At 71.3% G+C, this 57,671-nt stretch carries 49 protein-coding genes and 1 tRNA gene (1 of these 50 running past the window's edge); 28 read left to right on the forward strand and 22 right to left on the reverse strand.

Features of this window, described 5'->3' with window-relative positions; all coding sequences use genetic code 11:
• Positions 1-201: 201 nt before the first annotated feature.
• Positions 202-1,338: a galactokinase gene (gene galK, locus ACIP6W_RS14400; protein ID WP_400430148.1), complete on the reverse strand. Its 1,137-nt coding sequence runs from the start codon at positions 1,336-1,338 to the stop codon at positions 202-204.
• The gene (gene galT, locus ACIP6W_RS14405) at positions 1,335-2,432 is read right to left on the reverse strand and encodes a galactose-1-phosphate uridylyltransferase (protein WP_209685384.1); all 1,098 of its coding nucleotides are present in this window, start codon (positions 2,430-2,432) and stop codon (positions 1,335-1,337) included. The genes galK and galT overlap by 4 nt, the downstream gene beginning before the upstream one ends.
• A gap of 64 nt (positions 2,433-2,496) precedes the next feature.
• Between galT and ACIP6W_RS14410 the strand changes: the two genes are divergently transcribed.
• Together ACIP6W_RS14410 and ACIP6W_RS14415 are read left to right on the forward strand one after the other, a co-directional pair.
• Entirely contained in the window at positions 2,497-3,348 is an 852-nt protein-coding gene (locus tag ACIP6W_RS14410; protein WP_400430150.1) for a DeoR/GlpR family DNA-binding transcription regulator, read from the forward strand.
• Complete coding sequence (locus ACIP6W_RS14415) at positions 3,345-4,280, forward strand: aldose 1-epimerase family protein (protein WP_326497027.1); 936 nt, start codon at positions 3,345-3,347, stop codon at positions 4,278-4,280. Before ACIP6W_RS14410 ends, ACIP6W_RS14415 begins: the two co-directional genes overlap by 4 nt.
• 292 nt (positions 4,281-4,572) lie before the next feature.
• Here the strand turns inward: ACIP6W_RS14415 and ACIP6W_RS14420 are convergent, their stop codons facing one another.
• The 3 genes from ACIP6W_RS14420 to ACIP6W_RS14430 all read right to left on the reverse strand — a co-directional run bounded on the left by ACIP6W_RS14420 (position 4,573) and on the right by ACIP6W_RS14430 (position 5,361).
• Positions 4,573-4,893 (reverse strand): hypothetical protein, encoded by a 321-nt coding sequence (locus ACIP6W_RS14420; RefSeq protein WP_066656746.1) that lies wholly within the window; start codon positions 4,891-4,893, stop codon positions 4,573-4,575.
• 180 nt (positions 4,894-5,073) lie between these two features.
• A tRNA-Lys gene (locus ACIP6W_RS14425) sits at positions 5,074-5,146 on the reverse strand.
• A gap of 53 nt (positions 5,147-5,199) precedes the next feature.
• Complete coding sequence (locus ACIP6W_RS14430; protein ID WP_139197360.1) at positions 5,200-5,361, reverse strand: DUF2207 domain-containing protein; 162 nt, start codon at positions 5,359-5,361, stop codon at positions 5,200-5,202.
• Between the two features lie 126 nt (positions 5,362-5,487).
• Between ACIP6W_RS14430 and ACIP6W_RS14435 the strand changes: the two genes are divergently transcribed.
• The 3 genes from ACIP6W_RS14435 to ACIP6W_RS14445 all read left to right on the forward strand — a co-directional run bounded on the left by ACIP6W_RS14435 (position 5,488) and on the right by ACIP6W_RS14445 (position 8,457).
• The gene (locus ACIP6W_RS14435; protein ID WP_066658739.1) at positions 5,488-6,117 is read left to right on the forward strand and encodes a DNA-directed RNA polymerase subunit beta; all 630 of its coding nucleotides are present in this window, start codon (positions 5,488-5,490) and stop codon (positions 6,115-6,117) included.
• A gap of 826 nt (positions 6,118-6,943) precedes the next feature.
• Positions 6,944-7,543, forward strand: a complete 600-nt coding sequence (gene sigK / locus ACIP6W_RS14440; RefSeq protein WP_251155253.1) for an ECF RNA polymerase sigma factor SigK — start codon at positions 6,944-6,946, stop codon at positions 7,541-7,543.
• Positions 7,540-8,457, forward strand: a complete 918-nt coding sequence (locus ACIP6W_RS14445) for an anti-sigma factor domain-containing protein (protein ID WP_066656742.1) — start codon at positions 7,540-7,542, stop codon at positions 8,455-8,457. The genes sigK and ACIP6W_RS14445 overlap by 4 nt, the downstream gene beginning before the upstream one ends.
• 153 nt (positions 8,458-8,610) lie before the next feature.
• Here ACIP6W_RS14445 and pstB read toward each other — a convergent pair whose 3' ends face one another.
• From pstB to ACIP6W_RS14475, 6 genes are all read right to left on the reverse strand, one after another.
• On the reverse strand, positions 8,611-9,390 hold the full coding sequence (gene pstB, locus ACIP6W_RS14450) for a phosphate ABC transporter ATP-binding protein PstB (protein WP_066656740.1): 780 nt from the start codon (positions 9,388-9,390) through the stop codon (positions 8,611-8,613).
• A 101-nt stretch (positions 9,391-9,491) separates the two neighbouring features.
• On the reverse strand, positions 9,492-10,577 hold the full coding sequence (gene pstA, locus ACIP6W_RS14455; RefSeq protein WP_066656738.1) for a phosphate ABC transporter permease PstA: 1,086 nt from the start codon (positions 10,575-10,577) through the stop codon (positions 9,492-9,494).
• Positions 10,578-10,590: 13 nt separating this feature from the next.
• Positions 10,591-11,541: a phosphate ABC transporter permease subunit PstC gene (gene pstC / locus ACIP6W_RS14460; protein ID WP_066656736.1), complete on the reverse strand. Its 951-nt coding sequence runs from the start codon at positions 11,539-11,541 to the stop codon at positions 10,591-10,593.
• 177 nt (positions 11,542-11,718) lie between these two features.
• Entirely contained in the window at positions 11,719-12,825 is a 1,107-nt protein-coding gene (locus ACIP6W_RS14465) for a phosphate ABC transporter substrate-binding protein PstS (protein ID WP_066656735.1), read from the reverse strand.
• A gap of 409 nt (positions 12,826-13,234) precedes the next feature.
• Entirely contained in the window at positions 13,235-14,182 is a 948-nt protein-coding gene (locus tag ACIP6W_RS14470; protein ID WP_066656734.1) for an NUDIX domain-containing protein, read from the reverse strand.
• Positions 14,179-16,344 (reverse strand): RNA degradosome polyphosphate kinase, encoded by a 2,166-nt coding sequence (locus ACIP6W_RS14475; RefSeq protein WP_066656733.1) that lies wholly within the window; start codon positions 16,342-16,344, stop codon positions 14,179-14,181. Before ACIP6W_RS14475 ends, ACIP6W_RS14470 begins: the two co-directional genes overlap by 4 nt.
• A gap of 252 nt (positions 16,345-16,596) precedes the next feature.
• Here ACIP6W_RS14475 and ACIP6W_RS14480 point away from each other — a divergent pair, with 252 nt between their 5' ends.
• The 9 genes from ACIP6W_RS14480 to ACIP6W_RS14520 all read left to right on the forward strand — a co-directional run bounded on the left by ACIP6W_RS14480 (position 16,597) and on the right by ACIP6W_RS14520 (position 27,180).
• Positions 16,597-16,878: a hypothetical protein gene (locus ACIP6W_RS14480; protein ID WP_058740961.1), complete on the forward strand. Its 282-nt coding sequence runs from the start codon at positions 16,597-16,599 to the stop codon at positions 16,876-16,878.
• 115 nt (positions 16,879-16,993) lie between these two features.
• Positions 16,994-22,330 carry a DUF6531 domain-containing protein gene (locus tag ACIP6W_RS14485; RefSeq protein WP_400430154.1) on the forward strand — a complete coding sequence of 1,779 codons (5,337 nt, stop codon included), beginning with the start codon at positions 16,994-16,996 and terminating at the stop codon, positions 22,328-22,330.
• 105 nt (positions 22,331-22,435) lie between these two features.
• Entirely contained in the window at positions 22,436-22,786 is a 351-nt protein-coding gene (locus ACIP6W_RS14490) for a hypothetical protein (RefSeq protein ID WP_400430156.1), read from the forward strand.
• 96 nt (positions 22,787-22,882) lie between these two features.
• Positions 22,883-23,308, forward strand: coding sequence for a hypothetical protein (locus ACIP6W_RS14495; RefSeq protein ID WP_400430158.1), 426 nt, complete (start codon positions 22,883-22,885; stop codon positions 23,306-23,308).
• Between the two features lie 543 nt (positions 23,309-23,851).
• Positions 23,852-24,241: a hypothetical protein gene (locus ACIP6W_RS14500; protein ID WP_400430159.1), complete on the forward strand. Its 390-nt coding sequence runs from the start codon at positions 23,852-23,854 to the stop codon at positions 24,239-24,241.
• Between the two features lie 84 nt (positions 24,242-24,325).
• Positions 24,326-24,730 carry a hypothetical protein gene (locus ACIP6W_RS14505; RefSeq protein WP_400430161.1) on the forward strand — a complete coding sequence of 135 codons (405 nt, stop codon included), beginning with the start codon at positions 24,326-24,328 and terminating at the stop codon, positions 24,728-24,730.
• Positions 24,731-25,460: 730 nt separating this feature from the next.
• Positions 25,461-26,156 carry a hypothetical protein gene (locus ACIP6W_RS14510; RefSeq protein WP_400430163.1) on the forward strand — a complete coding sequence of 232 codons (696 nt, stop codon included), beginning with the start codon at positions 25,461-25,463 and terminating at the stop codon, positions 26,154-26,156.
• 23 nt (positions 26,157-26,179) lie between these two features.
• Positions 26,180-26,683: a hypothetical protein gene (locus tag ACIP6W_RS14515; RefSeq protein WP_311206367.1), complete on the forward strand. Its 504-nt coding sequence runs from the start codon at positions 26,180-26,182 to the stop codon at positions 26,681-26,683.
• Positions 26,584-27,180: a DUF3592 domain-containing protein gene (locus ACIP6W_RS14520; protein ID WP_311206366.1), complete on the forward strand. Its 597-nt coding sequence runs from the start codon at positions 26,584-26,586 to the stop codon at positions 27,178-27,180. The genes ACIP6W_RS14515 and ACIP6W_RS14520 overlap by 100 nt, the downstream gene beginning before the upstream one ends.
• Before the next feature lie 120 nt (positions 27,181-27,300).
• Here the strand turns inward: ACIP6W_RS14520 and ACIP6W_RS14525 are convergent, their stop codons facing one another.
• Positions 27,301-28,266, reverse strand: a complete 966-nt coding sequence (locus ACIP6W_RS14525) for a hypothetical protein (RefSeq protein ID WP_311206365.1) — start codon at positions 28,264-28,266, stop codon at positions 27,301-27,303.
• A 334-nt stretch (positions 28,267-28,600) separates the two neighbouring features.
• On the opposite strand from ACIP6W_RS14525, the gene ACIP6W_RS14530 reads away from it, so the two are divergent.
• From ACIP6W_RS14530 to ACIP6W_RS14540, 3 genes are read left to right on the forward strand one after another with little or no spacing between them, the layout of a single operon-like run.
• The gene (locus ACIP6W_RS14530; RefSeq protein ID WP_311206364.1) at positions 28,601-31,348 is read left to right on the forward strand and encodes a hypothetical protein; all 2,748 of its coding nucleotides are present in this window, start codon (positions 28,601-28,603) and stop codon (positions 31,346-31,348) included.
• Positions 31,345-32,787, forward strand: coding sequence for a hypothetical protein (locus ACIP6W_RS14535; protein WP_400430166.1), 1,443 nt, complete (start codon positions 31,345-31,347; stop codon positions 32,785-32,787). The genes ACIP6W_RS14530 and ACIP6W_RS14535 overlap by 4 nt, the downstream gene beginning before the upstream one ends.
• Positions 32,788-32,842: 55 nt before the next feature.
• On the forward strand, positions 32,843-37,153 hold the full coding sequence (locus ACIP6W_RS14540) for an FtsK/SpoIIIE domain-containing protein (protein WP_400430168.1): 4,311 nt from the start codon (positions 32,843-32,845) through the stop codon (positions 37,151-37,153).
• A 200-nt stretch (positions 37,154-37,353) separates the two neighbouring features.
• On the opposite strand, the gene ACIP6W_RS14545 is transcribed toward ACIP6W_RS14540, so the two are convergent.
• Genes ACIP6W_RS14545 through ACIP6W_RS14555 form a run of 3 tightly spaced genes read right to left on the reverse strand, consistent with a single transcriptional unit; the run spans position 37,354 to position 40,964 of the window.
• The gene (locus tag ACIP6W_RS14545; RefSeq protein ID WP_400430170.1) at positions 37,354-39,390 is read right to left on the reverse strand and encodes a serine/threonine-protein kinase; all 2,037 of its coding nucleotides are present in this window, start codon (positions 39,388-39,390) and stop codon (positions 37,354-37,356) included.
• A 48-nt stretch (positions 39,391-39,438) separates the two neighbouring features.
• A complete protein-coding gene (mshD, locus tag ACIP6W_RS14550) occupies positions 39,439-40,281 on the reverse strand; it encodes a mycothiol synthase (RefSeq protein ID WP_271826100.1) in 843 nt (280 codons plus the stop codon).
• Positions 40,281-40,964: a response regulator transcription factor gene (locus ACIP6W_RS14555; protein WP_066656694.1), complete on the reverse strand. Its 684-nt coding sequence runs from the start codon at positions 40,962-40,964 to the stop codon at positions 40,281-40,283. Before ACIP6W_RS14555 ends, mshD begins: the two co-directional genes overlap by 1 nt.
• Positions 40,965-41,082: 118 nt before the next feature.
• Between ACIP6W_RS14555 and ACIP6W_RS14560 the strand changes: the two genes are divergently transcribed.
• The 3 genes from ACIP6W_RS14560 to ACIP6W_RS14570 all read left to right on the forward strand — a co-directional run bounded on the left by ACIP6W_RS14560 (position 41,083) and on the right by ACIP6W_RS14570 (position 43,236).
• Complete coding sequence (locus ACIP6W_RS14560; protein ID WP_126891649.1) at positions 41,083-41,364, forward strand: hypothetical protein; 282 nt, start codon at positions 41,083-41,085, stop codon at positions 41,362-41,364.
• 202 nt (positions 41,365-41,566) lie between these two features.
• Entirely contained in the window at positions 41,567-42,169 is a 603-nt protein-coding gene (locus tag ACIP6W_RS14565; RefSeq protein ID WP_400430172.1) for an FABP family protein, read from the forward strand.
• Complete coding sequence (locus tag ACIP6W_RS14570) at positions 42,169-43,236, forward strand: YgfZ/GcvT domain-containing protein (protein WP_400430174.1); 1,068 nt, start codon at positions 42,169-42,171, stop codon at positions 43,234-43,236. The genes ACIP6W_RS14565 and ACIP6W_RS14570 overlap by 1 nt, the downstream gene beginning before the upstream one ends.
• Before the next feature lie 104 nt (positions 43,237-43,340).
• Here ACIP6W_RS14570 and ACIP6W_RS14575 read toward each other — a convergent pair whose 3' ends face one another.
• Positions 43,341-44,114, reverse strand: coding sequence for a class I SAM-dependent methyltransferase (locus tag ACIP6W_RS14575; RefSeq protein ID WP_209685415.1), 774 nt, complete (start codon positions 44,112-44,114; stop codon positions 43,341-43,343).
• A gap of 45 nt (positions 44,115-44,159) precedes the next feature.
• Here ACIP6W_RS14575 and ACIP6W_RS14580 point away from each other — a divergent pair, with 45 nt between their 5' ends.
• Positions 44,160-44,906 carry a phosphoglyceromutase gene (locus ACIP6W_RS14580; RefSeq protein WP_066656688.1) on the forward strand — a complete coding sequence of 249 codons (747 nt, stop codon included), beginning with the start codon at positions 44,160-44,162 and terminating at the stop codon, positions 44,904-44,906.
• Positions 44,907-44,967: 61 nt separating this feature from the next.
• Here ACIP6W_RS14580 and ACIP6W_RS14585 read toward each other — a convergent pair whose 3' ends face one another.
• A complete protein-coding gene (locus ACIP6W_RS14585) occupies positions 44,968-45,516 on the reverse strand; it encodes an AAA family ATPase (RefSeq protein WP_251160948.1) in 549 nt (182 codons plus the stop codon).
• 22 nt (positions 45,517-45,538) lie between these two features.
• A complete protein-coding gene (gene phoU / locus ACIP6W_RS14590) occupies positions 45,539-46,210 on the reverse strand; it encodes a phosphate signaling complex protein PhoU (protein ID WP_066656682.1) in 672 nt (223 codons plus the stop codon).
• 158 nt (positions 46,211-46,368) lie between these two features.
• Between phoU and ACIP6W_RS14595 the strand changes: the two genes are divergently transcribed.
• Together ACIP6W_RS14595 and ACIP6W_RS14600 are read left to right on the forward strand one after the other, a co-directional pair.
• Complete coding sequence (locus ACIP6W_RS14595; protein WP_066656668.1) at positions 46,369-47,535, forward strand: cell wall metabolism sensor histidine kinase WalK; 1,167 nt, start codon at positions 46,369-46,371, stop codon at positions 47,533-47,535.
• Positions 47,532-48,212 carry a response regulator transcription factor gene (locus tag ACIP6W_RS14600; RefSeq protein ID WP_271826098.1) on the forward strand — a complete coding sequence of 227 codons (681 nt, stop codon included), beginning with the start codon at positions 47,532-47,534 and terminating at the stop codon, positions 48,210-48,212. The genes ACIP6W_RS14595 and ACIP6W_RS14600 overlap by 4 nt, the downstream gene beginning before the upstream one ends.
• Positions 48,213-48,309: 97 nt before the next feature.
• On the opposite strand, the gene ACIP6W_RS14605 is transcribed toward ACIP6W_RS14600, so the two are convergent.
• Complete coding sequence (locus tag ACIP6W_RS14605; protein WP_209685419.1) at positions 48,310-49,026, reverse strand: hypothetical protein; 717 nt, start codon at positions 49,024-49,026, stop codon at positions 48,310-48,312.
• 91 nt (positions 49,027-49,117) lie between these two features.
• Between ACIP6W_RS14605 and ACIP6W_RS14610 the strand changes: the two genes are divergently transcribed.
• The 4 genes from ACIP6W_RS14610 to rlmB are packed head-to-tail and all read left to right on the forward strand — an operon-like array spanning position 49,118 to position 53,323.
• A complete protein-coding gene (locus ACIP6W_RS14610; protein ID WP_017888066.1) occupies positions 49,118-49,600 on the forward strand; it encodes a CarD family transcriptional regulator in 483 nt (160 codons plus the stop codon).
• Positions 49,601-49,651: 51 nt separating this feature from the next.
• The gene (gene ispD, locus ACIP6W_RS14615) at positions 49,652-50,821 is read left to right on the forward strand and encodes a 2-C-methyl-D-erythritol 4-phosphate cytidylyltransferase (protein ID WP_400430178.1); all 1,170 of its coding nucleotides are present in this window, start codon (positions 49,652-49,654) and stop codon (positions 50,819-50,821) included.
• A gap of 53 nt (positions 50,822-50,874) precedes the next feature.
• Positions 50,875-52,284 (forward strand): cysteine--tRNA ligase, encoded by a 1,410-nt coding sequence (cysS, locus tag ACIP6W_RS14620; protein WP_271826096.1) that lies wholly within the window; start codon positions 50,875-50,877, stop codon positions 52,282-52,284.
• Positions 52,285-52,312: 28 nt separating this feature from the next.
• Complete coding sequence (rlmB, locus tag ACIP6W_RS14625) at positions 52,313-53,323, forward strand: 23S rRNA (guanosine(2251)-2'-O)-methyltransferase RlmB (RefSeq protein WP_066656632.1); 1,011 nt, start codon at positions 52,313-52,315, stop codon at positions 53,321-53,323.
• 96 nt (positions 53,324-53,419) lie between these two features.
• On the opposite strand, the gene ACIP6W_RS14630 is transcribed toward rlmB, so the two are convergent.
• Positions 53,420-54,724: a DUF4032 domain-containing protein gene (locus ACIP6W_RS14630; protein WP_209685424.1), complete on the reverse strand. Its 1,305-nt coding sequence runs from the start codon at positions 54,722-54,724 to the stop codon at positions 53,420-53,422.
• A 140-nt stretch (positions 54,725-54,864) separates the two neighbouring features.
• Positions 54,865-55,965 carry an ABC transporter ATP-binding protein gene (locus tag ACIP6W_RS14635; RefSeq protein ID WP_066656626.1) on the reverse strand — a complete coding sequence of 367 codons (1,101 nt, stop codon included), beginning with the start codon at positions 55,963-55,965 and terminating at the stop codon, positions 54,865-54,867.
• Between the two features lie 254 nt (positions 55,966-56,219).
• On the opposite strand from ACIP6W_RS14635, the gene ACIP6W_RS14640 reads away from it, so the two are divergent.
• Positions 56,220-57,128 carry a DsbA family protein gene (locus tag ACIP6W_RS14640; RefSeq protein WP_400430181.1) on the forward strand — a complete coding sequence of 303 codons (909 nt, stop codon included), beginning with the start codon at positions 56,220-56,222 and terminating at the stop codon, positions 57,126-57,128.
• A gap of 114 nt (positions 57,129-57,242) precedes the next feature.
• Here the strand turns inward: ACIP6W_RS14640 and ACIP6W_RS14645 are convergent, their stop codons facing one another.
• Positions 57,243-57,671, reverse strand: the 3' portion of a protein-coding gene (locus ACIP6W_RS14645) for a neutral zinc metallopeptidase (RefSeq protein WP_400430183.1). The gene runs 465 nt beyond the window's last position; the window shows 429 of its 894 coding nt (coding positions 466-894); the start codon falls outside the window, past its right edge; it ends in the stop codon at positions 57,243-57,245.

Consider the following 57,671-nt stretch of genomic DNA (forward strand, 5'->3'; position numbering starts at 1 on the left):
CGGGCGGGCCGGGGGGGGGGGGGGCGCCCCGGCCCCCCCCCCCCGCGCCCGCCCCCCCCCCCCCCCCCCCCCCCCCCCCCCCCCCGCCCCCCGCCCCCCCCCCCCCCCCCCCCCCCCCCCCCCCCCCGCTTCCGGTTGTGCGGAAGCGCGAGGCGCCGCGCGAGGCGCCGCGCGATGCGCGGCGCCTCGCGCTGCCGCGCGTCAGTCGCGCCGGGCGCCCTGCGCGGCGTGCACCGTGAACACGGTGGGCTCGCGGTACCCGGCCGAGGCGAAGGCGGACATGACGGCGTCCGTGATCGCGCCACGGGCCTCCCGGTCGACCAGCGCGATCGCCGCACCGCCGAAGCCGCCACCGGTCATGCGTGCGCCGACAGCGCCGTGCGCCATCGCCGTCTCGACCGCCAGGTCGAGCTCCGGCACCGAGATCTCGAAGTCGTCGCGCATCGATGCGTGCGAGGCGACGAGCAGCTCGCCGATCGCGCGCGGACCCTGCTCGCGGAGCGTGCGCACCGTGTCGAGGACCCGCTGGTCCTCGGTGACGATGTGCCGGACCCGTCGGAAGGTCTCGTCGTCGAGGAGTTCCTGTGCGCGGGGCAGGTCCTCGACGGCGACGTCGCGGAGTGCCTCGACGCCCATGGCCGCAGCGCCGCGCTCGCACGAGTCGCGCCGGGCCTTGTAGCCGCCCGTCGCGTGGGCGTGCTCGACGCGGGTGTCGATGACCAGGACCTCGAGGCCGTTCGCCTCGAGCGCGAGGTCGACCACGGCGGTGTCGAGCGTGCGGCAGTCGAGGAAGACGACCGCGTCCTGCTCACCGAGCAACGAGGCGGACTGGTCCATGATGCCGGTCGGGGCGCCGACGGCGTGGTTCTCGGAGTACTGCCCGACGCGGGCGAGTGCCTTGCGGTCGAGGCCGAGCTCCCACAAGTCGGTGAACGCGAGCGCGACGCCGCACTCGATCGCGGCGCTCGACGACAGGCCGGCGCCGACCGGGACGTCCGACTCGATGAAGACGTCGAAGCCGGTCTTGTCCGACAGGTCCGCACCCGCCTGCTCGCGCAGCGCCCAGGCGATGCCGAAGACGTAGGCCGACCAGCCCTCCATGTTCTCCGGTGACAGCGCGTCGAGCGAGAGCTCGTGCACCGTGTCGGGCTCGAAGGCCGACGCGACCCGGATCAGCCGGTCGTCGCGCTGCGCGATCGACGCCACCGTCCGGCGGTCGATCGCGAACGGCAGCACGTAGCCGTCGTTGTAGTCGGTGTGCTCACCGATCAGGTTGACGCGGCCGGGAGCGGAGTACCGCACCGCCGGCTCGTACCCGTAGACCTGCTGGAACGTCATGCGCGTTCGATCCCTCCTCGGATGAACTCGGCCGCCTTCTCGGGCACGAGGTCCCCGATCCAGGCGCCCATGGCGGCCTCGCTGCCGGCCAGGAACTTGAGCTTGTCCGCCGCGCGACGCGGGGACGTGATCTGCAGCATGAGCCGCACGGTGTCCCGCGCGGTGTGCACCGGCGCCTGGTGCCACGCGGCGATGTACGGCGTCGGGGTGTCGTAGAGCGCGTCGAGCCCGCGGGTGAGCCGCAGGTGCATGTGCGCCAGCTCGTCCTTCTCGGCGTCGGTCAGGCCGGCGAAGTCGGGGACGTGCCGGTGCGGCAGCATGTGGATCTCGATCGGCCAGCGTGCTGCGAACGGCACGAAGGCGGTGAAGTGCTCGCCCTGCAGCACCACGCGCTCGGAGGCGCGCTCGTTCGCGAGGTGCTGCTCGAACAGGTCGGGACCGAAGCGCTCGATCGACGCGAGGAGCCGCTGCGTGCGGGGCGTGACGTACGGGTACGAGTAGATCTGCCCGTGCGGGTGGTGCAGCGTGACGCCGATCGCCTCGCCCCGGTTCTCGAACGGGAACACCTGCTGGATGCCGGGCATCGCCGACAGCGCCGCGGTGCGGTCCGCCCAGGCCTCGACCACGGTGCGGGCGCGTGACTCGCTGATGGAGGCGAACGAGCCGCTCGTCTCGGGGGAGAAGCACACGACCTCGCAACGACCGACGCTCCGGAGCTGGCGGTTGAGCCCGACGTCGGACAGCGATCCGAGCGACTCCGGGCCGTCCTCGGCCTCGAGCAGGGGTCCGAACGAGGGCGAGCGGTTCTCGAACACCGCGACGTCGTAGCGGCTCGGGATCTCCGACGGGTTCGCGGCGGTCTGCGGCGCGAGCGGGTCCTGGTCGGCCGGCGGCAGGAACACGCGGTTCTGCCGGCTCGCCGCGATGGACACCCACTCGCCGGTCAGGACGTCCTGCCGCATCCGAGCCGTCTCCGGTCGGGGGTCGAGGACACGCTGGTCGATGCTGCGCTCGGCGGGCAGCTGCGTGTCGGCGTCGTCGAAGTAGATGAGCTCGCGGCCGTCGGCGAGCGTCGTCACGCGCTTGGTGATCACCGACCCACCCTACCGCGCTCGTGAAGCGTTGCGAAAGGCTCCGTAAGTGCGCGAAACTCGTGCCGTGGACGACGACCTCTCCTTCCTCGCCGGGTCGCTGCCCGCGCCGCTGCGGCAGGACCGCATCGTCTCCATCGTCGAGGGCGCGCCCGGGCTGGTCCGGACCGCCGCCCTCGCGGCGGCGCTGGGCACGAGCGAGGTGACCGTCCGCCAGGACCTCGCCCTGCTCGACCAGGAGGCCCGCATCCGGCGGGTGCGCGGCGGTGCGGTCCGCCTCGGGGTCGGTTCCACCGAGCGCCCCTTCGAGGAGACCGCCGTCGAGCACCAGGTGGCGAAGGCCGCGATCGGCCGCGCTGCGGCCGACCTGGTCCGGTCGGGTCAGTGCGTCGTGCTCGACGTCGGCACCACGCCCGCGGCCGTCGCGGAGGCCCTGGTGGCGCGGTCCGACCTGGTCGACGTCACCGTCGTCACGAACTCGCTCACCACCGCACTCGCGCTCGAGCGGGCGGTCCCGCGCTTCACCGTCGTCGTCACCGGTGGCACCCTCCGGCCGCTGCAGCACTCCCTCGTCGCGCCGTTCATGGGTGCCGTGCTGCCGATGATCGCCGCCGACCTGGTGTTCCTCGGGGGGACCGGACTCGACGTCGAGCACGGCCTGACGAACGTGAACCTGCCCGAGACCGAGGCGAAGCGGATGCTCGCCGCCGCGGCCCGGCGTACCGTCGTGGTGGCGGACGGCTCGAAGTTCGGCCGGGCCCACCTCGGTGTCGTCCGTCCGCTCGAGGACATCGACGTCGTCGTCACCGCCGGGGCCACGGCGGACGCGGTCGCTCCGATCCGGGCGGCCGGCGTCGAGGTGGTCGTGGCGGACGAGGACGGCCGTGCAGCACCAGACGGAAGGAAGTCGCAGCCATGACCGCAGCAGCACCCACCGGAGCGCAGTACCACCTCCGGCACGCAGGACCGGACGGGGTCGTCGAGGCCGTCGTCACCGAGGTCGCCGCGGGGATCCGGGAGCTCCGGGTCGCCGGGTTCGACCTGACCGAGCCGTTCCCGGTGACGTCGCTGCCGCCGGGCGCCGACGGCATCGTGCTCGTGCCGTGGCCGAACCGCGTCGCCGGTGCCGTCTGGGAGCTCGACGGGAAGCGGCAGCAGCTGGACGTCTCCGAGCCCAAGTACGGCAACGCCTCGCACGGGCTGCTGCGGTTCTCGCCGTACCGCGTGGTGTCGCAGACCGAGTCGTCGATCGAACAGCAGGCGACGATCCACCCGCAGCACGGCTGGCCCTTCACGCTCGAGACCCGCGTGCACCACGAGCTCGTCGACGACGGGGTCCGGGTGACCCACACCATCGTCAACCGCTCCGGCGTCCGCGCTCCGTTCGCGGTCGGCGCCCACCCGTACCTGCGTGCGGGTGACACGCCCGCCGAGGACCTCGTCGTCACGCTCGACGCCGCCACGGCGTTCACGGTCGACGAGCACAAGATCCCGGACGGCACGGTGTCCGTCGAGGGCACGCCCTACGACCTGCGGTCGGGACGTCGCGCCGGGGACGCCGACCTCGACACCGCGTACCGGGACGTCGCCGCCGACGAGCACGGCGTCCGGCGCACGACGCTGCACGGTCCGGAGGGCGACGGCGTCGAGCTCTGGCAGGACGAGTCGTTCCCGTACGTGCAGGTCTTCACGTCCCGCGAGTTCCCCCGCGGCGACGGCACCGGGCTCGCCGTGGCGGTGGAACCGATGACCGCGCCCGCGAACGCCCTGAACTCCGGCGAGGGCCTGCGCTGGCTCGAGCCCGACGAGTCGTGGACCGGCACCTGGGGCATCCGCCGCGTCTGGTCCTGAGCGCCGCGGTCTCGCCTGGGACCGCTCTGCCGGATCCTGACCCGGACCCGGACCCGGACCCGGCCGGACCCGGTCGTGGTTCCTGGTCGCGAGACATGCCGCTCAGGTCCTCGGCCAGCGGCACGTCGTGCGACCGGAACGATCTCGGGCGGCGCGTTGTGCGACCAGGACGGCGGGCACGAGACCTGCGAACGCGAGATGCATGCGCAGCACGTGAGCGACCACGAGACCTCCGGACACGACGAAGGCCGCCCCGTCCGGGGCGGCCTTCGTCGTACGTGCTTCCGGTGCGTCAGGCGCGGCGCATGCGCAGCGCCTCGACCGCGAGGGACTCCGTGCCGTAGCGCCCGATCTCCTGTGCCCAGGCCGGGTCGTCGCCGCGCAGGGCCGTGTACTCCTTGCCCTGCCGGCACACGTAGCCGAGGACGGCGGTGGCGGTGGCGACCTCGACGAAGTCGGTGCGGATGTGCCGCGTGGTGACGCGGGCGTTCCGGCGGAGGGTGTCGAGGAGGAGCTGGTTGCTCATCGTGGTGTTCGTCGCTGCGGCGAGCTCGACGATGCGGCGCGCGTCACCGGTGGTGCTGGCCTGCGTGGCGTCGATGGGCTCGGTCACGGTGTACCCCGTTCGTTCTCTGGTGCTGCGGTCCTGTTCGGTCCGTGGATCAGGACCGGGAACGACACTATCGGCGCTGTGCAGGCAAACCGCTGAACAGGGTCTGGACTGTGCACAAGACGCACCATGAACATCCTGTGACGGAGTTGTACCCCGGTAGGCGTCTCACGAAAGAGGAGGTGGGCCCCGTGGGGCTCGAACCCACGACCCTCGGATTAAAAGTCCGGTGCTCTACCAACTGAGCTAGAGGCCCTCACCCGCAAGGCTAGCGGGTGAGGGCCTCCAGACGAGAACCAGTGCTGTCGGTCAGCTGCGGCGCCCGGTGAGCGTCCGCAGGAGCCACATGACCACCGCGATGACGAGCAGCACGATGCCGACCCACAGCAGGAACTTGAGGCTCGCGGTGAAGCCACCGACGAACAGCAGGACGACCGCGATCACGGCCAGGATGACGAGCAGGGCGTTCATGGAGTCTCCTCTTCTCAACGTCCGGGAGGAGTGCCTCCCTGCCGGAGCACGGTACCCGTGCGCGCCCCGTTGCGTTCGTGGCGAACGGGGGACGTGGGCGTCGGCGGCCGCGCCTACACTCGCCGGGTGCCTCGCGATCACCACCGTCCCGTCCACTTCACCGACCAGGAGTTCGCCGCGATCCAGGGCGGCGAGGACCCGGCACTGGTGAATCGTGTCGCGCACGAGACGGCGAACGCGCTGCTCCACCGCGTGCGGCAGGACCCGGACCCGGCGGTGGTCGAGCGTCTCGTGACGTACACGGACGTGCACGGCATCGATGCGATCGCCGAGCTGTGGGCCCGCGTGGGCGCGCACACGCTCCCGGGGGCACTGTGGCGCATCTACCTGGTGCGGGTCGTCATCCGGCAGAACCCGGAGGAGATCGCGTACTTCTTCGAGCGGGGCACGGAGCGGATCGGCACGATCGACGAGGCCGTCGCGGGTGCCGAGCAGCCGACGGGTCCTGCGGAGATCCTGACCCTGGCGGACCACATCCTGCACGGCCTCTACACGGGGGACCTCGCGGTGGCGCTCGACCGCGGCGCGGCGTTCTGCCGGCTGACCGCGGCGGGCGCGACCTCGGTGGCGGACGACGCCGACCTGACCGCGGGGGACCGCGCGAGCGAGCTGACGCGTCGGGCGCTGCGCTTGACGGAGCTCGCGGCCGACCTGACCGAGGCGGCGGCGCTCTGGCGTCGCGACAGCCTGGACTGAGCGAGGGGCGGGGCGGATCGACGCCGCGCCTCCAGACCGGCTACCGCCCACGCCGGATCGCGCCCCCGCTCGGACGTCACACGCATGAGCACACGGGGCGACGTCCGGGCGAGGGCGGGGCGCAGCGACAGACCGCGACGGCGGACGGCGACGAGCAGGGCCTGCGACGGTGGACGGCCTGACCCGACCGCCCCCGGACATGCGAAGACCGGGCCGCAGAAGCGCCTCTCGGCGCGAGGCCGCTCGAAGCGGCGAATTTTGGAGCCCGGGGCTTGCTGCGGCCCGGCGAGATCGATCCTACGAGACACGTCCTGTGCACGTGGCCGTGTTCACTCTCGGTGGACACGTTGCGCGGTCGGGCGCGTCACGGACACACGCAGCCGCAGCGCACGCAGCCGCAGCGCACGCAGCCGCAGCGCACGCAGCCGCAGCGCACGCAGCCGCAGCGCACGCAGCCGCAGCGCGCGCAGCCGCAGCGCGCGCAGCCGCGCAGAGGTCCCGTGCGCACATCCGCACCCTGCACACCGGGCGGGCGGACGCGCAGCAGGCGACCAGCAGACACGAGCCGGACACAGTTCCTGCACCCGGGACGGGCACGTCGCCCAATCCGCTCGGGCGACGGTGCCGAACAGTTGGTGTGACGCTCCTCGCGGACGTCACAGCGAGGGCCCGCTCGACCCGGTCCGGTACCCGCCGGTCAATTCCCTGCGGGTCGTGCGGCCCTCGCCCAGACTCCACCGCCGCGAGGATCCGAACCACCCGAACCCGACCTGCGAAGTGATTGCACATGTCGGAACCGATGCCACCGAGAGGGGGGAAACCTGCAATGCTTGCGCTCGTGGAACACGACACCGAGGCCTGGAGCTCCGCCGAGCCCACCCCCGTGTCGCCTGACGATCTGCTCGCCCGCGTCGCCTCCGGCGACCAGGCAGCCTTCTCCGACCTCTACGACGCCCTTTCGGGTCGTGTGCTCGGTCTGGTGACGCGACTCCTGAAGGACCGCGCCCAGTCCGAGGAGGTCACGCAGGAGGTCTTCCTCGAGGTGTGGCAGCAGGCCACCCGCTTCGACCGTTCGCGCGGCACCGCCGCCAGCTGGGTCCTCACGATGGCCCACCGACGAGCGGTCGACCGGGTCCGGGCATCGCAGGCGTCGCACGACCGGGACACCAAGATCGGCATCCGCGACCTGGAGTCCGGTTTCGACCAGGTCTCCGAGTCGGTCGAGATCCGGATCGAGCACGAACGCGTCAGCCGCGCGCTCGCCAAGCTCACCGAGTTCCAACGCCAGGCGGTGCAGCTCGCGTACTACGGCGGCTACTCGCACAGCGAGATGGCCGAACGGCTCGGTGTCCCGATCGGCACCGTCAAGACCCGTCTCCGTGACGGGATGATCCGACTCCGAGACGAGATGGGGGTGACGTCATGACCGAACGCCACGACGACCCTGCCCTGCTCACCGGGTCGCACGCCCTGGACGCCCTCTCGGACGACGAGCGCGCGCTCCTCGAGCACGCTCTGACGACGTCGCCGGAACTGCAGGCCGAGACGGACTCGCTCCGCGAGACCGCGCTGCAGCTCGCGTACGCCGTCGAACCGATCGACCCTCCGGCGTCGCTCAAGGCGTCGCTGATGGCACAGATCGCACGGACCCCGCAGGCCGCGCCGACGGACCGCACGGCGCCGGTCGCCGGCCTGGAGGCTCCGCTCGCCTCCGCCGCGTCCCCCGCGCCCGTCGTCGGAGCAGCTCCCGCCCCGGCGCCGGTCGCCGAGACCGGGAACGTCATCGGTCTCGGAGCGGCTGACGCCGCCGGGTACGCCGACGGTGCGGCATCCGCGAAGGCCCGCCGCCGCTGGTTCCAGCGTCCGGCAGCCGCCCTGTCCGCCGCAGCCGCCGTCGCCGTGGTGTTCCTCGGTGTCGGGCTCGGCGTCGGCACGAACTTCGGCCAGACCGAGGGGACCAGCCCCGGGACCACGCAGGCCTCCGGCACGCTCGACTCGATCTACGCCGCGTCCGACTTCCAGCGCACGACCGCGAAGGTCCCCGGTGGGGGCTCCGCGACCGTGGTCTGGTCGCACGACGTGGGCAAGTCCGCGGTGATCCTCGACGGCGTCGAGCAGGCGCCGCAGGGCAAGACGTACGAGCTCTGGTACATCGGCTCCGAGGGTGGCGAGATCGTCCCCGCCGGTCTGGTCGACAGCGCCCGCAACGGCGTGCACACGGCGGTCCTCGACGGCAAGCTCACGCCGGGTGCGGCGATCGGCATGACGGTCGAGCCGGAGGGCGGCTCCGACCAGCCGACCTCGACGCCGCTCATGGCCGTCCCCACGACCCAGGCGTAGCACCCGCAGGGACGAACGGCGGGCGGCGGATCATCCGCTGCCCGCCGTTCGTCCGTGCGGGGCAGTGGAGCGCACGACGGAGGCCCGGTGCCGTCCGTGGCGGACGTGCACCGGGCCTCCAGGCCGACCGTCAGGAGACGGACCGGGTGCCGATCACCCGAAGCGACCCGAGACGTAGTCCTCGGTCGCCTGCACCGACGGGTTCGAGAAGATCGTCGCGGTGTCGTCGAACTCGATGAGCTTGCCGGGCGCACCGGTCCCCGCGATGTTGAAGAACGCGGTCTTGTCGCTGACGCGCGACGCCTGCTGCATGTTGTGCGTGACGATCACGATCGTGAAGTCCTTCTTGAGCTCCTCGATCAGATCCTCGATCGCGAGGGTCGAGATCGGGTCGAGCGCCGAGCAGGGCTCGTCCATGAGCAGGACGTCCGGCTGCACGGCGATCGCCCGGGCGATGCAGAGCCGCTGCTGCTGCCCACCGGACAGGCCCATGCCGGGCTTCTCGAGGCGGTCCTTGACCTCGTTCCACAGGTTCGCGCCCTGCAGCGAGCGCTCGACGACGTCGTCGGCCTCGGACTTCGAGACACGCTTGTTGTTGAGCTTCACGCCGGCGAGCACGTTGTCGCGGATCGACATCGTGGGGAACGGGTTCGGACGCTGGAACACCATGCCGACCTGCCGGCGGACGAGCACGGGGTCGACGCCCTGGCCGTAGAGGTCGTCGCCGTCGATCTTGACGGAGCCCTCGACGTACGCGCCGGGGATGACCTCGTGCATGCGGTTCAGGGTGCGGAGGAAGGTGGACTTGCCGCAGCCCGACGGGCCGATGAAGGCGGTGACGGTGCGGGGCTCGATCGTCATGTCGACGCCCTCGACGGCCTTGAACTTCGAGTAGTAGACGTTGAGGCCGTCGACCTCGATGCGCTTGGACACGTGGTTTCCTCCGGGGTGGGTGGTCGTTGCCGCTCCGCTGACGCGGTGCGCGGGCGGGCCGTGCTGGCCGATGCTGTCGGCCGGAGCGCGGGCGCTCGGTGCTAGCGGGGGAGCTTGGGGGCGAAGAGTCGGGTGATGAAGCGGGCGAGCAGGTTGAGCACCATCACGATGAGGATGAGGACGAGTGCCGCGGTCCAGGCCCGGTCGACGAACGGCACCGGGTTGGCGCCCTGCTGCGAGTACTGCGTGTAGGCGAACACCGGCAGCGTCATCATCGGGTCCTTGAACAGGTCGTAGTTCATGCTCGCGGTGAAACCGGCCGTCACGAGCAGCGGCGCGGTCTCGCCGATGACGCGCGCGATCGACAGCATGACGCCCGTGGTGATGCCGGCGAGGCTCGTCGGCAGCACCACCTTGAGGATCGTCAGGTACTTCGGCACGCCGAGTGCGTAGGACGCCTCGCGGAGCTCCATCGGGACGATCTTCAGGACCTCCTCGGTGGAGCGGACGACCACGGGGATCATCAGCACGCTCAGGGCGATCGAGCCGACGAGACCGAAGCGGGCACCGGGGCCGAGGAACAGCGCGAACAGCGAGTAGGCGAAGAGACCGGCGACGATCGACGGGATGCCCGTCATGACGTCGACGAAGAAGGTGATGCCCTTCGCGAGGGCGCCCTTGCCGTACTCGACCAGGTAGATCGAGGTGAGCAGGCCGATCGGCACGGAGATGAGCGCGGCGAACAGCGTGATCTCGAGCGTCCCGACGAGGGCGTGCAGTGCGCCGCCGCCCTCGGAGATGACGCCGCGCATCGACGAGTTGAAGTACTGGGCGTCGAAGCGGGCGAGGCCGTCGGCCAGGACCGTCCAGAGCAGCGACACCAGCGGCAGCACCGCGATGACGAAGGCCGTGACCACCAGCGAGGTGATCAGCCGGTCGACCGCCTTGCGCCCGCCCTCGACGATGCGCGAGACGACGACGATGAGCACGTCGAACAGGACGGTGCCGAGGAACAGGGCGGCGACGACGTTGAAGTCCTTCACCGCACCGCCTGCGTTCAGCAGGGCGAAGACCGCGACCAGGGCGACCCAGGAGCCGACGAGGAGGAGCCACGGCACGGACTTGTGCAGCTTGCCGTTGGCGTAGACGTTGCCGGCGGTGCCGGTCTGACGGAGGGCGAGGGACATCGGGCGTGACCTCTCAGGAGACCCGCTTGCGCACGATGTAGCGCGCCAGCATGTTGATGACCAGGGTGATGACGAAGAGGATCAGGCCCGACGCGACCAGTGCGTTCAGGGCCGTGCCCGACGCCTCGGCGAACTGCAGGGCGATGTTCGCCGCGATCGTCGAGGGGTTGAGCGACGTCAGCATCTGGAAGGTGACGTTCGTCGAGACCGACAGCACGAGGGCGATCGCCATCGTCTCGCCGAGCGCACGACCGAGGCCGAGCATGATCGCCGACACGATGCCGGACTTCGCGAACGGCAGGACGGACAGGCGGATCATCTCCCAGCGCGTGGCGCCGAGGGCGAGCGCGGCCTCCTCGTTGAGGGTCGGCGCCTGCAGGAAGATCTCGCGCATGACCGCGGTCATGATCGGGATCGCCATCACCGCGAGGACGATCGACGCGGTCAGGATCGTGCGGCCGGTACCGGACACCTGGCCGGAGAACAGCGGGAACCAGCCGAGGTACTCGTTGAGGAAGCCGTAGAACGGCTTGAGGAGCGGCGCGAGGACCACGATGCCCCAGAGGCCGTAGACGACCGACGGCACCGCGGCCAGCAGGTCGATGACGTACCCGAGCACCGGCGCGATGCGGCGCGGTGCGTAGTGCGAGATGAAGAGCGCGATGCCGAGGGAGAGCGGGACGGCGATCACGAGCGCGATGAGTGCCGAGTAGACGGTGCCGAAGACGAGCGGACCGACGTAGACCCAGAAGTTCGAGGCGTTGTTCGGCAGCTCACCGACCTTCGCCGAGAAGGCCGGGAGGCTCTGCCACACCAGGAAGGCGGCGACGAGCACGAGCACGAAGAGGATCAGGCTGCCGGCGACCACCGAGGCGGTCGAGAACACCCGGTCGCCGACGCGGACGACGGCCTTCGGCTTGGCGGGGGAGACGGTGGCCCCTGGCTGGGCCGGTGCGGTCGTCATGGGACTCCTGTCGGAGGGGAGGCCGGGCTCGTGGAGGAGCGGCCGGGGGAGGCGACGGGGTGGTGCTGGTGGGGCCGGGCGTACCCGGTGGTGCTGGTGCTGCGTCCGGGCCGGACGGGCGAGAACCCGGACGCCGGTCAGGGTGGGTGGGACCGGCGTCCGGGTGCTCAGCGGGCCTTACTTGATGGAGGCGACGGCCTTCGCGGCCTTCTCCGACAGGTCGGAGGAGAGGGCGGCCGACTTGGCCTCCTTCGCGGCGGCCTCCTGCGCGTCCTGCGTGACGACGTAGTCGAGGTAGCCCTTCACGAGCGCACCCTTGTCGGCGTCCTTGTACTCCTGGCAGGCGATCGCGTAGGAGACGAGGACCAGCGGCCACGCACCCTCGGCGGTGTCCTTGCGGTTGATGTCGATCGCGAGGTCGTTCTCCTCACGGCCCGAGACCGTCTCGGAGTCCGCGACGACCTTGGCAGCACCCTCGGCCGAGATCTCGGTGGCCTTGTCGCCGACCATGAGCTTCGCCTTGTCGAGGTCACCGGCGCCCGAGTCGTCGATGTAGGTGATGGCGTTCGAGGCGCTGGCCATCGCCGAGGCGACGCCCGAGGTGCCCTTGGCCGAGTCGCCGACCTGGTAGGGGAAGGTCTGGCTGGGCTCTTCGGTCCAGACGTCCGACGCGTTCGCCGAGACGTACTCGGAGAAGTTCTGCGTGGTGCCCGAGTCGTCCGAGCGGTGGATCACGGTGATGTTCGAGTCCGGCAGGTCGACGCCCTTGTTCAGGTCGGCGATCTCCGAGGCGTTCCACTTGGTGATCTTGCCCGAGAAGATGCCCGCGATGGTCTTCGCGTCGAGCGTCAGGTCGGAGACGCCGTCCACCTTGTAGGCGATGGCGATCGGGGAGATGTAGACCGGGATGTCGATGGCCTTGTCCGTGCACAGGTCGAACGAGCCCGAGAGCTCCTCGTCCTTCAGTGCAGCGTCGGAGCCGGCGAAGTCCGCGGCACCCGAGATGAAGTTCTTGCGACCGGCGCCGGAGCCGTCCGGCGAGTAGTTGACCGTCACGCCGGAGGCGACGTTCTGGAAGTTCGCAGCCCAGGTGGCCTCAGCGGTCTGCTGCGCCGACGAGCCGGAGCCGGTCAGCGTGCCCGAGAGCTTCGAGTAGTCGGTGCCCGAGCTCGAGGTCGGCGCTGCGGTGTCGCCGCTGCCGCTCTCGTTCGCCGCGCAGGAGGACAGCACGACGGCGCCGGCGATCGCGATCGCTGCGATCGAACCGATTCGCTTGATGTTCAACAGGGGTCCCTTCGGGAATGTCAGTGCAGGCGGGACCGCTGCTGGTCCCTCGGGCCGGTGCTGACCCGGGAGCGACTGTAGGGACGCGAGGTGACGGGGATGACGCTCCTCGGTGAACGGGAGGTGAACGAGGGGTTGTCCCGGCTCGGGTGCCGGACGACCGAGCCGTGGTGGGTGCAGGATCGGGTCACCGTGCGTGGGTGAGACCCATGCAGGTGCATCGGTTCGTGCGGCGGCGGCGCGGGTCGGATCGCCGCGCCGAGCGCCGGTCCGAAGGGTCTCCGTGGTGGCCTGTCCGGAGGCGCGGCTCACGACCGTCGCGGAGCCCGGCCTGGAGGCGCGGCTCACCACCGCCTCGGCGCTCGGCCTGGTGTTCACCGAGCGGACGGTCGTCTCCGCCCCGCTCGACTCAGGCCGGGACGGTGTTGCGGTGCGTCTCGACGGCGACGAGCTTCTCGCCCGCGATGTGGAGCACGGCGAAGTCCCCCACCGAGAGCATCGCGGCGCGGCGCAGGTCGAAGCGACGACGGTCGTCCGCGGTCGCGGAGGCGATGCGGGCGATGATGTCCGGCAGCACCGGACCGTGGGAGCAGAGCACCGCGGACTTGGCCTTCGCGATCCGCTTCTGCACGACGCCCTTGACGTCGGCGGCGCCGCGGTCGTGGGCGTCCTGGCTGATGTCCGTCGTGCTGGAGACACCGACCTTCGTGCGCGCGGAGAGCGGCTCGACGGTCGCGAGGCACCGCGCCGCCGTGCTGCTGACGATCTTCTTCGGACCGAACGCCGCGACGGGTGCTGCGACGGCCTTGGCCTGGGACCGTCCGACCGGCAGCAGCGGGCGGGTGGCGTCGGGGCCGTCCCAGTCCGAACCGGGCACGGTCTTCGCGTGCCGGAGGGCGATCAGCGCGAAGGTCCGGTGCTCACCGGCGGCGACGCGGTCGGCGAACCGGTCGAGGATCGCAACGTCGCGCTCGTACGTGAGCCGTGCCCGTGCCTGGTCGACGGTCACCCACTCGATCGCGGCGACCTCGTCGTTCGGACGGAACTTGCCCGCGCGGTCGTACTCCTTCGAGCCGACGCGGGCGGCCCAGTAGTGCACGACCTTGTCGCGACCGCTCGGGAGCACGTACTCCGCCGTGCCGAGCGGCGCCCCGAGGTGCACGCGGTACCCGGTCTCCTCGTCGATCTCCCGGACGGCGGTCGTCGGGATGCTCTCGCCGGGGTCGACCTTGCCCTTCGGCAGGGAGACGTCCTGGTGGTGGTCCCGGTGGACGAGGAGCACCAGCGGTACTCCGTCCCGTTCACGCCAGACGACCGCGCCCGCCGCGACGACGGGCCCCGTGGGGCCGCCGCTCACCGAGCCGAACGCTTCCGGGCCGAGATCTTCCGCATGAGCACATTCTGCACGTCGTCGAGCGGGCGGCCGTCCGGGTCGGTGGAGCGGCGCGTCCACTCGCCGTCGGACTCGAGGTGCCACGAGCTCGTCGTCTCCGCCATCGCCAGGTCGAACATCTCCTCGACCTCGGCCACGTGTGCCGGGTCGGTGAGCCGGACCAGAGCCTCGACGCGACGGTCGAGGTTGCGGTGCATCATGTCCGCCGAGCCGATGAACACCAGCGGGTCGCCGTCGTTGTGGAACGTGAAGGCCCGCGAGTGCTCGAGGTACCGGCCGACGACACTCCGGACGCGGATCGTCTCGCTGACGCCTTCGATGCCCGGCTTCAGCGAGCAGATGCCGCGCACCCACACGTCGACGGGCACACCGGCCTGGCTCGCCAGGTAGAGGGCGTCGATGATCTGCTCGTCGACCATCGAGTTGACCTTGATCCGGATGCCGGACGGCTTGCCGGCGCGGGCGTTCGCGGCTTCGGTCTGGATCCGCTTCACCAGACCCTTGCGCAGGTGCAGCGGTGCAACGAGCAGGCGCTTGAACTTCTTCTCGATCGCGTAGCCCGACAGCTCGTTGAACAGGCGGGTGAGGTCCTTGCCCACCGTGTCGTCCGCGGTGAACAGCCCCATGTCCTCGTAGATGCGGGACGTCTTCGGGTTGTAGTTGCCGGTACCGATGTGGCTGTAGTGCTTGAGCGTGCCACCCTCCTGCCGGATGACGAGCACGAGCTTCGAGTGCGTCTTCAGTCCGACCAGGCCGTACACGACGTGCACACCGGCCTTCTCGAGCTTGCGCGCCCAGGTGATGTTGTTCTGCTCGTCGAACCGCGCCTTGATCTCGACCAGGGCCAGGACCTGCTTGCCCGCGGCGGCGGCGTCGATCAGGGCCTCGACGATCGGGCTGTCGCCGGACGTGCGGTACAGCGTCTGCTTGATCGCCAGGACGTTCGGGTCGGCGGCCGCCTGCTCGAGGAACGCCTGCACGCTCGTCGCGAAGGACTCGTACGGGTGGTGCACGAGGACGTCGCGCGAGGCGATGGCGCGGAACAGGTCGGGCTTCGTGTTCGGCTCACCCGGCTGGAACTGGACCGGCGTCGTCGGGACGTGGCGCGGGTAGTGGAGGTCCGGGCGGGCGATCTTCGCGATCTCGAACAGCCCACCGAGGTCGAGCGGCGACGGCAGCCGGAAGACCTCCTGCTCGGTGATGTCGAGCTCGCGCACGAGCAGGTCGAGGGTCACCGGGTCCATGTCCTCGGTGATCTCGAGCCGGATCGGCGGGCCGAAGCGGCGACGGAGCAGCTCGCGCTCGAGCGCCTGGATGAGGTTCTCGGCCTCGTCCTCCTCGATCTCGACGTCCTCGTTGCGGGTGACGCGGAAGACGTGGTGCTCGAGGACCTCCATCCCCGGGAACAGGTCGTCGAGGTGGTTCGCGATGAGGTCCTCGAGCGGGATGAAGCGCATGCGCCCGGATCCGTCGTCGGGCAGCGCGATGAAGCGGGAGAAGTTCTGCGGCACCTTGAGGCGCGCGAACTCCTGCCGCTGGGACTTGGGGTTGCGGACCCGGACGGCGAGGTTCAGCGACAGCCCGGAGATGTAGGGGAAGGGGTGCGCCGGGTCGACCGCGAGCGGCATGAGCACCGGGAAGATCCGCTCGTTGAAGTACTCACGCATGCGCAGGCGGTCGGCCTCGTCGAGGTCGGACCAGTGCTCGACGTGGATGCCCGCGGCGTCGAGGTCGGGCTTCAACGACTCGATGAAGGCGGCGGCGTGCCGGTCCTGGAGCTCGTGCGCCTTCGCCGCGATGTCGCGCAGCACGTCGCTCGGTGCTCGCCCGACGTTGGTCGGGACCGCGATCCCGGTGTCGATGCGACGCTTGAGGCCCGCGACGCGCACCATGAAGAACTCGTCGAGGTTGGACGCGAAGATCGCCAGGAAGTTGGCGCGCTCGAGGAGTGGCTGCGTGCGGTCCTCACCCAGCTCGAGCACGCGCTGGTTGAAGCGGAGCCAGCTCAGCTCGCGGTCGAAGTAGCGGTCCGAGGGCAGCGACTCGTGCTCGATCTCGACGACCTCGTCGAAGTCGTCGAGGTCGGGAGCGACGGATTCGCCGTCGAGCTGCGGTTCGGTGTCCATGCCGACATCCTGCCACCAGCCCCCGCTGCCCGGAGGAGCACAGGTGGCCGCTGTGGAAACGGAGCGTGAACGACCCGCCTGTGCAGGGGCGTCTGCCTGTCGCGCCGGTCGCACCCCTCGAAGTGGGGGAGGAAACGTCACGATATACGGACGGTGACATTGCCGGGCTTCGCGGGTATGGTGGGCGGCGTTCAGGCCTCCGGGGGGATTCCACTGCGCGGGGGTGCAGGTACGAAGAGAATGAGGTTGACCATGTCGCGTGTCCTTTCCACCGAGCAGGCGAAGTCCGCCATCCGACAGATCCAGTCCATCGTGAACGGCGGCTTCACGGACCAGATCTCGCAGCTCGACGCCCAGGGGCGCATCCTGTCCGACTCGAACGTGTGGGACGGCCCGCTCGCCTCGACGTTCCGTGGGTCGACCTGGCCCGAGACCAAGGCTGCCCTCGACAAGGCGAAGACCGAGCTCGAGCAGCTCCGCACGCAGCTCGACAAGATCTCGCAGGACATCTTCACCGCGGGTGGCGGCGCGTAAGCACCCACCCCACGCCCGGTCCGCCGTCTCGGTGGGCCGGGCGTTCGCGGTCGGGGGGGCCGACCGCACCACGAGAACGACCAGAACGAGCTGCAACACAACCGGGGGATGCACCATGGCCGACCTGCACGGCAACGAGCCCGTCGAGTTCGACAACGCGACGGCTGATGCGCTGATCCACGCGCTGAACGGTTCTGCTGAGTCCATCGACGGACAGAGCGGGAGCCGCACGTCCTACGTGACCACCGCGGCGCAGGAGTTCCGCGGGCACTTCTCCGACCTGTTCGCGAGCAACTCGGACAAGGCGCACAACGACGGCAGGACCATCGCCGACAACCTGCGGACCGTCGCGACATGGGTGCAGCAGATGAAGGAGGCGGCCGAGCGCGAGAACGCACGCCGCAAGAAGGCCCGCGACTGGTACGAGGAGCACGAGGACCGGAACTTCATCGAGTGGCTCGGCGACAGGTTGCACGGTGCGCCCCAGCCGCCGGAGGTCCACCACGAGGCAGCTCCGACGTTCCGTCCCGCAGGCGGCCCGAGCACCGCGCGCGACACACCGACCCCCGGCTCGGGCGGTGGTGGCGGCGGTGGTACCTCGTCAGCGCGCCCGGCTGATCTCCGTGCGTTCGCAACCGGCACGCGTTCCCTCGACCAGGCGCTCGAAGGGAAGCCGGCGCAGCTGCGGGGCAAGCTCGCCGAGTTCGCCGCGCGTTGCTCGTGGGGTCACATCGACGCGGGCGGACTGGTGAACGCGTTCGACAAGTGGCTGCAGGCGAACGGCCAGGACGCCACCTGGGCCGACACCGTCGCGGATGCCTTCACCGCGGCCGGGGGCGAGGGCAACGTCTCGACGGTCGCGAATTCCGCGCTCGCCGCGGCCCTCGCAGCCGCCGGGGTCTCCGAGACCCGGCAGGACCTGCAGTTCGAACCGCCGTCGGCGTACGGCGCCCAGCCCACGACGGGCTTCTCGATGGACCCGGTCAACACCACGACCGGCAACTTCCTCGAACCGGAGCTCGACCTCGGGTTCACCGGCGCCTCGGCCTCGCTCGAGGTCACCCGCATGTACAACTCGCTCGACGAGCACGTCGGGATCTTCGGCCCGGGCTGGTCCTCGGTCCTCGAGACGCGCCTGCTCCTCGACGACGAGGGGGCGACGTTCGTCGGCGCCGACGGCCGTCAGATCCGCTTCCCGCGTTCCGGCGAGGGCTGGGACCGCGGGGTCGGCGAGAACCGCTGGCTCGCCGCCGAGGGCGACCTGCTCGTCGTGCGCGACAACGCCGGGGTCCGGATCGACTTCACCCCGTCCGGTCTCTGGACCGGGCAGCGCGGCGGAGTCGGGACGGCGGTCCGGGTCGTCCGCGACGCCGACGACCTCGTCGTCCGCCTCGACCACGAACGCGGCCGCTGGGTCGAGATCGAGCACGTCGACGGACGCGTCGCGGTCCTCCGGGCCTCCGACGGTCGGCGGGTCGAGTACGGGTACGACGACCGCGGGCGACTCGTCAGCGTGACCGACCCCGTCGGTACCCGCCGCTACGGGTGGAACGACGACGACCTCGTCGTCACCGTGACATCGGCTGCAGGGGTCGTCGAGGTCGACAACACCTACGACGACCAGCGCCGTGTGGTCGAACAGGTCAGTCCGCACGGCCGAGCGGTGCGCTTCGCCTACCTGCCCGGCCGCGTCACGGTCGTGTCCGACCACGACGGCTCGCGCGCGAACTCCTACATCGCCGATGCCAAGGGCCGGCTCGTCGGGGTCATCGACTCCGACGACCGGCGACAGTCGATGAGCTACGACCGACACGGCAACCTGGTGTCGGCGACCGAACGCGACGGCTCCGTCACCGTGCACGCCTACGACGACCGCGGTCGGAAGACCCGGACGGTGACCCCCTCCGGCGGTGACGTCACCTACGGCTACGACGACCAGGACCGGGTGACCACCGTCGTCACCGAGGCCGGTGCGGTCGTGTCCTACGAGTACCGCGGCGACGACCGCGACCCGTCCGTCATCGTCGATCCGGTCGGCGGCCGCACCGAGCTCACGTGGACGGACGGGGTCCTCACCCACGTGGTCGACCCGACCGGGGTCGTCCTCGACCTCGCGCACGACGAGTTCGGCGAGCTGGTGGCGACCACGAACGCGGTCGGGGACACCGCCCGGATCGAGCGTGACGCGGCCGGTCGTCCGGTCGCCGCGGTCAGCCCGTCCGGCGCCCGGACCGAGTACCGCTGGGACGCCGCGGGGCTCCTCGTCGAGCGCCGCGACGCCGACGGAGCGGTCTGGCGGTACGAGCACACGGCCGGTGGGCGCGTCGCATCGATCACCGATCCACTCGGTGCCCGCACCACCTCCGAGTACGCGGCGAGCGGCGAGCTGGCGACCACCGTCGACCCCCTGGGTCGGCGGGTCACGCGGACGTTCGACGACCAGGGGAACGTCGCCGCGCTCGCCCTGCCGGGTGACGCGGTCTGGACGTTCGCGCACGACGGGTTGTCGCGCCTCCAGGCCGTCACCGACCCGACGGGCGCGACGTGGCGGCGCGAGTACGACGTCAACGGCGGCCTCGCCGCGACCGTCGACCCGACCGGCGTCCGGCAGGAGGTCGCACGGGACGTCGCAACCGGCGTCGCGACCCTGCGTGATGCGTTCTCCGCGACCACTGTCCGCTTCGATGAGTTCGGGCGACCCGTCGAGCAGACGAGTGACGAGACCGGTTCCGAGCTGGTGACGTACGACGCAGCTGGTCGGCCCGTCGAACTCGTCGACGGCGAAGGCGGCCTGACGCGCATCGAGCGCGACCTGGGCGGGCGGGTGACGGCGATCGTCAGTCCGTCCGGCGCCCGCTCGACCTACGAGTACGACGCCTGCGGGCGCCCGTCCGCAGCGGTGGACGCCACAGGAGCGCGGACGACGCTCACGTACGACGCGGACTCCCGCGTCGTCGCCCGCACGTTGCCCACCGGCGAGGTCGAGGAGACCACCTACGACGCTGTCGGCCGCGTGGTCGCGCAGACGACGGCGGGGTCCGGTACGAGCCGGTACCGCTACGACCGGGCCGGGAGGCTCGTCTCCAGCCACGACGCACGCTTCGGGCAGCGACGATTCCGCTACGACGCTGCAGGGCAGCTGGTCGAGGCCGTCGACGGGCTCGGGGGCACCACCCGCTTCGCCTACGACGAGCGGGGCCGGCTGATCGAGGTCACGGACCCCGCCGGCGGTGTCACGCGGCGCCGGTACGACGGAGCGGACCGCGTGGTCGCGGTCGTCGACCCGCTCGGTCGCAAGACGACGGCTCGGTACGACGCCGCCGGTCGCCAGGTGGAGCAGATCGACCCAGAGGGGCGGACCACCAGCTGGACCTTCGACGCCGCCGGCCGCTCGACGAAGGTCCTGGTCGACGGTCAGCTGGTGAGCGAGACCAGACGCGACGCCGTCGACCGCACTGTCGTCGTCACCGACCACACTCGTGGAGCGGGTCGGACGGTCGACCACGAGCTCGAGTACGACCGCCGCGGGCTCCTCGTCCGACGGAGCCGCGGCGGGCGATCCGTGCGGTGGGAGTACGACGCCGACGGTAACCGGACGGCGCGGATCGACCCGACGGGCGCACGGGTCGAGTGGCGCCGTGATCCAGTGGGCCGCGCCGTCGCCGTCGAACGACAAGGGCTCGCCGCGGCGACCTTCGCCTACGACGCAGCCGGGCGGATCGTCCAGGCGTCGACCGGCGACATCGTCCAGTCGTGGTCGTACGAGCGGGGTGCGCTGGTCGCCCACACGACGACGACGCCCGATGGCGCGATGGTCACGCGCGTCGAGCGCGACGACCAGGGCCGGATCACGGCGATCGACGGTCCGGACGGTCGTGTCGAGTACGCGTACGACGAGGCCGGGCAGCTCGTCCGCGCGGGCGACTCCGCGTGGGAGTACGGCGACGGTGGGCGGCTGCTGCGCGAGGTCGTCGACGGTGCCGCGACGACGTTCGAGTACGACGCCGCCGGGCAGCTCACGGCCTGCGTCCGAGGCGAGGAGCGGACGGAGTACCTGTACGACGGGCTCGGTCGACGGATCCGTCGCACCCACCCCGACGGGTCGACCGATGAGTACGCCTGGTCCGACCTCGGGTCGCTGACCGCCGTCGTGTCGCGGGACCGTTCGTACGGCGAGACCGGTCGAGCCGAGGTGTGGACCGACGTGCTCGGAGAGCTCGCCGACGTCGGCGGCGCCGAGGTGTGGTGGGACTCCGCCGTGCCGCTGCCCGCCATGGTGTCGATCGGCGGGGAGAGCGTGCTCGACCTGCCGGGCGGCGCGGTCGCCGTGGGTGATGCCTGGTCGATCGCAGGCTGGCGGAGCGCTCGTTCCACGGACCCTTCGGATCCGTGGGCGGTGCTCGCATCGGTCGAGGGAGCGGCGCTACCCACCGGCGTCTCGCTCACCGCTGACGGCGGGCTGTCGATCGCGGGGCTGGAGTGGCTCGGGGCGCGCGTGTACGACCCGGCGGCGCGGGGCTTCCTGTCGACGGACCCGTTGGAGCCCGTGCTCGGTGCGGCGTGGGCGGGTAATCCGTACTCGTACGCCGGGAACGACCCGATGCACGCGATCGACCCCCTGGGGCTGCGACCGGCGACGGATGAGGACCTGGCGGCGTACCGGGATGCGAACCAGAGCTTCCTGTCGAAGGCCGGGCAGTGGATCGGCGATCACAAGGAGGCAATTGCGGCAGGCCTGCTCATCGGCGTCGGAGTAGCGGCAATGCTCGTGCCCGGTGGTTTCCTGGTCACCCTTGCGATGGCTGGAGTCTCGGGTGCCGCGCTCGGGGCAGGATTCTCAATCGTTCAGCAAGGACCGGACAGCGGCAACGTGGATTGGAAGGAGGTCGGTCGTCAGTCCGTGATCGGTGGTCTCACCGGGCTGCTCGGCGGGGGAACCGCGGGGAGCCTCTCGAAACTCGCAAAGTACAGTGCGACGCGAACATCACCGATGTTCGCCAAGCCCGTGTCGAAGATGCTTGGGTCCACCGGGAGACGTGCCGTATCTGGAAGCATGCAGGGAGGGTTCTCGAACGGGACGGATTACTTGTCCGACCCCACCCTTGACGGCAAGCGGAACGCTGGCGATTTCCTTCGGACGACCGGCAGTGGGATGGTGACTGGCGGTGGAGGTAGCATCGTGTCGAACAAACTTGGTGACGCGTTCCACCTGCGGGGAGGCGTTATTGAAGGAGGTCGGCGTGCTTCGACTACTGTCGCCCGAAGCTGGGTCAACGAAGGAATTGACTTCACGACAGACCGACTCATCGGCGGCGCGTCAGCGGTAGGGAATGAGTACCTTCGTCCCGACGGGGATCGCGGTACTTCCTTGATTCCGGACGCACTCAACGGAGTCGTGACGGGTGCGCAAGGGCCAAGATTCTTGCAGCACCAAGGGCAAGGAACCAACTGAGAGGTGGGAGTGCGCGAGACACTTGGTGATTCATCGCAGGAGCGAGGTCGGAGGCCGAGGCCGAACGGGAATGCCGTTCGCCTGGTATCATTCGGCGTATTCGTCGTGGTCGCAGTCTTCTCACTCTTTATTGGTCCGGCGTTGTTGACCAACTTCGATCGCTCGCATCGCACGGAAATTCGTTGCCACGTGGATGGAGCTGATGGGCGCGCAGCAAGCCCATCGAATCGCGGCATCGGCGGTTCGATTCCGCAGGTGACGATCAGAACCTCGGATTGTGGGAACCTGATCTTGCGTGAGGGTGTGACGCGCGCGAACTCGGCTGATCTCGTCAAGCAACTCGAAAAGAGCTCTGTCTTCGAAATTCAAGTTGGAGAGGGCAGCTGGAAGTTGCGGGGCGTGCTTGAGGCTCTCCATCGCGATCCGACGGCATTCAGTTTCTCGCCGGTTGACTGACGGGCAATTTCCCGCGGCTTCTCCGACCGCTCAAAGGAGAGGCTGCATTGATTGATCTTGCTGGACGAGTCCCGAGCGCTTGAGTGAGGTGCAAGGATGAACGATGCTCGCCGGAGAGTGGTCCAGAAGCGGATCAAGGTGTTCGCCGTGCTTGCGCTTATCGTGCTTGGGCCTCTCGCCCTCCTGATCGGAGGGCCGTTGGCTCTTGTTGCTTATGACAAGTCGCACCTCATCTCGATCGATTGCACCGTCACGAGTGCAGAGTCAGCTGTCGGCTCTACGCGCTCGTCAAAGGGGATCGGCAGTTCCACGAACCAGGTCTTCATCAAGACGAACTGCGGAGAGTTCGTTCTCGAGGCCGGCGTGACTACTGCCAACCGCGCCGAGATAGCAAACGAGCTTGATCGCGGAGGCCGTTACGAATTCGATATCGGCGGAGGATCCTGGAAGTTGCGGAGTTTCCTTGAAGCCGTCAGCATCGCTCGCGTGGTGTACGGCTACGAGCCTGTCGGGGGCCGTTGAGCGCCTTCAGTTGGTGTTTCTCGACCGGACCTTGGGCAGTTCGCAGGCACTCGGCGCGCCAATCGGCAGTGTCGAGTGAGATTCACGGATCGGGAGCAGATGCCGCGGACGAAGGAGTAAAGACTGAGTGGAGCAGCGATGCAGAGGAATATCTTGCCGCGACCGGGACCGGAGCCGCATTTCCGGCCGGTTTCAGCGCTGAGATGCCTGCGTGGGTTGACTGGACGTGAGAAGCGCGGCTCAGTCGGAAAATCGAAGATGCCCTTGACGCCGTAGGCCCCGCCCCTGTCACACTCACGTCGTTGCTTCAAACGTTGCCCGCTCGACCTCGTTCGTTGGCGAGACCACCTGCCGACTGATCGGCTGCGCCGACGGTGTTGCTTTCGGGATGTTGGAATCTCAAGGCGACCGCGATGGCAGCCCGGTTCAAGACGGTATCAACGGCCAGATCGGCCATACGAAGCGCGAACACTGAATCTGGACGGCCGTGCGCGCGACAGCGATCGATTCAAGGAGTTCAAGTTGATGCGGAGAGAGCGCTCAATGCGTTCGAAGAGAATTATTTTCTTTTCGTGGTTGCTCGGGATGGTGTTGATATTCACTGCAATTTTTGTTGCGCCATTGACGCTGAAGGCATATGACGTTGCTCACCCGCTCGTTGCGAAATGCCGCATCATCGCAGCGACCGCGGGTGACGGGTCGTCAAGATCTGTGCGTGGTATCGGTGTGTCGTTCAATCAGGTGCGTCTTGACTCTTCAGACTGCGGTGTCCTGTTCATCCGCAAGGGAGTGTCGGCAGATAATGCTTCGGAGATTGCGGCGGAGTTCAGGGCTGGCGGCCATTACGAGCTGAAGTTCGGCGCTGCTTCCTACCGTCTCCGCAATCTGCTCCGAAGCTTGCACCAGGCTGTCGAAGTTCAGCGATCGAGTTAGCGGGAGATTTCGAATGCTCACGTGCATGAGAGTGAGGGGTGCGTGTCGCACAGCAGGCTGAACCGTGACCACTTTCCACCGAGCATGCTGTCGGTCGTCAGGGGGCGATTCGTCTTCGCGGCGGCAATCCTGGTCCTACTCGCGGTGGCGGCCTTCTTCTTCTTCGGGCGGCAATGGATCGCGGCATACGACGAAGATCACCCGGTCACCTTTGACTGCGTGATCTCGAACGCGAAAGCTTCCGCAGTTTCTACGCACTCCGGCCGTGGTGTGGGTTCGTACACCGAGCAGGTGGACCTCCACACGTCCAACTGTGGGCATCTCGTGATCCGGGACGGCATCACGAGTGAGAACAGTGCCGCTGTCGCATCGACCTTCGAGAGGGGCAAGAGGTACCGGATCATCTTGGGTGAGGCCTCGCTGAGTCTGCGTGCACCGTTGTCCGTGCTCGGGGCGGTGCCAGAGGTTCGGGGATGGGAGCGAGGATGAGAAGAGAACGGGTCAGGAAGGCGCAAGTGAGGCGCGCGTCGGGGGCGAAGCGAGGGAACCGATTCGTCTTCGGGATGCTCGGGGTGATCGTCCTCGGAGTCGCTGGGCTCCTGGTAGCAGGGGAGGTGTTCAGGCACTACGACCGGGAGCACCCCATCTGGGTGACCTGCGTCGTCGAATCGGCGTCTCCCGCTACGGGTGGATCGACGTCAGGACGTGGAATCGGGGCCACGTACGATCAGGTCAAGATCGCCACGGATGACTGTGGACCACTCGTTCTGCGCCGGGGCGTCGACGAGGCCAACAAGGAGCGTCTGGCTGCGAGCTTCAAGCGAGGCACTGGTCACCGGTTCGCGGTGGGCGCTGCTTCCTACCGGTGGCGTTCGGTGCTGCACTTCTTCCGGACCCCGGTGATCGTATCGGATTCGGCACCACTGCCCGAAGAGGATCGAGGTTGACAGGCAGACAGGTGCGTCGCGAGGCGTCGAAGCCTCGACGCTGAGGATCGCCATGGTGCTGACGTAGTTGACCGTGCCGGAACGGGAGCAGGGTCGGAGCCACCCCGGCCTGATACGTTGGATGCAGGCGCCGGTCCTGCTGGCGCTTGACATCGAGTACCGCGCACAGGGGGCGCCGGCGCTCGAGGGGGCGTGTGAGACCGGTCGCGGGCGGCAGGGGCACGGAACTTCGGGGAGGTCCGGCGCGCGAGTGCTGACCGCGAAGGACCACCATGACGACGCCGAACAACGGGCAGCCCGGCGACTGGCAGCCGAACAACGGGCAGCCGGACCAGCAGGCGCCCGGCTTCCAGCAGCCGAACCACCAGCAGGCGCCCGGCTTCCAGCAGCCGGACCAGCAGGCGCCCGGCTTCGGCCAGCCGAACGGGCAGCAGGCGCCCGGCTCCCAGCAGCCGGGCCAGCAGGCGCCCGGGTACCAGCAGCAGCCCTACGCCGGCGCGAGCGCGAGCGTTCCCCCCTGGCAGCCGCCGACCCCGGAGAAGAAGGGGAAGAACGTCGCACTCCGGATCCTCATCCCGGTCGTCGCCGTCATCGCCGCGGTGGGTGCGTCGCTGGGCGTCCGTGCGTTCTTCAACGCCACCGCCGAGCCCTCGCCGTCGGCCCTCGCGACCGAGGCGGCGAAGCAGGTCAACGAGAACTACACCTTCCCGCTCGAGCTCGACGAGGTGACCCGCTGGGACGGCGTGACGGCCGACGGCGCGCAGCTCGAGTACGCCTACACGATCGACTCCTCGGTCGATCCGGCGAGCCTGACCGCGGCGGACCTCAAGTCGTCGGTCGTGTCGAACGTCTGCCAGAAGAAGGAGTCGCGCGACCTGCTGTCGAAGGCGATCGTGATGCGCTACTCGTACGTCTTCGACGGCACGGACCGCACGATCGACTTCTCGGTCACCAGCGCCGACTGCTGACCCCCGGCGGAGGCTGAGGAGGGGTGGCTCCTGCACGCCGGGTCTTCCATGCGCTCCTCGCGGCGGTGGCAGTGACCAGCAGCGGGCTCATCGAGCTCGGGCACTTCGGCGTCCCGGGCTGGGCGTTCGCCGTCGTCACCGTCCTCGGACTCGGCTACGGTGCGGCGCTCGTGCGCGTCGGCGCAGCGGGTTGCCTCGTACCGACGGTGCTGTTCCTCGGGAGCTTCGTCGTGCTCGGTGTCCTCGTGGACCACGTGTCGGGCTGGGGGCCGCTGCAGTACGGGTGGCTGCCCGCGGTGCTCGCCGGTGCGCTCCTCGCTCGGGTGCTGTTCCCGGACGTCGGGGCGAGGCGGCGCAAGGAGACGGTGGGCCGCGGGCTGCGCACAGCGGGTGGGGAGTGGCTGCGTGAGCTCGGCCCGTTCATGCTGTGCACGGGTCGTTCTGCGCCGCCGCGCTGGGGGCGATCCTGCACGGCGAGGGTGACGAGGCGCTGCGGTACGACGACGCTCTCCGGCGGACCGGTGTGATCGTCACCGGCGAGGTCGTGCACGTCGAGCGTGTGCACTACACGGGCTACAAGGGACGTGGGCACACCGAGTACACGCCCGTGACGCGGCAACGGTACGAGGGCGTGGAGTACGAGACGACGCTCGACGAGTACACGGTGTCGAGCGATCCAGACTTCTACCGGGTCGGACAGCGCCTGCCGATCATGGTCGACCCGGACGATCCGACGACCGCCGGCGTCCGGTCCGAGGAGCTGCACGGGATGTTCGCCCGGAACGTCGACGACGGTCGCAGCTACGCGTTCACCGCACTGCCGCTGCTGGCCGTGGGGGCACCGCTCCTCGCGGTGCAGACGGTCGAGGGCATCATCCGGAAGATCCGCACCAGGCACACGCGGCGGTGGGCGAGAGCCAGGCGACAGGTGCTCGCCGCTCGACGGCGCGCTCGCCGTCTGGCCGCCGGTGTCGCGTCAGCCCACCGCGCTGGATCGTTCCCGCCACGCACCCCGACCGAGTGACCGCGCGACCGTCACCGGAGCAGCAGGCGACGGAGCAAGGCGACTGACCCCGCGGGGCGGGTCGCGAGGACGGGCTGCACCGCGCCTCCAGGCCGGGCTGCGGTGATCAGCGTCCGACGGTCAGCGCGGGAGCCCGCTCACCCACGCGCGGAACGTGATGGCATCGCTGTCACGGAGGACGACTGCCGGTGCGTCCTGCGCGTCGTACAGGAGTGCGAGGCTCTCCGGCGGCAGACCGGCCAGCTGCCGACCCCCGAGCGAGGTCGGGGCGACGAGCGCAGGGCTGGCGAGGAACGCGAGGGGCTGCGAGTCGGACTCGGCGACCGCCGTCCGGCCGTCGATGAGGGCCCGGACCTCGGCGGGGTGCAGCACGACGACGTCGCCGCCGACGAACAGTCGGATGACCGGGCGTGGGCGACCGCCGGGGCCGAGTGGGACGGTGGTCCAGTCGGCGCTGCACGCGGCACCCCGCCAGGACGGGATCGAGACGCCGTCCGGTCCGAGCGCTGCGGGGGCCACTGCACGGGGACGGACGACGCGCTCCTGCAGGTACGCCTCGAGCTCCGCGTACCCGCGGGCCAGGCCCATGACGGAGAAGAGGCGCTTCCCGGTCGCGTCACGTGCCTGCAGACCGCCGTACTGGTTCGCGATCGGCAGCATCGCAGCGATCTCGCCGAGGTCGACGCGGCGCTCCTGGTGGAGGCCCTGGCGGACCAGCAGGTGGTCCTCCATGGCGAGCACCCGGGTCCGGCGCATCGAGCGGGAGAGCACGATGCCTCCGATGCCGGCCAGCAGGAGGACGATCGCCATGACGACGAGGCTGGGTTCGACACCGGTCGAGATCGTCGTGGCGGCGCCGAGCGCCAGCAGGGCTCCGACCACGAGGAAGATGATGGCGACCACGCGGATGAGCACCCACTGGAAGGTCCGCAGGCGCACGGTGACGAGCGCACCGCCCTCGTTCGGCAGCGGCTCCCCACGCTCGCGCCGGCGTCGGTCGCTGTGCTTGGTCACCGCCGTCACGGATCTCGTGATGACGAACGCCGCCACCATCGCGATCCCCACGGACGTGATCGTGATCCACATGTGTCGTCCCCCTCGTGCTGCGGCCCCTGAACCGAGTGGCCGACCGCCACGTTCACGACGGTCGACCACTCGATCATGCATCCCCGACCACCATCCGGCGTTCGGCGATCCCCCCAGGGCAATGTGCAGAGTATCAATTCCAGGAGGAGCTGCAAGTTCGTATGTCGCCGGGCTGTGGCTCGAACGGGGGTGGTCCCCACCTGTGGAGGACGGAACCTCACGGTATTTCAGCGGTTAGGATCGACAGCGCAGTCGATTCTTGAGGGGGACGATCGTGATGTTGACGCGCGCCGGGGGTACCGGAACTCGGCAGGGGAGCCGCATCGCGGGAGTGGTGGCCGTCACGGGCGCACTCGCGCTGGTGCTCGCCGGGTGCACCGCCGACCAGGACCAGGTGACGGATCCGTCACGCGTGCTGCAGACGGTGGACACGACGCTCACGACGAACGGCGCCGTGAACGCGATCTCGGACACGACGATCTCGGTCGCCGGCACGCGCTCGTCCTCGAAGACCGTCGACCACGACGTGCAGGACGCGGCGGGAGACCTGCCGCTGCGGATCACCACGCAGTACACGACCGACAAGCGCTCCGGGACCGACCTCGCCGACCTCGACGGGTACTCGGGTCGCGTCGAGATCGACGTCACCGTCGAGAACCTCACGGTCCGGTCGCAGAACCTGTCGTACGACGTCGCAGGGGCCTCCCGTTCCACGCCGGCGCTGGTCGGCGCTCCGTTCAGCGTCGCCGCGTCGACCGTCCTCGACGGGGTCGCACCGGACCGCATCGTGACCGAGTCCGTCGACGGCGGCGCGTCCACCGACGGCGTCGTGAGCACCAACGCCTCCGGTGACGCCGTCGTGCAGTGGGGCCGGCTGCTGGCGCCGCCGACGTCGGGAGCGAGCAGCACGCTGCACCTCGTCGCCGACGTCCGTGACTTCTCGACGCCCGCCATCGACGTCGCGGCGCAGCCCGGGCTGACGACCGACCTGTCGACCAGCGGCGTGATGAACGGGGCGTTCGGGTCCGAGACGGACTCCGAGCTTGCCCTGCAGCGTCGGACGATCGACCTCATCGCGCAGGTCAACGAGGTCCTCGCCCGTGCCGGCGGGACCATCACCGAGGTCCGCACGAACCTCGAGTCGACGTCCGAGACCCTCGGTGTGCGGACGGCGGAGCGGCTGCAGGAGAGCAGCGCGTCGCTCGCGAGCACGATGCAGTCGCTGTCGGGTGAGCTCGGTTCGCTGAACGGGGACCTCGGTTCCACCGTGCAGGCGACGCAGTCGACGGTGCTGCAGCAGCTGCAGCAGACGACGGGCAGCCTCGATGCCCTGCTCGGGGACACGTCGGCGACGGCGCCGACGCCGGTGCTCGACGGTGAGGGATGCAACGCGGTCCCGCGGACCGGTGCAGCGGGCTCGAGCGTCTACGGGAACCTGCTGCGCGTGTCCGCGCAGCTCGAGGGCTACGCCGACGCGAGCGAGGCGTGCAAGCAGCAGGCGACGAGCGACCTGGCAGCATCGATCGGTCCGGCTGAACCGACGGACGCGACGTGCCCTGCAGAGTCGACTTCGTTCACGTGCGTACTCTTCCTGTCCTCGAAGGACATCACCGCCACCGCCGTCCGACTCGCGGACACCGGAAAGGCGCTCGCAGATTCGCTCCAGACAGACAAGGCAGATGCTGCCGTCGCCAAGGTCGCAGCGCTGCAGAAAGCGCTCGCGGGCCTCGCTTCCCAGGCTGGTTCCGCATCGGGGTCGCTGAACGGTTCTCTTGACGAACTCGACGAGAGCATCGGCGCCGTCGAGCAGAGCATCGGTGTCCTCGGCGACGACGTCGATGCGGTGCACGTGAAGGCTGCCGCAGCTCGGGACGTCATCGGAGTTACGGAGGACTCGTTCCCCCCGAGGTCGATGCAGGCGCAGAACGCGGCACTCGCTGATGCCATCTGTGCGCTGGTCACGAAGCGAGAGGACGAGGACGGCCCCGACCCCGACCTCGACCTCGACCTCCCGATCATCGGCGGCCCGACTTCTGGTCTCACCGAGGAGCAGGCGGACGATCTTCGGGCGTACTTGACGGCAACCCCCTGTGACGAGTCTGAGGACGGCCCGGGGCCGCAGAAGCCACCGGCCCCCTTCTCCGCGCCCATGGACCAGCGTCTCGCCGAGCAGGCGGCAGCATGGGGCGAGATCGAGCAGTCCACCGACGTATCCAACCCCGACAGTGCATTCGGTCGAGCCTTCGTCGAACTGCGGAACCGCATCGCCGCAGTGCGCTCGGCTGTGGAGGCCGTTCGACGGGCTGGATCCGACGACGCCGGCGCCGCGGCTCAGCTTGACCAGTTGAAGACCAACATTGAAGCCGCAGTCGCACAGTCGGACGAGGTCGGCGCCGACCTCGGCGCGCTCAAGGAACAGCAGGACAAGGTCAAGGACGAGCTCCGCAAGACGGCGGACGACCAACAGAAGCGCGTCGAGTCGAGTGTCCGGGCGCTGCTCGACGAGCGTGTGACGGATGTGTCGAAGTCGGCGTCGTCGAACGCGTCAGAAGTCCGCGACGCGTTCGACAAGTCCATCGCCGGGCTCCGGTCCACGGCTGACGACGTGACGAAGCAGTCGAAGGGCACGATCGACGAGCAGAAGGGCTCGCTGCAGGAGCAGAGCAGCAGCCTCGCCTCGTCCGTGGACGAGCAGACCGCGGCGAGCCTCCAGCGCATCGACGCGAGCACCAGCGCCTCGGTCCGCGACGTCGAGGGCGCCAGCACGCTGCTCACCGGCGACCTCAACCGCGTGATGCTCGACCTCGGCGACCGCGAGGTCAACGGCTCCGGCATCCTCGGCGCGATGGCCACGAGCGCGGCGAAGTCCGACTCCGCCGACTACCAGCTCGCCCTCGCCTCGCAGAACGCCTCCGGCTACGCCAACGTCCGTGCCGAGGACGTCGCGGGCATCCTCCTGCAGCAGCAGCAGTTCCGCGCCTCGCTCGACCGGGCGGCGAAGCTCCCCGCCTTCCGTCTCGACGTTCCGTCCAGCGCGACGTCGACGACGCTCTACGCCTTCCGGATCGGAGCCGAGCGATGAGCCACGTGCAGGACCACTCGACCGAGGCGGCCGCAGCGGAGCCCGCGGAGACCGCAGCGCCCGACGCCGCCCGGACCCGGAAGCGCCGCCGCACCGCGATCATCGTCGCGGTGGCCGTTCTCGTGGTCGCCGCCGTCGTCACCGCGCTGCTCGCGGTGCGTGTCTCGGCATCGACCCCGGCCGAGGCGGTCTCCGCGACGGCCCCGGTGCCGATCAGTGTCTCCCACGTCCCCGACGGCACGAAGATCGGCGTCGTGGTCACGCTCGGTGACGGCGAGGGTGCGCAGTGGGACGACGCCGCGCAGGGTGCCCTGGTGGCGCAGCGCCGCCTGGAGCTCGGCGGCACGGACGTGCAACTCGTGACGAAGAACGACGGCGGATCGACCGACGGCGCACGGAAGGCCGTCGAAGCGCTCGCTGCCGACGGTGTCTCGGGCATCGTGGTGGCGACGTCCGGCGACCACGTCCGTGGTGCCTTCGCTGCAGCGGCCGACGCCGGCATCCCGGTCGTCGCACCGTACGCGGCCGGCGCGGACGACGCCTGGTCGACCGCGCCGTCGACGGAGTCCGTCGCGACGGCGCTGCAGGACGCGCTCGGCGACGCCGCGTCGCCGCTGCTCGTCGACCTGGGCGGCGGAGCGCCGTCCGGAGTGCGGTTCGCCCACGTCGTCGACGCGACGAGCGCACCCGACCTCGGCGCTCTCGCCACCACCGTCGCGCAGCGCACCGGCGCGGCGGCGGGCTCCACCGACGCCACGACGGCCGACGACCAGGCTGCAGCCGAGCAGGCCGGAGCCGAGCAGGGCGGGGACGAGCAGGCGGCACCCGACTCCGACGCCGTGGTCGTCAGCGGTCCGGCCGGACGACAGGGAGCGCTCGTCGCCGCCCTCCAGGAGGCCAACGTCACCGCTCCGGTCGTCCTGACCCCCGAGGCCACCAGCCCCGCCTTCGCGGCTGCGCTCGCCCAGGCGGGCGGCAGCCTCAGCGGCGCCTTCCGCACCGTCGGGGTCGAGACCGACGACGCCCGTGCCCTGTCCTCGGACGCCGAGGGCCGCGCCATGTCGGCGTTCCTCGGCGGCGTGCGGGTCCTCGCCGACGACGCGGACGCGAAGAACCTCACGGGCGACCGGTCGTTCGCCTCGGTGGCGACCGTGGCCGACGCCCGCAGCCACGACGCCGTCGTGGCGCTCGTGACGGCCGTCGGGACGGCCCGGAGCACGGACGCCGCCGCGGTGTCGGACGCGTTGGCCCGGCTCGACCTCGGGGCCGGAGACGGCCTCGCAGGCCCGGCACTCGACTTCGGCTCGCGACAGGCCCTCGGCGATCCCGCCGGCGTGCTCGCCGCCTCCGCGCAGGACCTCGGGCTCCGCCCCGCCGCTGCGACCGAGGACGACGGGGCCACGCCCGCGCTCGTCTGGTTCTCCGACTCGACCGACTGACCCCGTCCCACCTGCACCACCCGCACCGCCGCACCACGCCCAGGGAGGACCGCCCATGCGCCTGCTGATCGAGCTCGACGACCGCCGCGAGACGATCGAGGCCGACGGGTGGGCGGAGTCCTCCACGCTGGGAGACCTCGTCGCGGCGTCGCTCGGCACCCCGCTCGACCCCGGCACACCCCTGGCGGTCGACGGTCACCGGACGAGCTCCGACACCCCGTTGCGCGACCTGGTGCTCCTCGAAGGGTCCCGGGTCGCCCGCACCACCGAGGAGCCACCGCGCGCCGTCGACGGGTGGAGCGTGACCCTGGCGGGCGGCCTCGGGGCGGGCGTCGTCGTCCCGGTGCCGCGCAGCCGTCGGCTCGTCGTCGGACGCGCTCCGCAGGCGGACGTCGTGCTCCCCACCGAGAGCGCGTCCTGGGAGCACTGCACCGTGGAGCGCGAGGACGACGGTGTCCGGGTGCGCGACTCCGGGTCGACGAACGGCACGGTCATCGCGGGGGAGCGCATCGACGACGAGGGCGTCCTGCTGACCGGGACCACGAGCGTCATCGTGGGCGGCGCGGTCCTGCTGCTCCGTCCGGAGCTGCCGGAGACGACCGTGCCGGCAGCGGGCACGTTGCCCAACCTCACGCCGGCCGCCACGGCGCCGTTCAACCGACCGCCCCGGCCGGGACGGCTCACCGACACCGAGCCGGTGTCCCCGCCGACGCGCAGGGACGTCGCCCCGGCGTCGAAGTTCAGCTGGATCACGGTGGCGGCTCCGCTCGTGCTCGCCGGGGCGATGGTGCTCCTGCTCGGGGACGCCCGCTTCGCACTGTTCGCGCTGCTCAGCCCCGTGACCGCGATCGGCATGTGGTTCGAGCAGAAGCACCGCCGGGCGAAGAACCTGAAGGAGGAGGAGACGCGCTTCACCGAGGCGGTCGAGACCTTCCGCGGCGAGATCGCCGCGGCCGCGGCCGTCGAGGCGGCCCGCCGGCAGGACCTCGTGCCCGACCCGGCGACCGTCGTGCGTCGAGCGCTCGTCCCCACCACCGACCTGTGGCAGCGTCGGTCGGACGACGACGACTTCCTCAGCCTGCACGCCGGCACCGGTGACGCGCCGTGGCGTCCCGAGGTCGACCAGCGGGCGGCGTCGTCGAAGCTCGAGGACGAGGCGAAGGCCGCGATCGCGGACAGCCGGCTCACGGCGGCGCCGGTCGTCGCCGACCTGTCGGACGCCGGCGTCGTCGGCATCGTCGGTGACCGCGACGGTGCGCTCGCCCTGGCCCGCAGCCTGCTGGCGCAGGCGACCGTGCACTGCGGACCCGCGGACCTGACGGTCGGGGTGTTCTGCGACGCGGGCCGCGAGGACGACTGGTCCTGGGCCTCCTGGCTGCCGCACACGCGCGTCGCGGGCAGCAGCACCGGCGCCCGGTGGATGTCGGCGCAGCGCGACCAGAGCGCCGCCGTCCTGCGTGGGCTGCAGGAGTCGCTCGACGAGCTGCCCACGCCGAACCTGCTCGTCGTCGTGGACTCCGACGTCCTCACCGAGGGCCGCGACGCCCCGGCACGCAGCCTGCTCGGCCAGGGCCGCGCGGTCCCCGGTGTGTCGCTGCGCCCGGGGGAGCGGCGCCAGCGGGTGAGCGGCATCGTCATCGCGACGAACGAGCAGCAGCTGCCCGCTGCCTGCACGTCCATCGTCACGGTCGGTGCGGACGCGGCCGCGACGGTCTACCGCCCCGAGGACCGCACGCGGGTCGAGGACGTCGTGCTCGCCGGCCTCACCCCGGACACGGCGGAGCGCGCCGCCCGCGCCGTCGCCCACTTCGACGACCCCGAACTCACGGTGCCCGGTGCATCGCTGCCGTCGCTCGTCCGCCTGCCCGAACTCCTCGCGCGGAGTGCCGCGGCCCCTGGCGGCACCGCTCGCGCCGCGGCCCCTGGCGCGGGCCACGGGACCGCCGCCGTCGACACGACCACCGCCGAGGGCATCCGGACCCTCTGGCAGACCAGCACCGGTACCTCGACCCCGGTCGGTTCCTCGGAGTCCGGCGTCCTCGAGATCGACCTGGTGCGCGACGGCCCCCACGGCCTGGTCGGTGGGACCACGGGTTCCGGCAAGAGCGAGTTCCTCCGCTCGTTCGTCGCCGGCCTCGCGGCCCGGAACGACCCCACCCGGCTCAACTTCCTCCTCGTCGACTTCAAGGGCGGCGCCGCCTTCGCCGCCTGCGAGCGGCTGCCGCACACCATCGGCACGATCAGCAACCTCGACGAGCAGCTGGCAGACCGAGCCATCCGCGCGCTCGAGGCCGAGCTCGAGCGTCGTCAGCGGGTCTTCGCGACGGCCGGCGCCGACATCGACAACCTCGACGCCTACCTGGCGACACGGCCGACCGAGCCGATGCCGCGCCTGCTCTTCGTCGTCGACGAGTTCGCCATGCTCGCGAAGGAGTTCCCGGACGTCCTGACCTCGCTCGTCGCGATCGCTGCGGTCGGCCGGACGCTCGGCGTGCACATGGTGCTGGCCACCCAGCGGCCGGCCGGCGTCGTGAGCGAGGACATCCTCGCGAACACGAACCTCCGGGTGGCGCTCCGCGTGCAGAGCCGCGAGGACTCGACGAACGTCATCGGCGTGCCCGCCGCGGCGGGCATCGGCCGCCAGCAGACCGGCCGCGCCTACGTGAAGCTCGGGCAGGACGACATCACCCCGGTGCAGACCGCCCTGGTCACCGGCCGCGCGCGCGACGAACGGGTCGAGCAGCCGGTCTCCGTCCGCCCGACCGACGTGTTCGGCGTCCCGGCACCGGCGCCCGCACCCGGGCCGAGTGCGTCGGACGACACCGACCTCGACGTCCTCATCGAGGCGATCCGCGCCGCGAACGACGCCGCCGGGTACGCGGCACCCCGCCCCATCTGGCCCGAGGCGCTGGGAGCCCGGGTCGACCTGGCAGACGTCCCGGAACCGTCCGACGGTGCCCGCCGCTTCGTGCCCGTCGCGCTCGCCGACGACCCCGACCACCAGCGCCAGGTCGCCGGCGGCTGGGACCTCGACGAGGGCAACCTCGTCCTGATGGGCATCCCGGGCAGCGGCACGAGCACCGCCCTGTCCGCCCTGGCCCTGCGTCTCGCGCGGACGACGAGCCCCGACGACCTCGACCTCCTCGTCCTGGACATGGGACCGGGGGACCTGGCACCGCTCGCGCAGCTGCCGCACACCACGGCCTACGTCGGCTCCGGCGCGGGGGCGGGTGAGCTGCAGGCCCGCTTCCTCCGGCACCTGCGCGCGGACCTCGAGCGTCGGCGCGCGAGCCCCGGCGGGCGTCGCGCCGTCGTGCTGATCGACGGCCTCGCGGCGCTCCGGGACGAGTACCAGGACTTCGAGGGCCAGCAGCTGCTCGACGCCCTGTACCGCGTGTACGCGGAGGGGCCGGCGCTCGGCATCTCGTTCGCCGTCTCCACGACCCGCGCGAAGGCCGTGCCGTCGGCGATGGACGAGGTCACGACCCAGAAGTGGATGTTCCGCCTGGCCGACCCGTACGACTACGCGTCCATCGGGGTCCGCCCGAAGGACGTCCCGCCGCCGGTGCCCGGGCGCTACGTCGACTCGACGACGAAGCTGCAGAGCCACGTCGCGACGCCGTCGGTGCCCCTCGCCGCGGCGGTCGGCGAGATCGCCGCCGCGTGGCCGGACGCCGCGCCGAAGACGAGCGCCGTCGGCCGCCTGCCCGATGCGGTCCGGGTGCAGGACCTCGGTGCTCCGGCACGCTTCGACACCGAGCCGTGGCGCCTGCCCGTCGGGATCGCCGAGGACGACCTCGGCACCGCGGCGCTCGAGGTCTACGACGGCGAGCACGTGCTCGTCGCCGGCCCGGCGCGCTCCGGCAAGTCGACGGTGCTCCTCGCCCTCGCCGACCTGGCACGGTCCGCCGAGGGCGTCCGCCCCGCCGTGTGGGCGGTCTGCGACCGCCGGTCCCCGCTCGCCGACGGTGTGTTCGACCGCCTCGCGGTCGGTGCGGACGAGGTCCCCGCCCTGCTGGCCGGCCTCCGCCTGGAGCGGGGCCCGGTCCTGCTGCTCGTCGACGACGCCGAACGCTTCGACGACGCCGACCAGTCGATCGCCTCGCTGCTGTCCTCCGAACGGCCGGGCCTGTGCGTGGTCGCGGCCGGCCGGTCCGCCGACCTCCGATCGCTCTACAGCCACTGGACGCGATCGGTCCGGAAGTCCCGCTGCGGCGTGCTGCTGCAGCCCGACGTCGACTACGACGGCGAACTGCTCGGTGTCACGCTGCCGAGACGGGCCCCCGTCGCGCTGACCGTCGGCCGCGGCTACGCCGCATCGGGCGGTGCGGTCCGGCTCGTCCAGACGGCCGCTGCCGGCGCCTGACCGGCGCGACCACCACCGGACGGGAGGCGCATCGCACCGCCGCCACGTGCCTCCCGTCCGGCGGGTCCGCGACCGGGAGGCACGGCACACCGCCGCCACGCACCTCCCGTCCGGCGGATCCGCGACCGGGAGTCGCGGTGCACGCCCGCCGCGCGCCTCCCGGCGTGACCCATGTCACGTCCCGCGAGGGCGGACGCCGGTCAGTCGCGGGTGGTGATGCCGAAGGGCGAGCTCTCGAGGTCCGTGAAGTTGCCCACCGTCGCGCGGACGGTGCAGGACGGCGCGACGGACAGTGCGGTCACGACGAGGCCGTCCGAGGACACGGCCAGCGCACCCGAGCACCCGTCGGCGAAGCGCACCCCGGCCTCCCCGCCGGCGACGTCGGTGAGCATCTCCGACGGCTTCCCGGTCGAGGGGCTGCGGTAGAGGGGGTTGAGTTCGTCGGCACCGCTCGGCCACACCGGTACGAGCGTCACGGGCAGCGTGGTCTGGCTGACCGTGCGGTCGGGCGTGCGGACCTCGACGCCCTGAAGTCGCTGCACGGGGTACGAGGTCCCGGTCACGGCCTGGTCGGTGACGGCCGTCGTGGTCGCGCTGCCCGCCGCGTCGAGCCACTCCTGGAGCCCGGCCTGGTCGGGCACGTCGGACAGCCGCACGGTCGCCTGCACGGTCAGGTCCTCGCCCGCCGGGACCACCACGTCGGAGAGCGTCCAGCCGCAGCGGACGTCGACGCCGGTCAGCGACGGTTGGTTCCGGGCACCACTCACCTCGTCGCCGGTCCACGTCACCGCGGGACACTCGGACCGCGCTCCGACCCCGGGCACCACCTCGAGCAGCGGGCCGCGGAGCGTCGCGGACTGGGCGGCGTACGTGATCGACAGGTCCACCGTGCCGGCCTGCGGGTCGACGGTCGCCTTGCGGGTCGTCGAGAGTCCGGTCGGCAGCGGACGGTCCTGCTGGTAGGCGCTCGCGGCCTGCGCCGTGCGGGCCGCACTCGGGGTGTCCTTGCCGCCCAGGGCGCCGGGGAGCCAGACGACCCCGCCGACGACGAGTGCGGCGACGAGCACCACGCCGAGGGCACCGAGCCCGAGCATGCGGTTCGTGAGCCAGTCCGGGCGCTGCCACCGGCCGCGCGCCGGGGCCTCGGGTTCGCGAGCGGCGGCGACCGGAGGGCGTGCGAGCGGCCGGAAGACCGTCTGCGAGCCCGCCTGCCCGAGTTCGGGCACCGGTCCGGCGTCCTCCGCAGCAGGTGACGGGCCGGAGCCGTCCGCCGGGGGACCGTCGGACGCGGTACCGCCGCCGGGACGGAGTCCGCGCACCACGGTGGCGGGCCGCTCGACCTCGGCGAAGGACTCCGGCTCGGCAGTCGGGGCCAGCGCCGGGGCGTCGGCCAGCTGTCGGGCAAGGCGGCGCAGGGTGGCCGCGGCGTCGGCGGCCGCGGGTCGTGCGGCCGGGTCCTTGGCGAGCATCGTCGACACCGCCGTCCACAGCGACGCGGGGACGTCGAGCTGCGGCGGGTCCGAGGTGACGTGGCGGTAGGCGACGGCGAAGTCGGTGCCCGGTCCGGCGAAGGGGGTGCGTCCGGCGAGCAGCTCGTAGAGCATCACCCCGGCGCCGTACACGTCGGCCGCGGGGCCTGAGCGCCCCTGGCTGATCGACTCGGGGGCCATGTACTGCGGCGTGCCGAGCAGCCCGGTCGTGGTGCGCTGCCGGTCGGCCATGACGGACGCGATCCCGAAGTCCGACACCCGGACGTCGCCCGTGGTGCCCGGTACCCACGGGGACGCGAGCAGCACGTTGTCGGGCTTGACGTCGCGGTGGGTGACGTCCTGCCCGTGCGCGGCGGCGAGGGCGTTGAGCGTCTCGGCGGTGATCGTCAGGGCGTCCCGGGGCGGCAGCGTCCCGGCGTCGGCGAGCAGGTCGCGGGCGGAGCCCCCACCGACCAGGTCCATGACGATCGCGAGTCGGTCGCCCTCGACGACGAGGTCGCGCACCCGGACGATCGACGCATGCTGCAGGCCGAGCAGCACGGTGCGTTCGCGGACGAACCGCTCGACGACGGTCGGGTCGGCGGCGAGCTCGGCGCGCAGCAGCTTGGCGGCGACGTGCTCCCCGGTCGCGGTGTGCTCGGCGCGCCAGACCTCGCCGGTCGCGCCGGTGCCGAGCAGGTCGACCAGCCGGTACGACGCACCGAGCGGTTCGCCGCGGCCGTACTGCGCCCGACCCTGCTCCGTCACGTTGCCCCCGACTGCCCCCGGTCGACCCCTCGTCGACCTCGCGTCATGTTACCGGCCGGACCCTGCGGCGTACTGCACGTCGATCGCGTGCTGCGTGAAGCCGGACCGGCGGTACAGCGCCAGCGCGGGCTCGTTGTCGCCCTCGACGTAGAGCGCAGACGCGGTCAGTCCGCGACCGGCCAGCCGGGCCGAGCCCGCGCGCATCAGGACCCCGCCGAGCCGACGCCCCTGCAGGTCCGGCCGGACCGCGACCGCGTAGAACTCGCCGACGCCGTCCTCGACCTTGAGCCAGCACGATCCCGCGAGCGCGCCGGAGTCGTCGCGCAGGAGCAGCAGGTCGTCGCCGGAGAACCACGGCTCGGCCTCGCGGGCGCGCAGGTCCTCGAGCGTCATCCGGCCCTGCTCGGGGTGGTGCGCGAAGGCCGCGGCGTTGAGGGTCAGCCAGGCGTCCTCGTCCTCGGGGTCGCCCGGGCGGAAGGCGTCGAGCCGGTACCCGTCGGGGACATCGGCCCCGGTGGGTTCGTCCGACACCGTCGCCCGGAGCTGCAGCAGGGTCCGTACCGGAGTCCAGCCGTACCGGTCGGCGAGGGCACGGGCGGCCGGGTGGTCCCCGTGCGCCCACGCGAGGCGCGGAACGCCCGAGGCCGCCGTCGCGCCCCCGGCGCCCGGGGTGAGCACCTGCGCGACGAGTGCCGACCCGACGCCCTGGCCACGGGCCTCCGGGGCGACGACGAGTTCCAGCTCGCCGTCCCGGACCACGGCGACCCCGCGTTCGTCCCCGACCACCGCGGCACGGCCGGCGCGCACGTCGACCAGGGTCTGGTCGGAGAACGGCGGGGCCTCGCCCGCGGCGGTCGCGGCGGCGGCGAGCATCTCGACGACGGCGAGCACTACTGGGCCGCCAGCCGGTCGGCCTCGTCGTCGTGCACGTTGAAGCGGTAGCCGACGTTGCGGACCGTGCCGATGAGCGATTCGAGGTCGCCGAGCTTGGCGCGGAGCCGTCGCACGTGCACGTCGACCGTGCGGGTGCCGCCGAAGTAGTCGTAGCCCCAGACCTCGCTCAGGAGCTGCTCGCGGGTGAAGACGCGCGAGGGGTGGGAGGCGAAGAAGCGCAGGAGCTCGAACTCCTTGAAGGTGAGGTCGAGCGGCCGGCCCCGCACCTTCGCCGAGTAGCTCGCCTCGTCGATGACGACCCCGGAGGCCTGGATCTTCGAGCCCGACGGGTTCTTGGCGGCGCGTCCCGTGGTGAGGCGGATGCGCGCGTCGACCTCGGCGGGCCCGGCGCTCTCGAGCACGACGTCGTCGACGTTCCACTCGCTGTTCACCGCGGTGAGCCCGCCCTCGGTCACGACGAGGATGACCGGCGTCGTCGAGCCGCTCGTCGCGAGGATCTTGCACAGCGCCTTGGCGCTCACGAGGTCGAGGCGGGCGTCCACGAACATCAGGTCGCTCTGCGGGGCGTTGACCAGCTGGGCGGCCTCGGCCGGGACGTGGCGGATCCGGTGGCTCAGGAGACCGAGACTCGGCAGGACGTCGCCGGGCGCGGCTGAGGTGAGTACCAGGAGCTGGGCCACAGGACCTCCAGAACGAGGGGACGTCGTGGAGCCATCCTAGTGATGTGTCGGAAGAGGCCCGCCGACCGGCCGGTCGGTCGGGCGTCCCGGTCGGCGAGGCCCTGTCATGATGGAACGCGTGACCGAGCCCGTCCCGCCCCTCGACCAGCGCCGCCTGCGGCTCACCTCCGTGCTGCCGGTCTGGGTCCTCGCCGTGGTCGGTGCGGTGCTCGTGCTGGCCCTGACGCAGAAGGACTCGTTCGCCTGGCTCCTGCTCGTCTTCGTGCTCTGCGTGCTCGTGAGCTTCGTGCTGCAGCTCATCACCGCGACCAAGGACGGGCTGGTCGAGCGGATCAGCATCGCGTCCTCCGGCGCCTTCGTCGTCGTGCTCGTCACGGCCGTGGTGCTGCTGGCGCGCTGAGCCGCGCGACCCGAGACCCGCGACCGCGCGACCTGCGACCGCGCGGCACGCCCCCTGGCGCCGTCAGGCGTCCCGCGTAGACTCGCGGCATGGATTCGCTGCTTGCGCTCGAGCTGTTCTACGTGGGCCTCCTCGGCCTGGCGTCGCTCGCGATCGCGTTCATCTCGGTCGTCGTCGTCGTGAAGCTGTTCAAGGGTCAGCGTTGATCGAACTGCCCGAGGGTCTGGCGCCCGAACTCGTCCCGCTGTCCTGGCTCGTCGGTGTCTGGGAGGGCACGGGCGTCGTCGAGTACCCCGTGGGCGACGAGGACGAGCCCCGCAAGTACGAGTTCGGCCAGCGCGTGAGCTTCAGCCACGACGGCCTGCCGTACCTCAACTACTCCTCGACGACGTGGCTGCTCGACGACGACCACACGCCCCTCGCCGCCGAGATGGGCTACTGGCGCATCGACCGGCCGAACGAGCCCGGTGACCGCGGTCCCGCGATGCTCATGGGCGACGGTCCCACGCCGTTCAGCACGGTGGAGAGCGTCGAGGCGCTCCGGAACACGACCGACGGCTTCGACGTCGAGGCCGCGATCATCCACCCGACCGGCGTCAACGAGCTCTACGTCGGCCGCGTCAGGAAGGGCCGGATCGACCTGGCCACCGACGCCGTGATGCGCTCGCCGAACGCGAAGGACTACTCGGCCGCGACCCGCCTGTACGGCCTGGTCGAGGGCAAGCTCTTCTGGGCGTGGGACATCGCCGCGCTCGGGCAGCAGCTCACCTCGCACGCCTCGGGGCAGCTCGCGAAGGTCGACTGATGTCCGCCTTCAGCGGGCGCGACGGCTTCGTCGCGACCGAGGCCGGTCCCGCCGCCCACTTCGGCAACCCCGTCGGTGAGCAGCGGGCGCTCGCCTCCGGTCGCGCGGTCGTCGAGCTCGGCCTCGGGGTCGTCACGGTCAGCGGACCGGACCGCCTGTCCTGGCTCAACTCGATCACCTCGCAGCTGCTCACCGGGCTCGAGCCCGGCGTCAGCACCGAGACGCTCGTCCTCGACCAGTCCGGCCGCGTCGAGCACGCCGCCCGGGTGGTCGACGACGGCGAGGTCACCTGGCTCCTCACCGAGCCCGCGGACGCCGCACCGCTCGCCGGCTGGCTCGACTCGATGCGCTTCATGCTCCGCGTCGAGGTCGCCGACCGGTCGGCCGACCTCGTCACGCTCGGCCGCTTCGCGGGTTCGGCAGCGCCCGACGGCGTGGTCGTCGAGTGGGTCGACCCGTGGTCGTCGGTCACGCCCGGCGGATGGGGCTACGCCGCCCCGGAGGCCCATCCCGCCTCCGACTGGACCCTCCGCATCGACGTGGTCACCCCGGACGCCGTGGCTGCGCTGGCAGCGTCGGACACGCCGGTCGCGGGGCTGCTCGCGTTCGAGGCCCTGCGCATCGCCGCGTGGCGGCCCTCGCTCGCGGACGTCGACGAGCGGACGATCCCGCACGAGCTCGACTGGCTCCGCTCCGCCGTGCACCTGTCGAAGGGCTGCTACCGCGGGCAGGAGACCGTCGCCAAGGTGCACAACCTCGGGCACCCGCCGCGCCGCGTGGTGATGCTGCACCTGGACGGCTCGGACGGCGTGCTGCCCGCGCCGGGCACCGCGGTCGAGCTCGACGGCAAGGACGTCGGGCGGCTCACCGCGTCGGCGCTCCACCACGAGCTCGGGCCGGTCGGGCTCGCGGTCGTGAAGCGCTCGCTCGACCCCGCCGTGACGCTGACCCTGACCGTGGACGACGTCGTGGTCACGGCCGCGCAGGAGACGATCGTCCCGCCGGAGGCCGGCGCGACGGCGAACGTCCCGCGCCTGCCCCGGCTCGGAGCCGTGCGCCGCTCGTAGTCGTCGTCGGACGCGGTCCGGCGAGACTCGGCCCCGCGGACGTGTTCGCGCCCGCACGACCGTGGACGTGTCCGCTTGGGCGAGTCTCGTGGCGCGGCGGCCGCTCAGGCGGGAGCGACGGCCGACCACGGGACGCTGAGCTCGCCGAGACGCCAGCGCGTCACCCCGTGCAGTACCGGCCAGCCCCGGTCGCGCATGCCGTGCACCGTCGCGATCCACCGCTGGCGGGGGCCGTACGTGCCGAGCGGAGCGGCGACCGCCCACGCACGGTCGAGGTCGAGCAGGAACGCGTGCACCCGCTCCCCGGGGACGTTGCGGTGGATCAGGGCCTTCGGCAGTCGCTCCGCCACGATGCTCGGCAGCTCGAGGTCGGCGACGCGCAGGGACACCGTGAACGTGTGCGGCTCGTGCTCGTCGAGCGTGACCCAGGACGCCACGCGGCCGACCTCGTTGCAGGTGCCCTCGACGAGTGTCCCGCCGGGCTGCAGGCGGTCCTGCATGATCCGCCACGAGTCGACGACGGCGGATTCGTCGTACTGCCGCAGGACGTTGAACGCCCGGATCACGGCGGGACGGCGGCCACCGGGCGTCGGCGTCTCGAAGCCGCCGAGCCGGAACGTCACCCCGTCACGGGTGCCCGCGTTCGCCAGCGCCACGCGTGACGGCTCGATCTCGATGCCGGTGACCTCGACGTCGGGTCGGACCCGGGCCAGCCGGTCGCGGAGCTCCAGGGTCGTCGTCGGTCGGGCGCCGTACCCGACGTCGGCCACGAGCGGGTCGTCCGTCCGGCGCAGGACGGGGAGCGCGGCGATCCAGCGGTCGACACGACGGAGCCGGTTGTACCCGGTGGTCCCGCGCGTGACGTTCCCGATGGGCATGGACCCCAGGGTACCGAGGCGCACCCGCTCGGTAGACTCGGACGCATGACCTCCACGCTCGTCCTGCTGCGTCACGGCAACAGTGACTGGAACCAGAAGAACCTGTTCACCGGTTGGGTCGACGTCCGGCTCTCCGAGCTCGGCGAGAAGGAGGCGAAGCGTGCCGGCACCCTCATCGCCGAGTCGGGCATCGTCCCCGACGTCCTCTACACGTCGCTGCTGACCCGCGCGATCCAGACCGCCGACATCGCCCTGCTCGAGGCCGACCTGGCCTGGCTGCCGGTGAAGCGCGACTGGCGCCTCAACGAGCGCCACTACGGAGACCTGCAGGGCAAGGACAAGGCCCAGACGCTCGAGCAGTACGGCGAGCAGCAGTTCATGGAGTGGCGTCGCTCGTTCGACGTGCCGCCGCCCCCCATCGCGGACGACGCCGAGTGGTCGCAGGCCGGGGACCGCCGCTACGCCGACCTCGGCGACCAGCTGCCCCGCACCGAGTCGCTGAAGCTCGTCATCGACCGTCTGCTGCCGTACTGGGAGTCCGACATCACGAAGGACCTGGGCGAGGGGAAGACCGTCCTGGTCACCGCGCACGGCAACTCGCTCCGCGCCCTCGTGAAGCACCTCGACGGCATCTCCGACGACGACATCGCGGGCCTCAACATCCCGACGGGCATCCCCCTCGTGTACGAGCTCGACGACGACTTCCGTCCGACGAAGCCCTCGTACTACCTCGACCCGGAGGCCGCCGCTGCCGGTGCCGCCGCGGTCGCCGCGCAGGGCGCCAAGAAGTAGCACCAGCACGACGAACGCCCCGCCGGACACCGGCGGGGCGTTCGTGCACCCGGCGCGGACCTCAGACGAAGTGGTCGGCGATCTCCTGCACGAGCGCCCCGACGTCGTAGGGGCGACCGGTGTCGACCCGCACGACGGGGACGCCCGGCAGCCCGATCGGTGCGGCCGCGTCGCCGTGCTCGTCCCAGAAGGCCAGGATCTCCGCCAGGTCGCCGTGCACCTCGTGCCGGACGGGCAGTGTTCCGGGCTCGTACCGGTCGCGCAGCCGGTCCGCGGCGGTGACCCGGTCGACCTGGCAGAACACCTCGACGGCGCGCGGTGAGCCGGCGGAGGCGAGTCCGGCCTCCAGGCGGTCGCGGTCACGGGACGGCAGCCAGACGGCGTCGAGGACGACCCCGTTCTCGACGGCCCGCGCCATCGACCACATCGTGTCCATCGCGATGCCGCCGAGCTCGCGCGAGCCGATCATCGGACCGACCACGTCGGCCAGGGGTTCCTTGATGCGGTCCTTCGACAGGAAGGGACAGCCGAGCACCTCGGCCAGGGCGGCGCCCACCGTGCTCTTGCCCGAACCGGGCATCCCGTTGACGACGATCGCGACCTGAGCCATGCCACGATCCTGGCAGAACCCGTCAGGCGGGGGAGGCCGTCACCGACGCGGCGCCGGTCCAGTCGCCGGTCGCCAGGTACTCGACCTTCTTGGCGATCGACACCGCGTGGTCCGCGAAGCGCTCGTGGTAGCGCGAGGCCAGGGTCGCGTCGACCGTGTCGATCGGGTTCCCCTTCCAGGTCTCGCCGAGCACGAAGTCGAACACGCTCGCGTGCAGCTCGTCGACGGCGTCGTCCTCGTCGCGGATCTCCGCGGCCAGGGCGATGTCCTCGGTCGCGAGCAGGCGCGTGAGCTTCTGGGCCATCTGCACGTCGTGCGCGCCCATCTGCTTGAAGGTGCCGCGCAGGCCCTTCGGCACGACCTTCTCGGGGAAGCGCTGGCGGGCGAGCTGCGCGATGTGCTCGGCCATGTCGCCCATGCGCTCGAGCGACGAGCTGACGCGCAGCGCGGTCACGACGACGCGGAGGTCACGGGCGACCGGCGCCTGCCGCGCGAGGATGTCGATCGCGATCTCGTCGAGGCTGTTCGCCGCGTGGTCGATCATGGCGTCGTCGGCGATCACCTCCTCGGCGAGGGCGACGTCGGACTCGCTGAACGCCTGCGTCGCACGGGTGATGGCGGACTCGACGAGTCCGGCGATCTCGGTCAGACGCTCCTGGACGTCCTGGAGCTCCTGCTGGAAGACTTCGCGCATGGGGGATGTGCCTCTCTGATGCGTACCGGACGAGTGTCGTCAGCCCAGGTGAACGAACGGTGACCTGCGGCTGAACACCTCACAATCCGGGGCCTCGACGGCGCGGAAGCGGGGTGAACGGCGTCGGAACCCCGCGTGACGATCCCTACACTGGCGGCATGGACAACGCGTGGCTCGTGCCACTGTCGATGCTCCTCGGCGGGGTCTTCGGCGCAGGGGTCGTGGTGCTGGTCATCACGGCGGAGCGCACGGCCCGGGCAGCCGACGTCGCGGAACGGACGCTGCCCGACGGCGTCGCCGCGGTCATCGCCACGATGCACAACCCGGCGGTGGTCGTCGACCCCTCGAACACGGTCGTCGCCGCGTCGCCGCAGGCACTGACCGTCGGGCTCGTCGTGCGGCGGAAGCTCGTGCACGCCGAGCTCGTCGCCCTGGTGGACCAGGTGCGCAGGAGCGGGGAGATGGGGTCGGAGGACCTCGAGCTGCCCCGCGGGCGCAGCGGGGAACTGGTCGGCTACCTGAGCTTCCGGGCGGCGCAGCTCGGCAACCGCTACGTGCTCGTCACGGCCGACGACCTGACCGAGAGCCGCCGCATCGACGAGGTCCGACGCGACTTCGTGGCGAACATCTCGCACGAGCTGAAGACCCCCATCGGGGCGATCGGCCTGCTCGCCGAGACCCTCGTCGTCGCCGCCGACGACCCGGACCACGTGAAGCGGTTCGCCGGGCAGCTCATCACCGAGTCCGAGCGGCTCGGGGCCCTGACGAAGGACATCATCGAGCTGTCGCGGCTGCAGTCGGTCGACACCCTCGAGAACAGCGAGGAGACGTCGGTCGACAAGATCGTGCAGGCGGCGGTCGACGCGAACGAGGTCGTCGCCCGCGCCCGGGAGATCGAGATCGTGCGGGCCAAGCGGTCGAAGCTGCGGGTCATGGGCGACCCGGGGCTGCTGCAGGTCGCGGTGTCGAACCTCATCGCCAACGCGGTCAAGTACTCCCCGGACCACACCCGTGTGGGCGTCGGCGTCCGCTCGACCAAGGGCTTCGTCGAGATCGCGGTGACCGACCAGGGCGTCGGCATCCCGGAGGCCGACCTCGACCGCGTGTTCGAGCGCTTCTACCGCGTCGACCCCGCACGGTCGCGGGCGACCGGCGGCACCGGTCTCGGGCTCGCCATCGTCAAGCACGTCGTCGGCAACCACGGCGGCGACGTCCGCGTCTGGTCGCAGCCCGGCAAGGGCTCGACCTTCACGATCCGCCTGCCCGAGGCGGATCCCGAACTCACCACCGCACTCGAAGAGCAACTGGAAGAGCAGTCATCGTGACCAAGATCCTCATCGTCGACGACGAGCCGGCCCTGAGCGAGCCCCTGGAGTTCCTCCTGCAGCGCGAGGGGTACGAGACCGCCGTCGCCGCGGACGGCGTGACCGCGCTGTCGAAGTTCGACACCGAGAACCCCGACCTGATCCTGCTCGACCTCATGCTGCCCGGGCTGAGCGGCACCGAGGTCTGCCGGCAGGTCCGGACGCGCTCGAACGTGCCGATCATCATGCTCACCGCGAAGGACTCCGAGGTGGACATCGTCGTGGGGCTCGAGCTCGGCGCCGACGACTACGTGACGAAGCCGTACTCGACCCGTGAGCTCCTGGCCCGGCTCCGGGCGGTGCTGCGTCGGCGCACCGAGGACGACCCGGGCGACAGCGGCATCCTGCAGGTCGGCGGGATCCGGATGGACGTCGAGCGGCACACCGTGTCGGTCGACGGGGCGGAGACGCCGATGCCCCTCAAGGAGTTCGAGCTGCTCGAACTCCTGCTCCGGAACGCCGGACGCGTGCTCACCCGCGGGCAGCTCATCGACCGCGTGTGGGGGTCGGACTACTTCGGGGACACGAAGACGCTCGACGTGCACATCAAGCGCATCCGGTCGAAGATCGAGCGCGTGCCGAGCGCCCCGGAGGTCCTGGTGACGGTGCGCGGTCTGGGGTACCGGATCGAGGGCTGACCGGCGACGCACGGGAGGCCCGGTGCCGGTTCTCGGAACCGGCACCGGGCCTCCGGTGCGTTGCGTCAGGTCGTCGCGCCCGTCCGGCGCGCGGCGGTCAGTTCGTGCCGCTGTCGCCCTCGGACGAGTCGGTCTGCGAGTCGCCCGACTGGGTGCCAGGAGCCGTGGCGTCGCCGGTGGGCTCGGAGCCGCTCTCCGACGGCGAGGTCTCCGTGCTCGACGGGGTGGCCGACGGGGACGTCGTCGGGGCGAGGGTCTGGTACTCCTCGAGGGCGCTGGTGAGCACCGGGACGTTGGCCGAGACGCCCTCGGCGCCCGAGTACGAGAAGTACGTCTTGACGAGCGAGCCGGGGACGGCGTCGGCGCCCGAGAAGACGAGCTCCGGCTGGCCGGCGGAGCGCGTGCCCTGCGTCTCGGCTCCGGACTGGACGCTGGACTCGGCCTCGCTCGAGGGACCGGCCGGGACGGCGGGATCGACGTGCGAGTTCGCCGGGATCTCGACCGTCTGGGTCACGCCGCCGACCTCGACGCTCATGGTGACGTCCTTCGACCCGGTGTTGATGAAGCTCCCGACGAAGCGCGCGTCCTCGCCGCCGTCGGAGATGAGCAGCGCGTTCCGGATGTCGATCGAGCCGGTGCTGACGTTCACGCCGTCGGTGATCTGCTTGATCTCCTTGGTGTGCGCGGGCGACATGAACTCGCAGCCGGTGGCGCCGAGCGCGATGGATGCCGCAACGGCGACGGACACGAGTACCCGAGCTCGCAAGAGATTCCTCCGGAAGATCACGATGTGGACCAGGCGGTCCGCGTCCATCCTACCGATCGTCGGGGGTGCGGGCCGCCCAGGCCCCTTACCCGAAAGGTCCTTGTGGTAAACTGGGGGTCCTGGGAACGGAGCCTGATACATGCAATTCGAGGTCGGCGAGACCGTCGTCTACCCCCACCACGGGGCGGCAACCATCTCTGAAGTCAAGACGCGCGTCATCAAGGGCGAGGAAAAGGTCTACCTGAAGCTGCGTGTCACGCAGGGTGACCTGACGATCGAGGTGCCGGCGGACAACGTCGACCTGGTCGGCGTCCGTGACGTCATCGGCAAGGAAGGCCTCGACAAGGTCTTCGAGGTCCTGCGGGCGCCCTTCACGGAAGAGCCCACGAACTGGTCGCGCCGGTACAAGGCGAACCTGGAGAAGCTGGCGTCCGGTGACGTCATCAAGGTCTCCGAGGTCGTGCGCGACCTCTGGCGCCGCGACCAGGACCGCGGGCTCTCCGCGGGTGAGAAGCGGATGCTGGCCAAGGCCCGGCAGATCCTGATCTCCGAGCTCGCCCTGGCCGAGAAGACCGACGAGGACAAGGCATCGACCGTCCTCGACGAGGTCCTCGCCTCGTAGCGCGGACCGCCGCTGGACGACACGACGACGACCGCCCTGCTCCCCGATCGGGTGAGCAGGGCGGTCGTCGTCGTCGCAGCCGGGTCCGGCACGCGGTTGGGCATCGGGGACGCGAAGGCGTTCGTCCCGGTCGCGGGCGAACCGATGCTCACCCGCGCCCTGCGCACCGTGCTCACCCTGGCCGAGCCGACCGTCCTCGTGGTCGTGGCACCCGCAGCCCGGCTCGACGAGTGCCGCGCCCTGGTCGCGGCGACCGCCGGACGCGCGGTCGACCTCACCGTGGTCGTCGCGGGCGGTGCTGACCGCCACGCCTCGGTCCAGGCGGGCCTCGACGCCCTGCCGCACGGCATCGAGTGGGTCGGTGTCCACGACGCCGCCCGCTGCCTGACGCCGGCGGCGCAGTTCGACGCCGTGTTCGACCGTGCACGCGCGACCGGTGACGGCGTCGTCCCGGCCCTGCCCGTCACGGACACCGTCAAGCGTGTCGACGCGGACGTCGTGGTCGAGACCGTCGACCGGTCGGCGCTCGTCGGGGTGCAGACGCCCCAGGTCTTCCCGCTCGCCGCACTCCGGGCCGCCTACGCGGGCGCCGAGCGCTCCGAGACCGACGACGCGGGTGTGTTCCGGGCAGCCGGGGGAACGGTCCGCACGGTGCCGGGTGACGCCGACGCGTTCAAGATCACCACGCGGTGGGACCTCGCACGGGCCGAGGCGCTCGTGGCCTCCCGCACCGGTGCGGCAGCCGCGGCGCCCGACGTCCGCGTGGGCCTCGGGGTCGACGTGCACGCCTTCGACGCCGCGTCGCCGTGCCGGGTCGGGCTGCTCGACTTCCCCGGCGAACCGGGGCTCTCCGGGCACAGCGACGGCGACGCGGTCGCCCACGCGGTCTGCGACGCACTGCTGTCGGCGGGCGGCCTCGGTGACATCGGCGGGCGCTTCGGCACCTCCGACCCGCGCTACGCCGGGGCCACCGGTGACGTCTTCGTCCGCGGGGCCGTCGAGCTCCTGCGCTCGGCCGGTCTCGCGCCGACCTCGGTCACGGTCCAGGTGATCGGGAACCGTCCCCGCATCGGTGCCCGACGCGACGAGATGCAGGCCGCCCTGGCCGCGGTCGTCGGTGCTCCCGTCGCGGTCTCCGGCACGACGACGGACGGCCTCGGCCTGACCGGGCGCGGGGAGGGGCTCGCGGCGATCGCGACCGCCGTCGTCCGGCCGCGCTGACCGCTGCCGACCCCCTCCGTCACCCGGCGCGTCCGACGTCCTAGGCTTGGGGCGTGACCGTTCGCCTGTACGACTCCCGCGCCGCAGCCGTCGTCGACCTCGTCCCGCTGGTCGACGGACAGGTGAGCATGTACGTGTGCGGGCCGACGGTGCAGTCGTCGCCGCACATCGGGCACCTGCGCTCGGCACTGGTCTACGACGTGTGGCGCCGGTGGCTGACGTACCGCGGGTACCGGGTGACCCTCGTGCGGAACGTCACCGACATCGACGACAAGGTGCTCGACCTGGCCGCGGGCACCGACGAGCAGTGGTTCGCCCGGGCGTACCGCGTCGAGCGGGAGTTCACCGCCGCGTACGACGCCCTCGGGATCCTCGCCCCGACGTACGAGCCGCGGGCGACCGCGAGCGTGCCGCAGATGCACGAGATCATCGAGCGGCTGATCGAGCGCGGGCACGCGTACGCCGCCGCCGACGGCACGGGCGACGTGTACTTCGACACCGGCAGCTGGGAGTCCTACGGCGCCCTGACGCGCCAGCGACGCGAGGACATGGTCGAGGCCACCGACGCCGACCCCCGCGGCAAGCGCGACCCGCGGGACTTCGCGCTGTGGAAGGGCGCCAAGCCGGGTGAGCCGACGACGGCGACCTGGGACTCCCCGTGGGGGCCGGGCCGCCCGGGCTGGCACATCGAGTGCTCGGCGATGTCGCGGCGCTACCTCGGCCCGGCGTTCGACATCCACGGCGGCGGCCTCGACCTGCGCTTCCCGCACCACGAGAACGAGCTCGCGCAGTCGACCGCGGCCGGCGACCCGTTCGCGTCGTACTGGCTGCACAACGGCCTGGTGACGGTCGAGGGGCAGAAGATGTCGAAGTCCCTCGGGAACTCGATCTTCGCCGCCGACTTCCTCGCGTCCGCCCGTCCGGCCGTGGTCCGGTACTTCCTCGGCGCGGCGCACTACCGGTCCTCGATCGACCACCACGACGGCTCGCTGGCCGAGGCCGAGGCCGCCTACGACCGGATCGAGGGGTTCCTGGCCCGCGCGGAACCCCGGCTCGAGGGGGTCCCGCTCCGCGACGCCCCGGCCGTGCCCGACGCGTTCGCGGCCGCGATGGACGACGACCTCGCGGTGCCGCAGGCGCTGGCCGTGCTGCACGAGACGGTCCGTGCCGGGAACGCCGCGCTCGACGCCGACGATGCGGAAGCGCTCGGGGTCGCGTACCATCAGGTGGCCGCCATGGTCGAGGTCCTCGGCATCGACCCGCGAGCGGCCCACTGGTCCGGTGGTGCGCAGGACGTCTCGGCCGCACCGCTCGCCGCGCTCGTCGACCGCCTCGTGCAGGAGCGCGCCGAGGCCCGTGCGGCACGCGACTTCGCCACGGCGGACCGGGTGCGGGACGACCTCGCAGCCGCGGGGATCACCATCGAGGACACCGCAGCAGGAACACGCTGGAGCATCGCCTGACAACGGCCGTGCCGGACAGGAGAGAGCAATGAAGAACGTCTCGGGGAGCAAGAAGGGTCGGCCCGGCGCCGTCCGCTCCGGCCGCAAGGGCAACAAGCAGGTCGGCTCCGGCGGCCAGGGCGCGCAGGCGCTCGAGGGGCGCAAGCCCACGCCGAAGGCCGAGGACCGGCCGTACCACCCCGCCGGCAAGCGCAAGGCGGCGAAGGACCGGCTCGACGCTGCCCGCGGCCGTCACGGTGCGTCGAGCTCGCCGCAGCAGCGCACCGGTCGGCCGCCGCAGCGCAAGAGCGACGACTCCGAGCTCGTGACCGGGCGCAACTCCGTGCTCGAGGCCCTGCGCACGAAGACCCCGTCGACGACGCTGTACATCGCCGCCCGCATCGAGGTCGACGACCGCGTCAAGGAGATCCTGGCGCTCGCCAACCACCGCGGCGTCCCGATCATGGAGATCATGCGGCCGGAGCTCGACCGCATCACGGGCCACGACAGCGTGCACCAGGGTGTCGCGCTGAAGGTCCCGGCGTACGAGTACGCCGTCGCCGAGGACCTCGCCGAGCGCGCGTTCTCCCGCGACCAGGTCCCGCTCATGGTCGCCCTCGACGGCATCACCGACCCGCGGAACCTCGGCGCGATCATCCGCTCGACCGCGGCCTTCGGTGGCCACGGCGTCATCGTGCCGCAGCGCCGCTCGGTCGGCGTCACGGCGTCGGCGTGGAAGACGAGTGCCGGTGCCGCTGCGCGCACGCCCGTCGCGATGGCGCCGAACCTGACGCAGACGCTCAAGTCGCTGAAGTCGATGGGGCTCTTCGTGCTCGGTCTCGACGGCGACGGGGACGTCGAGCTCGACGCTCTCGAGCTCGCCGACCGGCCGATCGTGATCGTCGTCGGGTCCGAGGGCAAGGGTCTGTCCCGCCTGGTCACCGAGACCTGCGACGCGATCGTCTCGATCCCGATCTCCAGCGCCACCGAGTCGCTCAACGCGGGCATCGCCGCGAGCGTCACCCTGTGGGAGGTCGCTCGGCGCCGTCGCGCCGAGTAGGCGCGCGCTGCGCGGTGGCGCAGCGCGCAGCCACCCGACCACCTGGAGGCCCGGTGCCGGTCCACGAGACCGGCACCGGGCCTCCAGTCCGTCCGGCTACACCGTCGCGCGCCAGTCCTCGACGTCGTCCTCGTCTGCCGTGTCGTCCTCGACGACGGGGATCGGCAGCGTCATGGACGACGTCGGCGGGTTGATGAGCAGCCGCTCGTCGCGGCGGTGCCGCAGCACGTCGTTGATGTACGCCGTCGTGGCCTCGGGCAGGGAGACCGAACGCTCTTCCTCCTGGGACATGAACCAGCGGTGCTCGAGCAGCTCGTGGAAGACCTCGGCGGGCTCCAGACGTCCGCGCAGGTCACGCGGGATCGAGCGGATCACCGGCTCGAACACCCGGGACACCCACTCGTGCGCCACCATCTCCTCGTCGAGCTGGTCCCGCCCGTTCCGCGCCCGGTAGGCGTCGAGGTCGTTGAGCAGCCGCCGCGCCTGGTTCTCGCCGGCGTCGAGCCCGGTCAGCCGGAGCAGACGCCTCTGGTGGTGTCCGGCGTCGACGACCTTCGGCTGGATCCGCACCTGCGAGCCGCCCTCGGTGGTGTGGATCGAGAGCTCCTCGATGTCGAACCCGAGGGCGTTCAGACGCTCGACCCGGTCGTTGATGCGCCAGCGCTCCTTGACGTCGAACTGCTCGGTGCCGGTCAGCTCCTTCCAGAGCGTCCGGTACTGCGCGACGATCCGGTTCGACACGTCCACGGGGTCGGCGTTCTCGTCGAGGCGCCCGCCGGCCTCGAGGTCGAGGAGCTCACCGGCGATGTTGACCCGGGCCACCTCGAGGTCGTTCTCGCGCTGTCCGTTGGAGAGGCCGCCCGGGTAGAGCTTCCCGGTCTCGGCGTCCACGAGGTACGCGGCGAAGGCACCCGCGTCGCGGCGGAACAGGGTGTTCGACAGCGAGACGTCGCCCCAGTAGAAGCCGATGACGTGCAGGCGCACGAGCAGCAGCGCGAGGGCGTCGACCAGGCGCGTGGCGGTCTCCGGTCGCAGGGTCTGCGAGTACAGCGCGCGGTACGGCAGCGAGAAGCGCAGGTGTCGGGTCACGAGCACCGGGTGCAGGGGCTCGCCGTCGGCGTCAGCCCGGTTCGTGATCACCGCGACCGGGTCGACGCACGGCACGTCCATGCGCTGCAGCGTGCGGAGCATCTCGTACTCGGCCCGCGCGACCTCCTCCCCGGTCTCCTTGACGGCCGCGACGTACCCGCTCAGGTGCACGAAGCGCACGAGGTGCCGCGAGATGCCCTTCGGCAGGGCGACGATGACGTCGTCGGGCCAGTCCTCGAGCGGCAGGTCCCACGGCAGGTCGAGCAGGCCGGGGTCGACGGTGGCGGCGGTGATGGCGAGGGAGTCGGGCACGGTTGGCTCCTGGAGGGCGCGGTACCGGACGTCGGGCTCGTGGCGGCGGCACCACGCGCACGGCGTCCGGTGGGTGGAACAGCGGGAGCCCGCGCCCGCCCTGGTGAGGCGGGCGCGGGCTCCCGGGGGAACTGCGCAGACTACGCGCTGACGACTGCCTTGTCGTCGAGGCGCTCGCCCGACTCGGTGTCGAAGGCGTGCACGTGGCCCTGCTTCGGCGTGATGACGATCGTGTCGCCGATCGACGGGTGCGAACGCCCGTCGACGCGGGCGACGATGTCCGTGCGCTGGCCGTTCACGTCGGCGTGGCCGTAGAGGTAGCCGTCGGCGCCGAGCTCCTCGACGACGTCGACCGTCACCGGCAGGCCCTCGCCCGAGGTCGACACGACGACGTCCTCGGGGCGGATGCCGACGGTGATGTTGCCGGAGCGCGCGTTCGACAGGGTGTCGCGGTCGAGCGGGTGGTTCAGCGTGCCGAACTTGATGCCGCCCTCGATGACGTCGGCCGGCAGCAGGTTCATGGCCGGCGAACCGATGAAGCCGGCGACGAAGACGTTGTTCGGCTTCTCGTACAGGTCGCGCGGGGAGCCGACCTGCTGCAGGATGCCGTCCTTGAGCACCGCGATGCGGTCACCCATGGTCAGGGCCTCGGTCTGGTCGTGCGTGACGTAGACCGTGGTGACGCCGAGGCGACGCTGCAGCGACGCGATCTGCGTGCGGGTCTGCACGCGGAGCTTGGCGTCGAGGTTCGACAGCGGCTCGTCCATGAGGAACACCTGCGGCTGACGGACGATGGCGCGGCCCATCGCGACGCGCTGACGCTGACCACCCGAGAGCGCCTTCGGCTTGCGGCCGAGGTACTGCTCGAGGTCGAGGAGCTTCGCGGCCTCCTGCACGCGGGTGGCGCGCTCCTCCTTCCCGACACCGGCGATCTTGAGCGCGAAGCCCATGTTCTCGGCGACGGTCATGTGCGGGTACAGCGCGTAGTTCTGGAACACCATCGCGATGTCGCGGTCCTTCGGCGGGACGTCGGTGACGTCGCGCTCGCCGATGCGGATGGCGCCGGAGTTGACCTCTTCGAGGCCGGCGAGCATGCGCAGGGAGGTGGACTTGCCGCAGCCCGAGGGGCCGACGAGGACGAGGAACTCGCCGTCGGCGACGTCCAGGTCGAGGGAGTCGACCGCGGGGCGGGTGCCTCCGGGGTAGAGACGGGTTGCCTTGTCGTAGGTGACGGACGCCATGAGCGTTCGATCCTTCCTTCACCGGCAGGTACGTGCCGGACGATCCGTTGTGAAGCGGTTGCCCGTGGGGGCCCCGGATGGTCGTCGTCGACCATCGGTGCTCATACAACACGAGTTCCCCCGCCAGCGCCAGTGTCCGGTCCGACCTGGTTGGCTGGTCCCAGGAAGGACCACTACGATCGGCGGGTCCGTCCGGCGTACGGGGGAAGGCGAGGCCGTGCGGACGTCAGGAGCAACGTGAGGACCAACGACGCATGACCAACCGCCCCGAGGGTGACGCACGCGCCGCGCGCAACGAACGACGAGAGGCCGCACGGCAGCGGGCCCAGCGAGCACGGACCCAGCAGAAGCGCCGGCAGCGCGGCACACGCCTGGGACTGCAGATCGGGCTCGGGGTCGTGCTCCTCGCCGCGGTGGCGGTCGTCACGCTGGTGCTGGTCGACTCGGTGAAGCCCGCCGGCCCCGGACCGTCCACGATGTCGCAGGGCGGCATCACGATCGGCGAGGGCCTGAGCCCGGTCGGGGCGTCCCCGACGCCCGACGCGACCGACGCGTCCGACCCGGTGCGGATCACCATGTACGTCGACTACCTCTGCGACACCTGCGCGCAGTTCGAGGACGCCAACAGCGAGTACATCGCGAGCCTGGTCGACTCCGGCGCCGCGACGGTCGACATCCACCCGGTCGCCGTGCTGACGAACCGGTCGCAGGGCACGAAGTACTCGCTGCGCGCCGCGAACGCCGCGGCCTGCGTCGCGGACCGGTCGCCCGACCAGTTCTACGCCGTGAACCAGGCGCTCTTCGCGCGGCAGCCCGACCAGGGCACCTCCGGCCTCACCGACGCGCAGCTCGAGCGGCTCGTCACCGGGGTCGACGGCGTGCAGGACGCGGCTGCGATCCGCGACTGCATCCGGGACCAGACCTACGCCAAGTGGGTCGACGAGCGCACGGCCGACGTGACCGGCGGCGACATCCCCGGTTCGTCGCTCGACGAGTTCCCCGGGCCGCCCCTGGTGCTCGTGAACGGCAAGCAGTACGAGCTCACCGCGCCGATCACCAACGACGACTTCCGCACCTTCGTGGTGTCGGCGGCCGGGGCGTCGGACGCGACGCCGTCGCCCACCGCGACCCCGACCCCCTCCGCGAGCGCGTCCGCCGGCTGACGTCGCGACCGGTCGGCAGACCGACGGACGGGAGGCTCCCCACCGGACCGGTGGGGAGCCTCCCGTGCGTCCGGGGGCGGCTCGTGACCCGAGCGTGCGTCCGCGGCCCGCGGATCAGAGCTGGGAGCCCGGCACGCTGAACGTGTCGCAGGCGGTGGCCCCGCGCTCGTAGCCCCGCGTGAACCACGCCTGGCGCTGGGCGCTGGACCCGTGCGTGAACGAGTCGGGGTCGACGCGACCCGTGGCCCGTTCCTGGATGCTGTCGTCGCCGACGGCGCTCGCGGCGGACAGCGCGTCGGCGATCTGCGCCCGGGTGACGGGTTCGAAGAACGTCTCGCCGTTCGCGTCGCGGGTGGTCGTGGCCGAGCCCACCCAGGAGCCCGCGTAGCAGTCCGCCTGCAGTTCGACGCGGACACTGCCCGAGGACGCGCTGGTGCCGGAGCGGTCGGTGTCGGCGAAGGTGCCCTGGAGCTGCTGCACGTGGTGGCCCCACTCGTGCGCGACGACGTACATCTGGGCGAGCGGACCGCCGGACGAGCCGTA

The organism is Curtobacterium sp. NPDC088465, from assembly GCF_044753165.1.
Lineage (GTDB): Bacteria > Actinomycetota > Actinomycetes > Actinomycetales > Microbacteriaceae > Curtobacterium.

Bases quoted from the DNA above. Each gene is read 5' to 3' on its own strand.
- ACIP6W_RS14505 (WP_400430161.1), top strand. From the start codon at position 24,326: ATGCTGTCGGTCGTCAGGGGGCGATTCGTCTTCGCGGCGGCAATCCTG.
- phoU (WP_066656682.1), bottom strand. From the start codon at position 46,210: ATGCGCGAAGTCTTCCAGCAGGAGCTCCAGGACGTCCAGGAGCGTCTG.
- ACIP6W_RS14540 (WP_400430168.1), top strand. From the start codon at position 32,843: ATGCGCCTGCTGATCGAGCTCGACGACCGCCGCGAGACGATCGAGGCC.
- ACIP6W_RS14480 (WP_058740961.1), top strand. From the start codon at position 16,597: ATGTCGCGTGTCCTTTCCACCGAGCAGGCGAAGTCCGCCATCCGACAG.
- ACIP6W_RS14485 (WP_400430154.1), top strand. From the start codon at position 16,994: ATGGCCGACCTGCACGGCAACGAGCCCGTCGAGTTCGACAACGCGACG.
- ACIP6W_RS14635 (WP_066656626.1), bottom strand. From the start codon at position 55,965: ATGGCGTCCGTCACCTACGACAAGGCAACCCGTCTCTACCCCGGAGGC.
- ACIP6W_RS14575 (WP_209685415.1), bottom strand. From the start codon at position 44,114: ATGCCCATCGGGAACGTCACGCGCGGGACCACCGGGTACAACCGGCTC.
- ACIP6W_RS14595 (WP_066656668.1), top strand. From the start codon at position 46,369: ATGGACAACGCGTGGCTCGTGCCACTGTCGATGCTCCTCGGCGGGGTC.
- ACIP6W_RS14605 (WP_209685419.1), bottom strand. From the start codon at position 49,026: ATGGACGCGGACCGCCTGGTCCACATCGTGATCTTCCGGAGGAATCTC.
- ACIP6W_RS14610 (WP_017888066.1), top strand. From the start codon at position 49,118: ATGCAATTCGAGGTCGGCGAGACCGTCGTCTACCCCCACCACGGGGCG.
- galK (WP_400430148.1), bottom strand. From the start codon at position 1,338: ATGACGTTCCAGCAGGTCTACGGGTACGAGCCGGCGGTGCGGTACTCC.
- ACIP6W_RS14445 (WP_066656742.1), top strand. From the start codon at position 7,540: ATGACCGAACGCCACGACGACCCTGCCCTGCTCACCGGGTCGCACGCC.
- pstA (WP_066656738.1), bottom strand. From the start codon at position 10,577: ATGTCCCTCGCCCTCCGTCAGACCGGCACCGCCGGCAACGTCTACGCC.
- rlmB (WP_066656632.1), top strand. From the start codon at position 52,313: ATGAAGAACGTCTCGGGGAGCAAGAAGGGTCGGCCCGGCGCCGTCCGC.
- ACIP6W_RS14415 (WP_326497027.1), top strand. From the start codon at position 3,345: ATGACCGCAGCAGCACCCACCGGAGCGCAGTACCACCTCCGGCACGCA.
- ACIP6W_RS14475 (WP_066656733.1), bottom strand. From the start codon at position 16,344: ATGGACACCGAACCGCAGCTCGACGGCGAATCCGTCGCTCCCGACCTC.
- sigK (WP_251155253.1), top strand. From the start codon at position 6,944: ATGCTTGCGCTCGTGGAACACGACACCGAGGCCTGGAGCTCCGCCGAG.
- ACIP6W_RS14535 (WP_400430166.1), top strand. From the start codon at position 31,345: ATGAGCCACGTGCAGGACCACTCGACCGAGGCGGCCGCAGCGGAGCCC.
- ACIP6W_RS14585 (WP_251160948.1), bottom strand. From the start codon at position 45,516: ATGGCTCAGGTCGCGATCGTCGTCAACGGGATGCCCGGTTCGGGCAAG.
- ACIP6W_RS14640 (WP_400430181.1), top strand. From the start codon at position 56,220: ATGACCAACCGCCCCGAGGGTGACGCACGCGCCGCGCGCAACGAACGA.
- ACIP6W_RS14430 (WP_139197360.1), bottom strand. From the start codon at position 5,361: ATGAACGCCCTGCTCGTCATCCTGGCCGTGATCGCGGTCGTCCTGCTG.
- ACIP6W_RS14570 (WP_400430174.1), top strand. From the start codon at position 42,169: ATGTCCGCCTTCAGCGGGCGCGACGGCTTCGTCGCGACCGAGGCCGGT.
- ACIP6W_RS14580 (WP_066656688.1), top strand. From the start codon at position 44,160: ATGACCTCCACGCTCGTCCTGCTGCGTCACGGCAACAGTGACTGGAAC.
- ACIP6W_RS14510 (WP_400430163.1), top strand. From the start codon at position 25,461: ATGACGACGCCGAACAACGGGCAGCCCGGCGACTGGCAGCCGAACAAC.
- ACIP6W_RS14500 (WP_400430159.1), top strand. From the start codon at position 23,852: ATGCGTTCGAAGAGAATTATTTTCTTTTCGTGGTTGCTCGGGATGGTG.
- ACIP6W_RS14525 (WP_311206365.1), bottom strand. From the start codon at position 28,266: ATGTGGATCACGATCACGTCCGTGGGGATCGCGATGGTGGCGGCGTTC.
- pstC (WP_066656736.1), bottom strand. From the start codon at position 11,541: ATGACGACCGCACCGGCCCAGCCAGGGGCCACCGTCTCCCCCGCCAAG.
- ACIP6W_RS14495 (WP_400430158.1), top strand. From the start codon at position 22,883: ATGAACGATGCTCGCCGGAGAGTGGTCCAGAAGCGGATCAAGGTGTTC.